The sequence below is a fragment of the Burkholderia sp. RF2-non_BP3 genome, from assembly GCF_001522185.1.
GTDB lineage: Bacteria > Pseudomonadota > Gammaproteobacteria > Burkholderiales > Burkholderiaceae > Burkholderia > Burkholderia diffusa.
The window spans coordinates 225,729-270,273 of sequence record NZ_LOSU01000017.1 but is presented as its reverse complement, the minus strand read 5'-3'; the positions used below and the strand labels follow the sequence as shown (position 1 = coordinate 270,273).

The window sequence follows — 44,545 nt, the reverse complement described above, 5'->3', positions numbered from 1 at the left end:
TCGTTGTCGACGGGCCTGAGCTCGACCGACAGCACGGTGGCCTCGCTGTCGACTTCGACGTCGACGGGTCTGTCGTCGGCGACCAGCTCGATCAGCTCGCTGTCCACGTCGACTTCGACGGGTATCAACTCGTTGTCGACGGGCCTGAGCTCGACCGACAGCACGGTGGCTTCGCTCTCGACTTCGACGTCGACGGGTCTGTCGTCGGCGACCAGCTCGATCAGCTCGCTGTCCACATCGACCTCGACCGGCATCAACTCGCTGTCGACGGGCCTCAGCTCGACCGATAGCACGGTGGCGTCGCTGTCGACCTCCACGTCGACCGGTCTCTCGTCGGCAACCAGCTCGATCAGCTCGTTGTCCACGTCGACTTCGACGGGTATCAACTCGTTGTCGACGGGCCTCAGCTCGACCAACAGTTCGGTCGCCTCGCTCTCGACCTCCACGTCGACGGGACTCTCGTCGGCCACCAGCTCGATCAGCTCGCTGTCCACGTCGACCTCGACGGGTATCAACTCGTTGTCGACAGGCCTGAGCTCGACCGATAGCACGGTGGCTTCGCTGTCGACTTCGACGTCGACGATCGGAAGCTCGCTGTCCACCGGCCTGTCCACGACGAACAGCAACGTCGCATCCCTGTCGACGGTGGTCTCGGCGACACGCACGCATTACTACAGCGTGAACGACAACGGTGTTCAGCAGGCCAACTACGCGAACGACGGCGCAACCGGCATCAACGCCATGGCAGCCGGCACCAGCGCGACGGCAAGCGGCGGTGCGGCGACCGCGATCGGCAACGCAGCCAACGCAGCAGGCACGCAGAGCGTCGCGGTGGGCAATAGCTCGACGGCGTCCGCGGCTTCGACCGTGGCGATCGGCGACAGCAACACGGTGTCGGCTGCGGCGGGCCGGGGCTCGATCGCCGGCGGTCACAACTCGACGGTCGTTTCCGGCACGGGTGCGATTGCATTGGGTGAAGGTCAGACGGCCAACGGTAGCGGAGCGGTTGCACTTGGCGATCCGAACACGGCGACCGGAAACGGTGCGATCGCGGTTGGCGCGAACAACACGGCAACGGGCAATGGCGCGTTGGCGATCGGCAATACGAACACGGCGCAAGGCACGGGTTCGGTTGCGCTGGGCCAGAACTCGGTGGCGGGGACGGCGGGAGCGACGACCGGAAGCGTGGCGATCGGCAATGGCGCGACTGCCACAGCGAATCCGGGTGACGTTGCACTGGGTTCCGGGTCGATTACCTCGGCACCGAATCAGGTTGCCAGCGGCATCGTGGCCGGGAACGTATACACCTATGCCGGCGCCAACCCGACCAGTGTGGTCAGCGTCGGTGCGCCGGGAGCCGAACGCCAGATCACCAACGTCGCTGCCGGCCGGGTGAGTGCGACGAGCACGGATGCGGTCAATGGCTCGCAACTGAACGCGACCAATCTCGCGGTCGGTAGCTTGTCGACGGGGTTGTCGACGACGAACAGCAACGTCGCCTCGCTGTCCACGTCGACCTCCAGCGCGGTTAGTTCGCTGTCGACGGGGTTGAGCACGACCAACAGCAGCGTGACCTCGCTGTCGACGTCGATGTCGAGCTCGGTTGGCTCGCTGTCGACGGGGTTGAGCACGACGAACAGCTCGGTCATTTCCCTGTCGACGGGACTTTCCGTAACCGACAGCAATCTTGCATCGCTGTCGACGAGCGTCAGCTCGGCCGTCGGTACGGCCACCTCGCTCTCGACGTTGGTCACGTCAGCGCGCACGCACTACTACAGCGTGAACGACAACGGGACCCAACAGGGCAACTACAGCAACGATGGAGCGACCGGTGTCAACGCGATGGCGGCCGGGGTCAACGCGACGGCATCGGGCGCGAATGCCACGGCGGTCGGCGCCAGTGCGAACGCTTCCGGAGACGGTGCAACGGTGATCGGCGCGAATGCGTTGGGCAGCGGCAAGAACAGCGTCGCACTCGGCTCCGGCGCGAACGCCACCGCGCCGAATTCGGTCGCGCTCGGTGCGGGTTCGATCGCAGGCGAGGCGAACACGGTCTCGGTCGGTGCGCCGAACAGCGAACGCCGCATCACCAATGTCGGACCGGGCGTCAACCCGACCGATGCCGTGAACGTGTCGCAGCTCAATGCGGTGCAGGGGTCGATCAATACGGTGGCGCGGACGGCCTACGCGGGTGTTGCGGGCGCAACCGCGTTGACGATGATTCCGGACGTCGACCTGGGCAAGACGATCGCCGTCGGCATCGGTACTGCGACCTATCAAGGCTACGGTGCTGTCGCGCTCGGATTCACCGCCCGGATTACCGAGAACCTGAAACTCAAGGGCGGGGTCGGGGCCAGTAGCGCGGGTCGCACCTACGGCGTTGGATTGGGCTACCAGTGGTAACGCGATCGGCGGGGCCGGGCATGGCTCGGTTCCCGTCGATCGTGCGAACGATCGGGAATCGCCGAAACACGACATGAAACATGAGGTACGACATGTATAAGGCAATGTTCTGCATTGCGGCGCTGGCTACCCTGGCGGGCTGCTCGTCATCATCCGGACCGACCTTCAGCGCGTGGTCGGTCGATCGGCAGGACGGGCAAAAAACCTATCGGGTAAGTTGCTACGGACTGCTTGAAGGATCGGGAACCTGCTACAGCAAGGCGCGTGAGATCTGTCGCGATCAGCCGATGCGACCGGTCCAGGATGACGCGCCGCTCGGATCCACGACGTCGGACGGCAAGCCGAACACCCGTCTTCTGACATTCCAGTGTGGCGCGCCTGCGGCGACGCCGGCCCCGGTACCAGCACCGGCCCCCGCGCCGGTCGTTCGATCGGCGCCGCAGCAGATGACGTTGTCGGGCGATGCGAATTTCGAAACCGACAAGGCCTCGCTCACACCGGTCGCGATCGGACAACTCGACAAACTGATCTCGGATGCGAAGGGCATGACCTTCGGTACGGTCGGCGTCAATGGCTACACCGACAGCGTCGGCTCGGGCGAATACAACCTCCGCCTGTCCGAGCAGCGTGCGCAAACGGTCGCGCGCTATCTGCGATCGCATGGGCTGAACGCGAAGCAGTTCGAGGCACACGGATATGGCAAGGCCAATCCTGTTGCAACGAACGGCACGGCCGCCGGTCGTGCGCAGAATCGCCGCGTCGAGATCGTGTTGCAGCAGAACTGATGTACTGCCCCGGGCTGGATTGGTTCCCGGACGAATCCTCGTGCGTTCCGGCGAATGTTTGGGGCTTGAGGACCGGATTTCTTCGGTCCGGTCCTCCTTTTTATTCCATACCGACGAGACGAGGGCGTCGGTGCTCGGGCGTTACCGGATGCCGCAACGGTGACACCCGATTCCGTCGGAGGCTGGAGTAGCGGCATCGCTGTAGAAATTGTTTCGAGAAAAAACACGAGGACGCCCCAAGAGGGCGAGACGAAACACGATGCGTATTGGAATTTCATTGGCCACCCGGCCAGGCCACACCATTTGGGACAGTGGACAGGGGCAGAACGTATTTTTCCTGGCCAAGCTGCTGCGTGCACTGCCGGCAGTTCGAGATGTGGTCCTGCTCAATTGCGGCTTCGAGCCGAGAATGCCGGCGGACGCCGTAGCGCTGATGCCGGACCTGAAGATGTTGCGTCCGGACGAAGCAACGGAACTGGTCGACGTCGTGATCGAAATGAGCGGCGGGCTCGATGTCGCATGGCTCGACCATCTCCGCGCGCGCGGCAAGAAGGTCGTCCATCTGTGTTGTGAACAACCGTATGTCGGGTTGATCGAGCCGAGCATCTTTCAGCGCGGCGGATATGGCGCGCGCGCCGATCGATGCGACGAGGTCTGGATACTCCCGAAAGACCGTGTCTTCGGACCGATGCTGGAAACGCTACATCGGTGCCCGGTTCATGAAGTGCCGTTCCTGTGGGATCCAATGTTCGTCGATCATCGCGCGAACGCACTCCATGCCGCGGGACAGCACTTCGGATACGTACCGGCGGCGGCACCGCATGCTGCGCCGCGGGGGCTGCGGGTGGCGATCTTCGAGCCCAATATTTCCGTCGTGAAGTGTTGCATGGTGCCAATGCTGATCTGTGACGCGGCGTTTCGCGCAGCGCCAGACGCGATCGCCGAGATGCGGGTCTTCAATGGTGCTCATCTCGAACAGCATCCAACCTTCTCGTTCATGCGAAACGGGCTGGATCTGCATCGCGAGAGGCGCGTCTACGTCGACCATCAGCACGATTTTTCGGACTACATGAGTCGGTCATCCGATACGGTTGTCGCGCATCAGTGGCAGAACGATCAGAACATCCCGTATCTGGATGCGCTTTATCGCGGATACCCGTTGATTCACAACTCGGCCTGGCTGCGCGAATTCGGCTACTACTACCCGGAGTTCGACGTGTCGGCAGGTGCCCGCGCGCTCATCCGCGCGGCGCGGCAGCATGACGCGGATCATGCCGACTATGTGCGCGGCGCGCGCACATTCCTGGCCGGACTGCATCCGCACTCGCCGGAAAACGGCGCGCGCTACTTCCAGCAGTTGCTGAACGTGACCGCGTGCGGCCGCGGCAGGGGGGCGTGATGTCCCGTCCGATACGAGTGAAGGTCGGCATCACGATTTTTCTGCGGACCGGCCAGCAATCGATCTGGGAGAACGGCATCTTCCAGAACGTCTATTTCCTCGCGATGCTGCTCAGGCGCTCGCCGTTCGTCGACGAGGTATATCTGGTCAACGGCGGCGATGGAAACCCGACCGAAGCAGCTTCGTTCCTCGCGCTATCGCCTGCGCCGGTGATCGATCTCGATGTCGCGCGAGAGAAACTCGACGTGGTCATCGAATTGAGCGCGCAGTTGGATCCCGACTGGGCGCGCGGATTTCGTGATCGCGGCGGTCGCGTGATCGGCATGCGCGTCGCCAACGATTACGTCATCGACATCGAACGGATGATGTTCGGCAAGCCCCATGGGCTGCTGCTGTCGGGTACGCCGTACAGCGCGGTCTGGACGCTGCCGGCTTTCGAGAAGACGTGCACCGGCTACTACGAAGCTGGCTCGCGGGCGCCCGTACATGTGATGCAGCACCTGTGGAGCCCGGTGCTGCTGGAGCAATCGATGAAGCGCTCAGGCGTTGACGGCACGCTGGACTACGTGCCCGGGCGTTCTCGCTGGCGCGTTGCCGTGCTTGAGCCGAACATCTGCATGGTCAAGACCGCGCATCTCGCGATGCTGATCGCCGATCTCGCACATCGACAAGACCCTCGATTCATCGATTACCTGCGCGTCTTCAATGCGATGACGCTGAAGGAGGATGTGGCGTTTGTCGGCTTCGCCCTTGGCCTCGACTTGACACGGCAGGGGCGCGCCAGTTTCGAGCCGAGGTTGCCGGTGTACGAGATATTGCCCGCCCAGGCCGACGCGATCGTGTCGCATCAGTGGGAAAACGCGCAGAACTATCTGTACTACGAGGCACTGTACGGCGGCTTTCCGCTGATTCACAACTCGACGCTGTTGGGGAATTGCGGGTATCGCTATGACGGTTTCGATTGTCGAGAAGGCGCGCTTGCGTTGCGTCGCGCGTACGCGGAGCACGATCTGCAACTCGAGAACTACCGCCGCAACGCGCGGACCTTCCTGGCATCGCTGGCCCCGGAACTGCCCGCGAACGTCGAGCAGTACACCGCGGCGATCGAGTCGGTTTTCAGTGGAGGGTGATGCACATGGTCGCCCGCATGTTCTCTACTCAGGTTGCCGTCGCGCTCGCCGCGTTGGGGGGCGCGATTGCAGCACTCGCGCAGCCGGTGCCTGCCGTGCCGCCAGCCGCAGTGCCCGTCACGGTCCTTGCACATGCCGCCCAGGAAATCGGCATTCGTCGTTGTTACGACGCCGTCGCACAGGTGTCGGCGCGCGTGTTCGATCACGCGCACCGGGCCGATGTGCTGCTCGACTGGCAGCGCACGAATCCCGACATCGGGCCGTTCTTTTCGATGTCGGGCATCGAATTCCCGACATCGTCGGCGCTGTTGTCGCTGGTTACGGTTCCGGGCGTCACCGGCGGCTGCTCGGTATTGGCCGAGCGGATTTCCAGCGCACCGCTGTCCTGTGCGCAGGTTGCACGCACTGAATTGATCGGGTATCACGCCACCCCACTCGTCAAATCCGTCATGGTCTATACCGATTCGTCCCACCCGCGCGAAACGGTCGTTCTCGTCGATACGCCGCCTTCCTGCCTGATCCTGCGCCGTCAGGTGCAATTCCAGTGGGGGGCCGCGCAATGAACCCGACAACGTCGGCTCGTCTCGGGCGTGCGGAGCGATCCCTGCGCATCGGTATCACGATCGGCCTGCAGGATGAGGCTGAAAGCCTTTGGGTCAATGGCATCAAGCAGAACGCGTTGTATCTGATGCGCGTATTCCAGCATTCGCCGTTGCGCCATCGGGTGCTGCTGGTCAACACGACGTCGGTCGCGATTACGTCGAGACTGCCGTGGGACATCGAGCGCTACCCGGTCGGGCGCTTCGAGGACGTCAAGGATGATCTCGACGTGCTGATCGAGCTGGGTGGTCAGATCAATGCCGACCAGACCGGATATCTGAAGGCGCGCGGCACCAGGCTCGTCAGTTATTGCTGCGGCCCGGAGTTCGTGCAGATGATGGAGGCGATGATCTTCGATCGCCGGATGTGCGATTCCGTATTTATTAACCAGCGTTACGACGAGGTGTGGGTGATTCCGCAGGTGGTCGAGACGAGCTGGCATTTCTTCAAGACGTTGCGCCGGTGTCCCGTCCGGGAAGTGCCGTTCGTCTGGGATCCGATGTGCATAGAGGCACGTGCGCGCGATCTGCCCAACGGCGGCGAATACCGGCCGGCCAGCGGGCCGCGGAGGCTGTCGGTGATGGAGGCGAACATCGACGTGCTCAAGTTCTGCCTGTATCCGATGCTGATCGTCGAAAACGCCTATCGTCTCGTGGGCAGCGAAATCGGCCATCTTCATGTGACGAACGCGCAGCATCTGGCGCTGCATCGTCCCGAATTCATCGGCGTTGCGAAGTACCTGGATATCGTGCGCGACCACAAGGCAAGCTTCGTCGGTTTGTTCGAAACGCCACGATTTCTTGCCGAGCATACCGACATCGTCGTGTCCCACCAGTGGGGGCTCGCGCTGAACTATTTCTATTTCGACGTGTGCTGGAACGGCTACCCGTTCGTGCACAACGCGCATTTATGCAGCGACCTGGGCTACTACTACCCCGGCCAGGACGTCGACGAAGGCGCGCGTCAGCTCGTACAGGCGATTCGAAATCACGACCATGGATGGGAGGAGTATCGGGCGCGCCAAAGGAAATGCATCGGGCGCTTCTTGACGACTGACGCCCGGGTGGTTGCGTGCTACGACGAACTGTTGCTTCGAGTGAGCGGAATCGATCGCTCGACGGAGGAGACATCATGAGCCGCTATCAGACTCTGCTTGAGCGATACGAAAAGCTGAAGAGCGAAATCGAGCGCGAACGTGCGATAGAAAAGGACCGTCTGGAGAATCTCGTGGCCGCGCGTGTGCGTGCGGTGCTCCAGGAGTTCGGATTCGACTTCGAAGTGGTACCGCGTAAGACACGTGGGCTCGACAGAAGCAAGCGGCCCGTGCCGAAATACTGGAATCCGGCGACGGGGCAGACATGGAGCGGACGAGGGCGGCCTCCGGTCTGGATGATCGGGGAGGATCGCGAACGATACCGGATTCCCGGTTCCGGCGACGAGCAGGGGGACGATCCCGAATGCGAGTCGAATTGACCAGACGGAAAGCCTTTGCGACGCGTATACAACCGGGAAGAACAATGACGACACATGAATCCCTTTCGGCACGGATCAACAGACTGCTCGACCGGGGCGACCTGATCGGTGCTTCGCGACTCTTCGATGAGCTCGCCGCGCGAAACTCGTCCGATCCGTCGCTTCTTGTCGCCGGGAGCCGGATCATGCGCATGCGTGGCCGCAGCGCCGACGCCGATGCGCTCATTGGATGCGCGTTGGTGCTGGATCCCGACTATGGACCGGCGTGGGTCGAACGTGCGAGGCAGGCTGCCGCGGTGGAAGACTGGGCTCACGCAAGAAGGTGGTATGCACGGGCCTATCAGAATGGGGGGGAGGGTGAACCGTGGATTATCGAGTGGATCGAACTGCTGGCTCGGCAACCGGACGAAACGAGCGCGATCGACTTGGCCGAGCGCTTCTGTGAGGCGGCACCGCATAGCGCGTCGGGATGGTTCCATCTCGGATTGCTGCATCAGCGTGCAAGACGGCACCGGGAAGCGTTGACAGCGTACGCGCGCGCAGAGCGGCTCGATCCGGCGATGCCGATGCTGCAAAACAATATTGCGGCTGCGCACATCGAACTCGGCGAGTTGTCGCGAGCTCAACCCTTACTCGACGCACTGGTCGCCCGTGAACCGTCGAATGCGCTGGCATGGAACAACCTGTCGCTCGTCCTGCTCGAGCAGCATGATCTCGTCGGCAGTGAAGTTGCGTCCGAGCGCGCCTGCGCATTGGCACCCGACTATCCGGTCGCGCTGCTCACCTATGTTCAGGTGCTGAAAGAGAGGCAACAGTGGGGTGCGGCGCTGAACGCGATTCACCGCGCACATCAGTTCGATCCGAATAATCCGTCGATCATCTGGGCAATGGCGATGTTGCAATTGCTGCAGGGCGATTACGTGCAGGGATGGGCGAACCACGAGGCCCGTTGGCTTGGATCACCGGAGCTGCGAGACGTGTCGCCGAATCCGCCCGCGCCGCGGTGGACGGGCGAGTCGCTGGACGGAAAAACATTGTTTGTCTGGGGCGAGCAGGGAAACGGCGACGCGATCCAGTTCATGCGCTTCGTGCCGCAACTCGCGGAACGTGTTCGTACAGAAGGCGGCAAGCTCGTGTACTGCTGTTTCGCGCAATTCCTGCCGCTCTTCAGGCGTGCCCTCGAGGGCATCGTCGACACGATCGTGCCGCACGACGTATCGGCACTACCCGTATTCGATTTCGAACTGCCGCTTGCCAGCCTGCCTCGGGCGCTCGGTATCACGATCGACCGATTGCCCGGTGCGCCGCATTATTTGCGGCCGGATCCGGGCAAGGTCGAGCGTTGGCGCGGCCGCTGGGCGCACGACGGTCGGTTGTGTGTCGGGCTGGTATGGAGTGGAAACCGGACGCATCGACGCAATCCTCTGCGTTCGATCGAGCCGCTCGCCTATGCGAACGCATTCAAGGACATCGACGGAATCGAATTCGTCAATCTACAGCTGGACGCATCCGATGAGCTGGGCGCGATGCGCGAAGCGGGGATGGTCGTCACCGACCCGACCGCCGAACTGCGTTCATATGACGATACGGCCGCGTTGCTTTCGACGCTGGATCTCGTGATTACGGTTTGCACGTCGGTGGCGCACCTGGCGGGCGCGCTAGGCGTGCCGACCTGGCTGCTGCTCGACGTCAATCCGCACTGGATATGGATGACGGAGCGCACGGACAGCCCATGGTATCCGAGCTTGACGCTATATCGTCAGGCAGAGTACCGGCAGTGGGCGCCGGTCATCGAACGGGTGGCGGCCGACCTCCGGCACCTCTCCGAAGGCCGACGAGGCGGATTGCGGGCGCGCGATGCACGAACGTCGATTGACGAACCGCGGATGCGGCCGGAAACAAGGGGGACGAGATCGCCGTGGTTCGGCGTACGTCGCGCGGTGCGTGGTGGTTGATCGCGCGACCTCGAATCGTGCGCCATTTGGTTTCATGAACCGGGTGAGAATGATCCGGATGCCTGATCGATCGAGCCGAAAAATAGATCGTAATTTTACTAATCGCCATGAGAATTGCCATCCTCGATGACGATCCGCTGCAAACGGAATTCGTCAACAAGACGCTGTCGGCCGAAGGTCACACCTGCTACGAATTCACGAGGAGCAGGGCGCTGATGAGGCGTCTCCAACGTGAGACGTTTGATCTGTTGGTGCTCGACTGGAACGTTCCAGACGTGTCCGGAGAGGAAGTGTTGAGATGGGTGCGCATGAAGCCGTACGGAGCAAGTCTGCCGATCCTCTTCATGACTTGCCGGAGCGAGGAAGACGGTATTGCACATATCCTCAATGCCGGCGCGGACGATTACGTCGTCAAGCCTGTGTCGGGCACGATCCTGCGCGCGCGCATCGCCTCGCTGTTGCGCAGAACATATTCGATCGACGCGGAGACTGCGATGCGAGAATTCGACCAGTTTCGTTTCGACATGCACCAGCAGCAGGCGTATGTCGGCGATACGGCCGTGTCCCTGACGCAGAAGGAGTTCGATCTCGCATTGCTGTTGTTCCAGTTCTTCGATCGGCCGCTGTCGCGCGCACACATTATCGACATCGTCTGGCATCAGGTGACCGACGTCTCGTCGAGAACGATCGACACACACATGTCTTCGTTACGAACGAAGCTCGGCCTGCGACCGGAATGCGGTTATCGGCTTACGTCACTCTATGGATATGGATATCGACTGGAGCGGACAATTCAAATGAAACCCCGGTGAGCGTCGCTTCGGGAGCGTGGCGAGGGGACGGCTCATGAAGGACGAGCGGGGGTAGCAGCTGCTCGAATTTCATGTGCGGGAAAAATCCGCAGCAACACGAGTTGCTGCGGGTTCAACTTGGAGAAAACGCCCGCGACGCTTCTCGCACTTCCGCGTCGCGTACCAAAGCGCATGACTTCGGTGGGTTGATTATCCGGCAGCGCGATCGGGATATCCAGATCGGAAGGTAAGCGTGACGATGTTTGACAGTCCGATGCTCGCGTGCAACAGGCCTGTTTGGAAGCGCAATTGTCTTTGCTAACATCGGCTCCGCCTTGTCCGGTTCCTTCCTGGTTCATCGAATAACCTAATTAATCTGGAGACCTTATCACTATGAAAAAATCGCTCATCGCGTTGGCGTCCGTCGCGGCATTTTCCAGTCTCGCGCACGCCCAAAGCTCCGTAACGCTGTACGGCATTATTGACGAAGGGCTGAGCTATACGAACAACGTCGCGGTGGTCGGCACGAATGGCGTCGTGACGCGCGGCAATGTGTTTGCCTTGCAGAGCGGTGTGCTGCAGGGCAGCCGATGGGGGCTCAAGGGTACCGAAGATCTCGGCGGCGGCATGAAGGCCGTTTTCCAGTTGGAGAACGGGTTCAATGCCAGCAACGGCGCCCTGGGGCAAGGCGGCCGCATGTTCGGTCGTCAGGCGTATGTCGGCCTGTCGTCGGCGAACGCCGGCACGGTTACGTTGGGTCGCCAGTACGATTCGGTCGTCGATTACCTCGGACCGATGACCGCCAACGGCAATTGGGCCGGCGCGTTCTTCTCGCATCCGTTCGATAACGACAATACGGACAACTCGTTCCGCATCAACAACTCGATCAAGTACACGAGTGCGAATTACGGCGGCTTCCAGTTCGGCGGCTTGTACGGGTTCAGCAATTCGACCCAGTTCTCGAACAATCGCGCCTGGAGCGTCGGTGCACGCTATTCGAACGGACCGTTCACGGTCGCCGCGGCCTATCTCGATCTGAAGAATGGGGCGACGATCAATGCGGCCGGCGCGCAGACCGACGGTATTCCGTTTGCGGGTTTGTTGAGCGGCCTCGCCAGTGCCGCGACCGGGAAGGCCGTCACCGTCGCCTTTGCGAATCAGCGGACGGGCGGAATCGGGGCGAGCTACGCAGTGGGGCCGGCAACCCTGGGCGTGATGGCGAGCGAATCGCTGATGCAGACCCCGACGGCGTATGCTCGATTCCTGAACGTGGAAGGCAATGTGCAGTATTTCGCGACGCCTGCGCTGGCGTTCGGAGCGATGTACGACTACACGCGCCTGACGCTTAGTGCAAACGGTGGCCGGGAAGGCGGGAATTTTCATACGGTCGGCCTGATGACCGACTACTTCCTGTCCAAGCGCACCGATCTGTACGCGCAGGCGGTCTATCAGAAGGGTTCCAGCGGGACGGACGGTCTCGTTGGCGTCATGGGCGCGGGCGGGTATTCCACGGGAACTTCGCAGGTCGCCGCACGTCTCGGTATCCGACACAAGTTCTGATCGGGATGGAGGCGCGATGGGTTGATCGCGTCTTGTCGTCCATGGCCCTGATGCGCATCTCGTGCATCAGGGCTTTTTCCTGTGCATGACGACAACAACGCTCGCAGGATCAAAGCGAACGACCCCGCGATTCCGGCAGCGCGAACGTGCCGGCGACGGCGATGAGGCCCGCGGCGCACATGTACCACGCCGGCATGATCGAATTTCCGGTGACATTGATCAGCCAGGTGACCATGAATTGCGCGGAGCCGCCGAATACCGAGACGCTGAGCGCATAAGCGATCGACAACCCGGTTGCACGTATGCGCTGGGGCAGCATTTCGGGTATGCCGATAATGACCGCCGCTCCGCTCATCGATGAAAGCAGCGTCAGCAAACCCGTCGAGGCCAGCAACGATCCGAGCGATGGCGCTTCGGTCATCCATAGAAACATCGGTACGGCGAGCAACGAAGCGATCAGGCGCGGCCAAAGCATCACGGGTTTGCGTCCCCATCGGTCCGTCATCCATCCGCCGAGGACGCTGAATACCAGTGTGAACAGCCCGTTGACGATCGTCGCGCTCATGGCCACCGCGGGCGACAGCTTCAGCGTGGATATCGCGAACGTGGTCATGAAATTGATCACGTAGGTTGCGATCGTGCCGCCAAGGATGGCCAGCATGCTGAGGACGATGACGTTTCGGTGCTGCTTGAGCCCCGCCAGTCCGGCTTCGTGCACAACGCGCGAGTCACGCTGCAACGATTCCGGCAGATGCCGGCGCAGAAACAGCCCGATCGGCAAGAGCAGCAACCCCGCCGCGAACGGCACTCGCCACCCCCAGGCCTGTGTCTGCTCAGGCGTCAGGCACAGGATCACCGTCAACCCGATGACACCGGCAATGAGTACCGCCATGCCCTGGCTCGCGAGTTGCCAGCTGGTATAAAGGCCCCGGCGCGCCGGCGGGGCGATCTCGATCAAATAGGCAGTGGACGGCCCGACCTCGCCGCCGAGGGCGAGACCCTGCACGAGTCGGCATGCAACCACGACGACGGGAGCGGCCATGCCGATGGACGAGTAGGCCGGTGTGAGCGCGAGACCCAGGGTGCCGATGGAAATCAGTCCGATCGTCAGCAGCATGGCCGGCTTGCGTCCCGCACGGTCTGCAAACGCACCGATGAGAATGCCGCCCAATGGACGGGCAAGAAAGCCGACGCCAAATACCGCGACCGACAGCAACAGGCTTGCCGACGGCGTCGACGCGGGGAAAAAGGCCTTGCCGATATAAATCGCGAAGAACGCATAGGTGACGAAGTCGTAGAACTCCATCGCGTTGCCGGCGACCGTGGCCACGACGACCTTATTGCTGACTCGATGGGCGAGCAGCGGGGACGATACGGAATGGGTCATGAGGACTGTTTCGAAATGGATGAGGCTTGCGCGGCATGCCGTGACCGCATGTGTACGGAGCACAGGTGCAACCGGCTATATCGAAGTGGGAGCCAGGTGGGGTGGTTGGCTGTCTTTACGCTTGTTGCCCATCGAATTGTTGTAATGCTTCCCGGGTTACGTGATCGCAGCGACGCACGACGGAGTGCCGCAGATTGGCGCGGCTCCGCATTCCAGACGCGTTCGAGCGGTGGCACCCGCAAACGATATGCCGGACAGCGGCAGCTCCGTTTTGCGTCCCAGGCCCTTTGCCCGGTTGCAACCAAATACCTCGACGCCTTCCACTTTCATGGACGCCTGCATGCAGATCGGGCACTCGTACAAGGGCGCGCGACCGGCTGCGGCATTCGCGTTGCCCGGCATCGCGGCTTCGCCGCTTGTGTCGCGGGTGGATTTAAGCATGCGCTGAAGCGTTCGCTGATGAATCTTGAACCGCCGCGCGACGGCGGCTTCCGAGTGATGCGTCAACAGTCCCCGTGCCTGTTCGAGTTTTTCTGCATCAAGTATTGCCCGTCGCCCCGGCCTTTTGCCGCGCATGCGCGCAGCCGCGAGACCCGCCCGGGTTCGTTCGCTGATCAATGATCGCTCGAACTCGGCGAGTGCGGCGATCAGGTGAAACGTGAATCGGCCTGCCGACGATTGCGTATCGATCGCTTCGGTCAGCGAGACGACACGAACACCGGCCTGGTTCAATTCGCCGATGACTGAAACGAGGTGGCTAAGCGAGCGTCCGAGACGATCCAGCTTCCAGACCGTGAGAGTATCGCCGGGTTGCAGTGTCGCCAACGCTTGTTGCAGTCCCGGGCGGTCGGTCCGGGCACCGGAAATGCCCCGGTCGGAGAAAATCCTGTCGCAGCCCGACTGCTGAAGTGCGTTCAATTGCAGGTCGAGGTGCTGTTCGTCCGTCGAGACCCGGGCGTAACCTACTTTCATTCGACATCCTGAATATTGTCTATCCGATACCGATCCGGGCTCATGATCGAGCGATGCCCCGCTAGCGCGGATGCCGCTCCCACTTGACGCCGTCTCCACCAGGATCCGGTACCGGATGCCCCGTTCCATGCGCACCAGAAACCGGACAGGGCCTTCAACCGTCATCGCAAGGCCCGTGGCGTACTCGAGATCTGTCCCCGGGAGCGATTCGTCATGGTCTCCGTGTATTTCCCGAGGGTGAGACAAGCTTACGGTGAGGCAAAATTGACGTCCAATGCATTGTTTTGCGAAATATGATGAGTTTGAGTTATGGATAACCCGTCATGACCCTCACCCAACTGAGGCATGTGATCCTGCTGGCCGAACTGAGCTCCTTCAGTCGTGCGGCCGATGCCGCGTTCTTGACCCAGCCCGCGCTGAGCCGCAGCATCCGCGCACTCGAAGAGGAGTTGGGCGGCGCTTTGTTCGATCGCATCGGTCATCGCATCGAAGCGACGCCGCTGGGACTGCTTGTCCTCGAGCAGGCCCGGGTGATTTGCGCCAACGTGGACGCGCTGACTGACTCCGCGGCTCAGATGGTCGAGGGATCGCTGGGTCGTCTATCGATCGGAATGGGGCCCGGCCCGGGCGCGATTCTGATGACGCCATTGCTGCTATACGTCACGGAACACCAGCCGAACCTGAAACTGCAGATCATGCGAACGGAGCCAGAGCAATTGCTGAAGGCATTGCGTGAACGTTCGCTCGACATCCTGATCGCGGATTCGCGGGCGATTCAGGCGGATCACGATCTCTCGGTCGAACCCATCGGTGTCATGAGAGGGGCGATCATGTGTCGTCAGGGGCATCCGATTCTGAAGGGCAACCTGCCGGCCACGTTGGCCGACCTCAAGCGCTTCCAGATCGCGAGTACGATCGTTCCCGAGGCGACGCGGCGTGCACTGATGGAACGATTCGGGCCGGACGGCCACCCGGACCGTCTGTTCAATCTGCAATGCGGGGAACTGGGCAATCTGCTCGAATTGGCGCGCCTGAGCGATACCATCGTCATTGGCGTGCGTCACGCGGCGCCGGGGCTGGCAGAAATTCCGACTCAGCCGGCATTGAACATCGACGCGCATTTTTCGTGGGTTTCGCTGAAGGGACGCACGTTGCCCATGGCGTCGAAGGTCATCCGTCCGTTTATTGATGCCCGGCTGCGCGACCCTGATTGACCGGCTGGCCGCGAGATGTTCCGGATGCCGCGCCGGCAATTGCCTGATCGGGATCGCCGGTGCGTCTGTCGTCGCTGTCGCGGTCCGGGATCGGTCTTCGGGTTCGTTCGTCGGTAGTTCCATTTTCCGGGCGTTCTCTCGGCTTCCTGATGCATATCGTTGCGCCGGCCGTGCATTGCTTGCGGCGTTTACCGCCAAGAATCGGTCATTCGGCCCTAAACGTCACTAGACGAGGGGGATAACCGAACGCGGATCGTTTATCCCGGCGAGATAGTCAGGCGCGTTGCAGGCCTTGCCGTTTCAGTCCGTGGGCATCCTGTCGGAACGCATCGATTGCTCATACGTCCGTCCCTGTTCGAGGTCGTACTCCCCGCACCATCTCGCGACGACGAGCGGTGCAACGGCGTTTCCGAGAACATTCAGCGCGGTCCGGCCCATGTCGACCAATCGATCGACGCCGGCGATCAACGCGAGGCCCTCGACGGGCAATCCGGCGCTCGACAGCGTCGCGTACAGAATGACGAAGATGAATCCGGGCACCGCCGCACCGCCTTTCGTGGTGATGGCCATTGTTATCGTTAGAACCAGTTGTTCCGACAGGCTGAGATGGATGCCGTAGAGCTGCGCGATGAATAGCGTGCTGATGCCGAGGTAGATCGACGGACCGTCGAGGTTGAACGAGTATCCGGTTGGAATCACGAACGTCGCGATGCGTGCCGGGACACCGTAGTCCTGCATCTTTTTCATCAGCTGCGGCAACACGGTCGCCGAACTGCAGGTTGAAAACGCGACGAGCAGTTCGCTGCGGATGATGCGCAGGATGGTCGTCAGTCGAAACCCGAACAGTCGTGCCGTGATGCCGAGTACGAAGACGGCAAACATCGCCATCGCAAAGTAGGCGACCGCGACGAGCCTGATCAGCGGAAGCAGCGAACCGAATCCGAATGTGGCCGTCGTCACGGCGATCAGCGCAAAAACGCCGACCGGCGCATATCGCATGACCATTCCGGTGACCCGGAACATGACTTCGGCGATGCCGCGGAACATGTCGACGACCGGTTTCCTCGCATGCTCGGGTACGGATTGCAGCCCGGTTCCGAACAGGACGGCGAAGAAGATGATCGGGAGAAGGTCGCCTTTCGCCATCGAACCGACGATGTTGTCGGGGACGATGCCGAGAAGCAGGTTCAGGAATCCGCGGCTTTCATGCAGCGTTTGCGCCACCCCGTGGATCGTGTCGACACCCGTCCGCGACAACTGCGACATGTCGATGCCGCCGCCGGGCTGCAGGATGTTGCCGAATACGAGGCCCAGAACGATGGCGATGGTCGTGGTGACCTCGAAGTAGATGATGGTCTTGATGCCGATTCGGCCCAGCGTCCTGCCATTTCCGGTTCCCGCGATGCCGACCACCATGTTCGTGAACACGATCGGCACGACGACTAGGCGAATCAGCTTGATGAATATTTCGCCGGCGGGCTGAAGATAGCGCGTAATGATTTCCTGTCGGTACTCGGGGAAACGATTGAGCAATAGCCCGGCAGCGATACCGAGCGCGAGGCCGATGAAAATCTGGATCACCAGTCCGCTGCCCGGTGCATCGGGACGCGAATCGAGCGAACCGTCGATGATGGCACTCATGACGTCTCCGGATTGGGTGTCTTGAGATGGGTTGCGTGCGTCGCGTCGCGCGGAATGTGGGGCCGCCCGCGAGGAGCGTGACCGGCACGCCAGTCTTCAGCGGCCGACATGCTGGGTCACGAGGCACGGCTTTCGCATGTGCCGCCGGCACGGGGAAGGCTTCTGGCGGGAAGGGGTTCGAGGTGCCTGGCATACCGGACGACGCGTCGTGCGAGGTTGTCGGTTGCGTCGATCATGGGGCGTGACAGCGGTAAGCCGGACAGCGTCAGCGGAATCTCGGTGCAACCGGCGATAACGACGTCGGCACCTGCATCGACGAGCGATTCGGCAAGCAAGCGCATCTGCTCCCGGGATCGGTCGGTGGCACGTCCCAGCTTGATGTGATGGATCAACTGCATCAGGCATTCCTGTCGATGGTCCGTCAACAGGATCGGTTCGCAATCCAGACGACGCATTGCACGTTGGTAGAGGCAGGTTTCCAGGCAACCGCTGGTCGCCAGGATGCCAACGCGCCGCGACGGCTCGGTCAGGCGGGAGGCCGCGTCGCAGGCTTCCTCGATGATGCTGACGAATGGAATCGAGACGGCTGCACGGATGTAGGCTTCGAATGCGTGTGCCGTATTCGAAGCCATGATGAGAAGCGTCGCGCCTGCGTGCTCGAGATGCCGTGCCATGTCGGCCAGTACCGGACCGGGGTTGGCGTCGGCGGAGAGCATGCGTTCGCTCATCGCGGCGATCGAGCGCTGACGGTCGGGTATTTTCGGATTCGAGTCGAGCAGAACACGTAGATACTCACGCTCGTGTACGACCGGCGTCGCGGAAACGAGCTTGTTGACGAAATCGATATCAGCCAAAGGTCCCATGCCGCCGAGTACCCCGATGATCAATTCCGGCAATCCCGATGAATTTTGCATTGGCGTGTCCGTCAAAGTCGAAGCGACGAAGGAAGGCTAGCCGCCGCGACAAGCGAGCGCCAATGCCGCTTTTGGCGGTAACTATGCGAATCGGGAATAGTTTTTCTGGCAGGGATCGACGTGAAAACGGATGAGGGAACGACCGATGGAATTGAAGTGGCTGGAGGACTTTGTCGCCGTGGCGCGCCTGCAAAATTTTTCCAGCGCGGCCAGGACACGATATGCGACCCAACCGGCATTGAGCCGGCGCGTGAAGGCGCTGGAGAACTGGTATGGCGTTGCGCTGATTGATCGTAGTCGTTACCCGGTCGTGCTGACGGCGGCGGGCGAGCAGTTCCTGGATGTGGCGGAGCGCGTCATCGACGAGTTGTACGGCAGTCGCTCGCAAGCGCGCGGTTTGATTTCGGCGGCTGACCGGACGGTTCGATTCGTGATGCCACATTCGCTGGCGGGGGCATTTTTCCCTGGCTGGTGGGTCGATCAGGGACACGAAGAGGTGACGACGATGATCGCGACCGCAAACTTCGACGAGTGTGTCGAACTATTGCGCAGCGGCGCGAGTCAGCTTCTGATTTGCTGGCGAAGCACCGGCGTTGCCGACGATCTCGAGCGATACGGTATCCAAAGCATTCGAATCGGACACGATCGACTGGTGCCGGTGGCCGGCTGCGATAGTGGCGGGAGGGCGCTCTACTCGCTGGATGCGGTGCCGGGAGGGCGCATTCCGATCCTGGGCTACAGCAGAATGTCGTTTCTGGGGCGTGTCACGCGCAATCTTTACGACCGGCTGGATATCGAGCGTCGAGCGACGCTTCATTTCGAGGCGGAACTGGTCGAGCCGTTGAAGGCCGTCGCGCTGCTCGGCGAGGGGATTGCCTGGCTTCCCGAACTGACCATTGCCCGGGAGCTGCGATCGGGTTTGCTGAAAATCGTCGGCGACGATTCCTCTGTGGAACCGTTGAGCATCGAGCTTTGCCGAATTGCTTCGCAGAAGGGCAATCCAGACAGCGCGGTGGAGCGGATCTGGAACAATGCTGCATCCAGGGTCGACGAACTCGACTGATACGGAAGGATCAGATTGGGTATCCTACGTAACGGCCAGCGGTAAGGTTACGAAGACTGGGGATCCGGTCTGCGCGAGACAAGCCAGTGTGAGCGCCATTGATGTCACGCGTTCGCCGTTCGGTAAAAGCGGCTGGCGCGCCGGCACATCATTCGACCGGATAAGCGAGATCGTGCCAGCGCTTCGCGGATTTTCCACCGGAGCCGAGATGGCCGCCCGGAAACTGCATCACGGCGATAGCGTGGAGTGCCTTCTCGTCGAGATTCGGATCGCCGCAGCTCCGTCTGACCTTGAGGTCGCGGACACGCCCCTTTTCGTCGAGCCAAACGCGCACAAGTACTCGTCTTTGTGTCGGTTGCTGTTCCACTCCGCGGGACAACAGGCGATCCATCAGCGACACGATCTTCTCCGCAACACTCACGAAACACATCCCGGTCCAGGCTTCACGCGACGGCTTGCGCTCCCGGCGCCGATATCCCGACTTTTCCAGTGCCAACCCCGCATCCTGATCGCGGCCACCGCGTCGCTGCCCGCGTCGCTAGTGTCGCGCGAGCCCGGTCAGCATCGTCTCCCAGATTCCCCGATACACTGGATTGCTTGCTCCTTCGCCATGTCCCGGGTTCTTTCCTTCCGGATGGCGAACGGGTTTGCTCAGCGGGAATTGATGCGATGCCGGTATGCCCATCGCTCGATAAGATGCCGCAATCGCCGACGCGAACTTCTCGTCGACGTGGTAGGTCCCATACCAGCGTTCTGGCGGCGTTGCGCTCGGAGTGGAATACCATGACGCAATATCGTCATCGGAGCGCATGTCCCAACCGCCCGAGAAATCGATCACGCCGCCGATCGCGATACGTTTCGCGATGTAGGCCGCCATTCCACCTCCTTGCGACTGCCCGGACAGGACGATCGCACGCCAGTTCAACCGTGTGCCCGCGAGATACTGCTCCCAATGATCGCCGGCATCGTGCGCTGCAAGATAGCGAATCAGGGCAGTCAAGCGATGAACGATGGCGTCTTGCGGCGCATCGTTGATCCGTGCGGTCGTGTCGTCGCCGAATGCGCGCTTCTGGCGTACCTGCTCGGCGCAGGCCGGGTCATTCGCCAGAACGCGCTTGGTACAGACCTGAGCGATCGCCGGTGTATCGATGTACGACAGAACGATGACCCGATAACCGTGGGCGAGCGCTGTCCCGATGAATGCCTGTTCGGTCTTCGCGGTTTTAGGGGTTTCCCCGCCGGTTCCGGGAATAAAGACCAGAAGCGGGCCCGGTGCGTCTCCCCGCACCGAATAAACGATGTACGGCTCGATGCCGGCGGAAATCGTGCCATCGGTATCGGACGGTCGCACGACCTGTCGATCGATTGCCGCCAAAGCGGGAGGCGGGACGGCGACGGCTAGCGCAACCGCCATGACCGCCCCGGTTCGTCTTTGCCACGGACACCGAATCTCTTTCAATCGCACTGTCTCACCTCATGAAGATCTCGCCCTGGCGGTGCAAGGCGTCACTGAACCGATGGAACCGAACGGGGATGGCTCGGTGATGTTGACCAGGATAAAACGCAAACGTGCCATTTAAGTTTGCTATTGAAATATGGCCCATCGATTTCCAGCGTTCTCTATCACATGGCGCATCGGTCCGGCGTCGGGGCACGCAAGGCTGTCGGCGAATCCGTGCTGTTGCCCGCTTGGCCGCCGATAGGCGACACCGGAAAAAAAGAACCACCGGACCCGGGGAAGATTCGGTGGTTGACTGGCACATCCGACTCGGACAAGCAACGATTGGGGTCATTGCAAGAACAAGCATACGTCTTGAATCAGGGGCCGACTGTCATGAATTGTCATGCTCGACTTCCATGACCGATCGCCATGATCAGGGCCTTGCTGTTTGGAAACGGTGAGCGTCGCCTTTGCCGTTCGCGTACACGTTGATGCAGGCGGAGGAGGGTAGCGCGGCTGCGACAATCAGCTTCTTCATTGTCATTACCCACAGTTCTCATTTTGTTGTTCTTGTTCGCCGATGTGATTTGGCGCACTGGCGCGAAGCACCATAGACCCTTCTCATTGCGCGAGCCATACTGATTGCGGTACCACGCAGCGGTGGGTCGTCCTGCAGGGCAGGTTGATCAACGTTCTTCGCCGGAGCAATACTGGAATCCCGTGCGCAGCGAACGGAGCTCATCAAATGGCGAAGTATCCAGAGAAATCGATTGCTGCGGAGCAACTGAAGATCGTTTACAGCACCGTGACGTTGAGCGTGTCCGGTGGCACGCTCCTGGCTGCTACGCTCGCGATTTCGCTGAACCGACTGGGACACCTCGATCCATTTGCCGGCCCCGCGTGGGTTGCGTACATTGCGGCCTGTTCCATCGTCCATGCCATTCTGGCCTGGCGCTATCTGCGCTCGGCGACGAAAGTGCGTCTTGGATCACGCTGGGCGGCGGCCTTCATTGCGTGCAGCGCGGCGGCTGGCATCGGCTGGGGCTGGTCGTCGATCAGGCTCGCGAATGGGGGCGGTTTCGAGGTCGAGAGCCTTGCAGTCACGGCCGCGCTTGGCGTTGTCGCTGGCGCGGTGCCGGTCTTCGGCACTTACTTCCCCGCGTTCCTTGCATTCCTGTTGCCGGCCACCGTTCCGTATGTTCTTGTCGCTGCGTTCTCGGCCAACCGGGTCCAGCAGGCGACCGCTCCCATGATGTTCCTGTTCATCTGTGTCATCGCCTACCTCGGATTGCTCGCCAACCGGAGCGCGACACAAAACATCCGCTTGCGCTTCCAGGCTGAACAGCTCGCGACCGATTTGCGTGCACGCAACGAAACCGCGAAGCAGCTTGCGGATGACCTGTTGCGCCAGAAGCAGATCGCTGAAGAAGCGAATCTGGCCAAATCGCGCTTTCTCGCGGCGGCGAGTCACGACCTGCGCCAACCGTCTCACGCGCTGAGTCTGCTGGTCGGTGCACTGCGCGGCGCGGCGACTTCTTCCGAAAGGGAGCGAATCCTTCTTCGGATCGAGCAGTCGACAGATACGCTGAACATGCTTTTTGGCGCTCTGCTCGACGTCTCCCGGCTCGACGCCGGAGTAATCGAGGTACACCGGCGGCCGTTCCAGCTCGATGCATTGCTGGCGCACGTATGCAACGACCACGTACTCGACGCGTCGGAAAAAAATCTTCGGCTGTCACGCGTACCGTGCCGAGCGATCGTCGATACCGATCCGGTGCTGCTCGAGCGTGTCGTGCGCAATCTCGTGTCGAACGCAATACGTTACACGGATGCGGGCCGGGTAGTAGTTGGCTGTCGCCGCCGGGGACCACGCATCGCGATTCAAGTATGGGACACGGGGCGGGGTATTCCACACGATCAGCTTGATCTGATATTTCAGGAGTATTACCAGATTGACAATCCCGAGCGTGATCGCGGTAAAGGCCTGGGATTGGGCCTCGCGATTGTACGTCGCATGGTTGACCTGATGGAGTGTGGTCTGACCGTCCGCTCGGAGCCCGGTCGAGGGTCGTGCTTCGAAGTGTGCCTGGACCGGTCCGACGAGATACCCCGCCAATTGAGCACGTCCCCGGAGATCACTCGCGATTTCATTCAAACCGGAGGGTTCGTCGTTATCGTGGATGACGAGCCGGCGATTCGCGAGGGAATGTCAAGACTGCTCGGCATGTGGGGTTACGAGACGATTGCGGCGGATTCCGACGAAGATGCGGTCGAGCAGCTATCCGCGTGTTCCAGGCTCCCGGATCTGATCGTCTGCGACTTCCGCCTCCGCGGCACCAACGGCCTGAAAGTCATCGAGCGACTACGCACCGAATACAACGCGGAAATTCCGGCAATGCTCATCAGCGGCGACACGGGCGCCGAACGGCTCGCCGAGGCGCATGCCAGCGGTTGCCTGCTACTGCACAAACCGATCCCGAATGGCAAGCTGCGTGCCGCGATTGGCAATCTCATCGCGGCCGGCGCGCGTGCGCGGGCAGGAGGCGATGAACGCTAGCCGGAACGCTTGCCCGGGTGCGGCGGATTTCTATTCTGCATCGTGCGACCGCCCTGCAGATCGGTCGCGCATGCATGTGCGCGCTTGCCTGCACGCGCCGGCAGATGACACCCAACGCAGCGCGGCGGCCATATCGGCCGTCAGGCCGAGGCGAAACATGCCTCTCGCGCGATCTTCCTGCAGCAAGCGTTGCGCGAGCCACAGATACGACATATTCAATTCCCATACTGCGTCGCTGGTATTGGCAATGCACATGGCTTGCTCCAATTGCATCGAAGATGCAGCCAAATCAATGTCGTTCAGGTTGATGAGCCTGTAATCGTCATCGCGTCATCCTTGACGATGACTACCCGAATTGACTTCCAAGCAGTCGACTCGCATTAGGAACTAACGGGATTCAGTCTTGGCAATTTTCGAGAAAATGTAAACGCGACGTTGGGCTAACGAGGCGCGAAATTAAAATAAGACTGAAGCATTACGACCTTTGACTATCCTATTGATATAGGAATCCTGAATAGGACGAAGGTCTTAAGACCTTTCCTTTCATCGGTTATTCATCTGTTCGATTGCCATGAAGATACTCATCGTCGACGACCATCCGGTCCTCCGGGACGGTGTAGCGGCCCTGCTTTGCCAGAGCGAGAAAGGCCTGACTGTCGAACAGGTCGGTAATGCAGACGAAGCCATGCGGATACTTGGTCAGGATACCGATGTAGATGCCGTTGTGCTCGACCTGAAGATGCCCGGGATGAATGGCCTCGAAGCCATTTCCACGATTGCAGGCATCCGTCCGGAGGTACAGATCATCGTTCTGTCGATGTCCGAAGATCCTGGCGATGTACGCGCTGCATTTGCGCGTGGCGCACTCGGCTATGTCCCGAAATCGGCCGGCCCGCATACAGTGCTTTCTGCGATCAAGATGGTGCTGATCGGCGAGCGCTACGTGCCGCCGCTCGTGCTTGACCAGCAAGTCTCACCGAATGCTGACGATTCCCACCGTTCGGCACGGTCTTCCCCTGGCGGACCACTCACGCGGCGACAGATCGACGTACTCCGGTATCTCGCCGACGGTGTCCCCAACAAAGTCATCGCAGACAAGCTGGATCTATCCGAGAAGACCGTCAAGGCGCACGTCACGGCCATATTCAGAGCCCTGAATGTGCTGAATCGCACACAGGCCGCCGCCGCCGCGAGAAAGGCCGGTCTCCTGTGAGGTCCGGGCCGATGCGGGTTCGGCCCATCCCTGGCGTGCAGACTCATGATAAATACCGCGCCGAAGAAAGAGCCCTCTCGCTGAGCCGCCTGGATTTCCTGGCGATTGTCGACTGCAATCCCGGAATTCGAAACCGGGTTCCGGAAATACCCTCGTCATTGTCGGCGCCCGCAGCCATCCGCTACCAGTGCATCCATTCAGTCGCCTTGCAGCGCAGGCGCACGTCCAGGGGATCGGCCATCCGCGTGTTGGCGGCGTCGGATATCAACTTCCGTCGCTTCGGCTTCATGTGAGCCACCCGGTTCCGGTTTTTGGTCCTCCACACCAAGAGAGTCCTCAAACGTCTATTGGCTCGGTATCATGCCGGCACTTCGCGGGAGCGCCGCGAGGCAGAGGTTGTAGCAATCAGAGCTGGATCAGAGGGGGGGACGATATGGGGATGACGGTCGGCGAGGCGTCTCGCGTCGGTGGGATGAAGGAGGCGCGACTGATCGCCGGCAAGGGCGGCCAGGCGAATGTCGTGAATCATGTGAATGTACTCGAGACAGTCACCGAGCATGAGGATGACTGGGATATTCGCCATCATCTGTTTCTGACGACATTGAGTTTTACGGGAAGCGACACGAATCGGCAGGTCGCACTGATCAGACAATTGAGCCGCGGCGGTTGCGCGGCACTCGTGTTTCAGGCCGGACTGATCGATCCGTTGCAGCCGGCCGTATTGCAGATGGCGGACGAACTCTCGCTGCCGCTGTTTGAACTCCCGCTCAGCGTCGATTACGCGGAAATCCTGACGCCGCTCATCTGCGCCGTTCAACGCGAGGACGGCTACGTCGCGCGCGAAGCCGGCGTGATTCAGCAGCAGCTGCTGACGGAAATGTTGAACGGCGGCGGATTGAATACGCTCGTGTCGCTGCTCGCGCGCGTTCTGCGACGGTCAGTCGTCGTGCTGGATGATCGTGGCGTGCTTTACGCGGCATCGGACGAATGGAGTGCCGCCGATATCGCCGCCAATCTGCCTGCGTCTATCGTTCCGACCCGGACTGTCGTGAGGAGTGCCGCCTGGATGGTCGCCCTCGGCCGCCGGCCCGATACGCCGGTCGACGGCTACCTGATCGTGAACGTGCCCGACGGGATGGAGCCCAGCCCGCTGGAAGTCGCGACGATGGAGCAGGCGGCGGCGCTTCTGACGCTGGAACTGACGAAGCAGCGCGTGGCCGACGAGGCCTACGCCGAACCGTTCAGGGATTGGCTGGTGCACCTTGCCGCAGGCGACGTCGACCGGGCGAATGAGCTGGCGATGGCGAAGTCGCTCGATCTGTCGCCGCTGAGCGTGGCAGTTCTGTTCGAGCCCGCGCGAGCATCATGCGATGCGTCGACGCCGCTCGAGGCACGAGGCCGGCCGATCTGGCGGGCGATCTATGCAATCGAATCGAAACCGCTCGTATTCGAGTGGGACGGGCGTTTGCTCTGGTTGCCGGCGATTCCGCGCGGTGCGTCGTCCGGCGGCCCGCGGCAGGCGATCGACATGCGGCTTCGCCGGATATGGGAGCGCCTCGCGGATACCGACCGCGAGGCCTGGCGGATCGCATGCGGTGCCCCGGTCGACTCCGCATTGGACCTGTATCGAAGCGTGCTGGACGCCCAGGCGGTATTGGCGCTCGATGCCGCCGCGCTGGCCGACGGCCCGGTCGTGTACGACGATGTCGCGCTCGACGTGCTGTTTTGCCAGATCGCATCGCAACCGGCCGCGCGACGCTGGGTCGACAGCATGGTCGGTGTGCTCGCCGGTCACGACCGGGCGCAGGAAAGCGAGCTCGTGCGTACGCTGGAAGCCTTCTTCGACGCGGGCCAGTCGCATAAATTGGCGGCCCATCGCCTGGGCATTCACCCCAAGACGCTCAAGTATCGGCTGGACAAGATCGAGCAGATCGTCGGTTGCGTGCCCATCCGGGACGGCGCCCAGTTCGCGCTGCACTTCGCATTGAAGCTGTCACGCAGCGCCAGCTGACGCGGTTTTGCCCCGCACGGCTGGCGCGTTATCCCGCCGGGATAACCGACGCGCTTCCCGTTGCGCATCTTGTCTAGTGACCATCCGAATTTGGCGCCTGATTCTCGGTACCACGCTGCTGGACGCGGCTTGCATCCGGCGTGGCGATCTAATCCGAGAACCAAAGGGGCACTCAAGACATGGAACGACGGACAATCGGGCCGGACAGTCGACCGGGCGCAGCGGCAGGGGGCATGCATGCGGCGGCTTGACGAAGGCGCGGTGAGAAACATCGCATTGGGGGCAGCAGTCCTGGGCACGGGCGGCGGCGGCGATACGGCGATCGGGCTTTACATCGCGCTGGATGAAATTCGCCGCAGCGGCCCGATCGAACTGCTGGACGTGAACGAGGTGCCGGCCGGCGCGTTGATCCTGCCGACATCGATGATGGGCGCGCCCGCGGTCTCGATCGAAAAATTGCCATCTGGGCGGGAACTGGACATCGTGTTCGACGATATGCAGGCCGCGCTCGGCAAGCGGGCATTCGCGACGATGCCCGTCGAGATCGGCGGCGGCAATTCGCTGGTGCCGCTCATCCTGGCCGCGCGACGCCGGCTGCCGGTCGTCGACGCGGATGCGATGGGACGCGCGTTTCCGGAATATCAGATGGTGTCGTTTCATCTGCATGGCCTGGCAGCCCGCATCGCCACGTTTGCCGATGAACGCGGCAATCGCGCGACCGTGCATCCGAGCGACGGTGAATGGGGGGAACGCCTCTGCCGTCCGCTGGTGGACGCAATGGGTGCGAACGCAACGGCTTGCGATTTCCCGCTGACCGGCGAGGAAGTACGTCGGTGCGCGATACCGGGCTCGATCACGCTGGCCGAGGATATCGGCCGGCTGATTTCGCGGGCCGGCGATCGTCAGACCGGCAACGTCGTGGCCGATCTGGCCGATGCGCTGAACGGCTACCTGCTGATCGAAGGGAAGATCGCCGACCTGAAGCGTCGCACGACGGGAGGATTCACGCGCGGCTCGATGGTGATCGCGGGCATCGAGCGGCACACCGGGCGCAGCGTGACCGTGAATTTTCAGAACGAGTTTCTGGTCGCGCAGGATGCGCAAGGGGTCCTGGCGACCACGCCTGACCTGATCACGCTCGTCGATCATGAAACCGGGCATGCCATTCCGACCGAAACGCTGACGTACGGCATGCGTGTCGCGCTGCTCGCGTGCCCGTGTCATGACCAGTGGCGCACTGAGCAGGGTATCCGGACGACCGGCCCCCGATACTTCGGCTACGAGGTGGACTACGAGCCGGTCGAATCGATTGCAAGGAGGCGCGCATGACCGTCTATCGAATCGGAATCGACGTCGGCGGCACGAATACGGACGCCGCGATCCTGAATGAAAACCTGACGTGCATCGCGACGGCGAAGGTGCCGACGACTGTCGACGTGTTCGGCGGCGTGCGCACCGCCATCGAGCAGTTGCTGTCGGATACCGGCATTGCGCGTGACGAGATCGGACTGGCGATGCTCGGCACCACGCATTGCACCAATGCGATCGTCGAACGCAAACGGCTGCGGCGCGTCGGTCTGCTCCGGCTGGCGGGGCCGTCATCCGCGTCCGTGCCGCCACTGGCCAACTGGCCGCGCGATCTCGCGGCGGCCGTCGGTTTGCAATGGCACATCGTGGGCGGCGGTTACGAATACGACGGCCGTCTCCTCAGCAAGCTCGTCGAGAGCGAGATCCGGAATACCGTTCGCCAATGGCGCGGCAACGTCGACGCAATTGCCGTGTGCGGCGTGTTTTCCAACATCAATCCCGAACAGGAATGCCTGGTCGAGCAGTGGGTGCGGGATGAACTCGGCGCGATACCCGTCACGCTTTCGCACCGGATCGGATCGGTGGGTTTTCTGCCTCGCGAAAACGCGTCGATCCTGAATGCGGCGCTGGGCGACGTGATCGAGGACGTCATTACCGGGTTCGGCAACGCGCTCAAGGCGACGCGGCTCGACCACGCGCGCGCGATGATCGGACAGAACGACGGCACGCTGATGGCGGCCGATGTCGCCCGTGCGTTTCCGGTGCTCACGATCGGGTGCGGGCCGACCAATTCGCTGAAGGGCGCGGCGTTTCTGTCGGGGCGCAAGGATGCGATCGTCATCGACGTCGGCGGCACCACCGCGGACATCGGGATGTTGATGAAGGGATTCCCGCGCCAGTCAGCGCTCGCCGTCGACATCGGCGGCGTGCGGACGAACTTCAGGATGCCGGACATCATTTCGCTGGGAATCGGCGGCGGCACGGTGATCGGGCGCGGTCCGGACGGCGCGCCGGTGATCGGCCCGCAAAGCGTTGGCTATCGCCTGACCAGCGAAGCGATGGTGTTCGGCGGATCGACGTTGACGCTGACCGACGTCGCGTCCGTTCTCGGCACCGGACTTTGCATCGGCGATCGCGTGCCGGCCGTGTCGGCCGGCTTCTGCCGGGCTGCATTCAATACGGTGCTGCGGCAACTGGCGGGCGGCGTCGAGCGAATCAGGACCAGTGGTATGCCGTTGCCGGTCATATTGGTCGGCGGCGGAAGCGCATTGTTCCCCGATCGCATTGACGGCGCCGACGAAGTCATCCGCCCGGCCAACTTCGGTGCGGCCAACGCGATCGGCGTGGCGATCGGCGACGTCAGCGGCGAGGTCGATCGCATCGTGACGATGCGCGACGACATCCGCGACGAGACGCTGGCGTCCTTGCGGGATGAGGCGATCCGGGGCGCCGTTCACGCGGGCGCCGATCCGGCCACGGTGGAGATCCTCGAGCAGGAGGACGTGCCGCTTTCTTATCTTCCCGGCAACGCAACGCGAATCCGGTTCAAGGTGGCCGGTCGCCTGATGTCGCCGGCGAATCCTTCACATCGTCAATAGGTGCACGCAGCCATGCTTACTCAATCCACTCTGAAGGCGATTCTCGCGGCGGTTTCGTGCGCGATCACGGCGGCGGTCTGTTGCACGGCGACGCATGCCGACGAGGCCAAGGTGCTTCATGTGTACAACTTCTCGGAAAACATCGCGCCGGGCACCGTCGAGAAGTTCGAGAAGGAAACGGGCATCAAGGTGACGTACGACGTTTACGATACCGACGACACGCTGATGACCAAACTGCTCGCGGGGCGATCGGACTACGACATCGTCGTGCCCAGCAACAACTACTTCGCGAAGGAAAAGGACGCCGGCCTGTTCGCGCGGCTCGATCCGGCGAAGTTGCCGAACCTGAAGAACCTCGATCCGCAGATCGTCAATCTGATCAAGATCAACGATCCGAAGGGGGAATATGGCGTGCCGTACGTATGGGGCATCACGGGGTTGGCCTACAACCTGACCGAGGTCAGGAAGCGTGCCGGCACGGATGCCCCGCTGAACAGCTGGGACATGATCTTCGACCCGAAGTGGGCCGGCAAGCTGAAGTCGTGCGGGATCTCGCTGCAGGACAACGGCGGCGAGACCTTCCAGGATGCGTTGTTCGGGGCGAAGCTCAATCCCGATACGCAGGACCCGAAGGACTTCAAGACCGCGCTCGACAAGCTCAAGGCGATTCGCCCGTATGTCACTCAGTTCAGCTCGTCCAGCTATATCGCGGATCTCGCGGGAGGGGACGTGTGCGCCGCGGTGGCGTACTCCGGCGACGCACAAACGGCGAAGCTCCAGGCGAAGGCGGCAGGACGAAAATTCGATCTGACCTTCGTCATTCCGAAGGAGGGTGCGCCGCTTTGGGTCGACATGTTCGCCGTTCCCGCGGGCTCGCCGCACAAGGAGAATGCGATGAAGTTCATCGACTTCATGTTGCGCGCGGATGTATCGGCCATGCAAACCAATGAGATCAAGTATCCGACGTCGGTCAGCGCTGCGCGTCCGCTGATCGATCCGAAGATCATGAACGATCCGGCCATCTTTCCGCTCCCCGAGGACATGAAGCGGGTGACGCTCGAGAAGCCACTGCCGATCTCCCTGATGCGCCAGATCAATCGGGACTATCTCGAACTGAAAGCCGGACGATAGGCAGGCGCGGCGCCGGCATGACGGCGTCGCACGCGATGAATATATCCATATTGATATGCATAACGAAATAATTGGCACGGTGAGGAGGCACGGGATGAACAAGCGGATTGGAGCGTTGCTGATGGCCTGTGTGCCGGCGGTTTCCCATGCGGACACGGTCGTCGACGAGCTGAAGGCGCAGTTGCAGGTGCTACAACGAAAGGTCGACAGTCTGGAGCGGGCCGCGAAGGATGCGCCGGCGAAGTCGGGGAGCGCGAATCCGGGTGTTTCGGAGGAGGAATTCGCCGATCTCAAGCAGCAAGTGGCCAGACAGAATCTGCAGGTCGAGACGCTGAGTACGGCGGCGAGCGAGGGGCCGACCGCCGGCCTGTCGATCACCGGCTATCTGGACCCGATGTATCTGTACAACCGGAACGCGCGCAGCGGCGGCGTCTCGTTTCTCGATCACAACAGCGGGTATACGTACTATGGCGGCAACATGGGCGACGTATACCTCGACATCAAGAAGACGTTCGGCGTCGGGCCTACCGCCCCTTCCGCCGAAATCCAGATTCAGCCCAACCGCGGTGCCGGCAATACGACGCTCGACGGTGCCAAGGGAAACAATATTTTCAATTCGGCCTTCGTGACGATCCCGCACGACGACACGAACCAGTTCCTGTTCGGCCTCATGCCCAGCGTCGCAGGCTACGAGTCGCAGCAATCCAACCTGCTGCCGACGCTGACGCACAACCTCCTGTACGACTTCAGCATTCCCGGCTACTTCGTCGGCGCCGGATACAACGGTTCCAAGGGCGACTACAGCTGGAAGGTGATCGTCGGCAATGCGCAGAACCTGACGCACGCGGCGACCGCATCCGATTCGAGCGGACGCCTGCATACGAGTCTCACGCCGATGATCAACTGGCGCATCGATCGCAGCAAGGGCGCCTGGGACGTGGGCTGGGCGGGTGCGATCGGTCGCCAGGCGATCTATTCGGGCAATGCCGGCGGCGATTGCGCGTCGGGGGGCTTCGGCTACAACTGTACGGCTGCATCGCCGTTTTCGACCTACATGTTCATGGACATCGACGCGACCTACGCGGTTGCGGACACGACGTTCAACGCGGAAGTGGACTTCGGCAAGCAGAAGCATGCGGCATGGAACGGACGGGATGCAACATGGTGGGGGCTTTCGATGCTGTACACGCGCAAATGGCACCTGCCGACGATCGGCCTGATGGGCGTCGCGTTGCGCTGGGATTATCTGAACGACAGCAGTAACGGCGGCGGAGGCGGGAATACCTATGTCGGCGGCAGTGCCCAGGCGGGCGCCGCCTCGGCCGGAACCGACGGTCTGAACGGCTTCGGGATCGATCCGCTCTGTCTGGCCGCGTCGAGCGGCAACGGACTCGAGTGTCGCGGGGCGAATCGGCAGGACGTCGCGTTCGACCTGATGTTCTACCCGGCCGTGAACTACACGATAAAGGTCGAGTACCGCCACGACTGGGCCAACAAGAACGTGTTCCAGCGCGCCGACGGCTCATGGCGAAAAAGCAATGACGTGATCGGTACGACGCTGGTCTATACGTTCTGATATCGGGCATGGCGCGCGACGCGCATGCCGACGGAATCCGATTTCATTTTCAGACAAGCGAGCACCCCATGAATCTCACCGATGCCGCACCGCTGTTTCAGCGGCAGGCCAACCCAGGCGACACCGCTCGCAGCGACACAGGTTTCGTTCGCATCGAGAAACTGGTCAAGAAGTTCGGCGATGCGATTGCCGTGCAGGAGGCCGACCTCTGCGTCGGCAAGGGCGAACTGTTTGCGCTGCTGGGCAGTTCCGGATGCGGAAAGTCGACGTTGTTGCGCATGCTGGCCGGCTTCGAGGCACCGACTTCGGGCCGCATTTTCGTCGACGGCATGGACATCACGGAATGTCCGCCGTATCGGCGGTCGGTCAACATGATGTTTCAGTCGTATGCGCTGTTTCCGCATCTGAGCGTCGCGCAGAACGTCGCGTTCGGTCTGAAATGGGAAAAGATGACGCGGCGTGCCCGCAGGGAGCGCGTCATGCAGATGCTCGAGCTGGTGCAGATGACCTCGTTTGCGAACCGGCGGCCCGATCAGCTATCCGGCGGGCAGCAGCAGCGCGTCGCACTTGCGCGATCGCTGGCGAAACAGCCGAAGCTCCTGCTGCTCGACGAACCGATGTCGGCACTGGATCGGCAGATTCGCCAGCAGACCCAGCTGGAACTCGTGAAGATCATCGAGAAGGTCGGCGTGACCTGCATCATGGTGACGCACGACCAGGAGGAGGCCATGGCGATGGCTGACCGTCTCGCGATCATGAGCGCCGGAAACATCGTGCAGACGGGAACGCCTCGCGACGTCTACGAGTATCCGAACTGCAGGTTCACGGCGAGTTTCATCGGCACGACCAACATTCTCGAGGGAACCGTGCACGAGAGCAGCCCGGATCATACGGTGATCCGCTGCGGGCAACTCGAGTCGGAGATATACGTCGGCCACGGCATCACGGGGTCGCCCGGCATGGCGGTCGCCGTTTCGGTCCGCCCGACCAGGGTCAGGGTTTCGCGCCGACGGATTGCCGGTGAACGCAACTGCGCTGTCGGCACGGTCGTCGACACGGTGTACATGGGCGATTATTCGAGTTTCCATGTCGCGCTTCCGGGGGGCAGGACGTTGCTCTCGCATGTGCCGGTCGCGAGCGGGACGGGCGAACGCCTGCCCGCCGCGGGAGAAGAGGTCTCCCTATGCTGGGACGCAGACGACGTGATGGTGCTGACCGCATGAACATTTCCCGCATTCAGTTGACGCAGCGCCGCCGGTTGCCGGCCGTGCTGCAACGCGTGCCGGCATGGCTCGGCTCGATTGTGCCGAGCCGGCGCAGCTTCGCGATCGCCGTTCCGTCGGCCTGGCTCGCGCTGGTGCTCGCCATCCCGTTTCTGCTGGTCCTCAAGATCAGTTTTTCAGACGTCGCGCTCCGAAGCCCGCCCTATACGGACACGATCGTCGTGTCGGATTCGCTGATTCGAATCGTATTGAGCCTGCAGCATTACGCCAACGTGCTGACCGACAGTCTCTATGTGTCGACCTACTTCAGTTCGCTGAAGATCGCGGCGATCTCGACCGTCCTGTGTCTCGTGCTCGGCTTTCCGTTCGCGTATTGCATTTCGCGGGCGTCGCCGGCGCGCAGGAACGTGCTGCTGCTCGGCGTGATGTTGCCGTTCTGGACGTCATTCCTGCTGCGGGTCTATGCGTGGAGCGGCATTCTCAAGGACGACGGCATACTCAACCGCGCGCTGATGGCAGCCGGCCTGATCGCGTCGCCGCTGCGTCTCTATCACACCGATATCGGCGTCTATATCGGGATGGTGTACTCGTACCTGCCGTTCATGGTCATGCCGTTGTGCGCGCACCTGATGAAGATGGATATGCGCCTGCTCGAGGCGGCCTACGATCTCGGCGCCGGGCCGGTGGAGGCGTTCTTTCGCGTCACCATCCCGCTCGCGCGAAACGGGATTGTCGCCGGCAGCCTGCTGGTGTTCATTCCGTCGGTCGGCGAATATGTGATCCCCCAACTGCTCGGCGGATCCGATACGTTGATGATCGGGCGGTTGATGTGGGACGAGTTCTTCAACAATATGGACTGGCCAGCGGCGGCGGCCATCACCGTCGCGATGATGGTGCTGCTGCTCGTACCGATCGCCGCATTTCAGCATTACCAGAACCGCGAGCGTGGAGGCACGGCGTGAAGAACATGACTGGCAAGGCGAGCGTGCTCGTGCTCGTTCTCGGATTTGCATTCCTGTACTTTCCGATCGCGAGCGTGATCGTTTACTCGTTCAACGATTCGAAGCTCGCAAGCGTGTGGTCCCATGCGTCGTTGAGATGGTATGCCGAGCTGACGCGCGACGACGAACTGCTGCACGCGGCCGGGCTTTCGCTGAAAATCGCGTTTTGCACCGCGTGCCTGTCGGTCCTGATCGGCACATGGGCGGGCTTCATTCTCGCGCGCTTCAATCGCTTTCGCGGGCGGTCCGCGTTTTCGCTGCTGATCAATGCACCGCTCGTCATTCCCGAAGTGGTGCTCGGCATCGCGTTGCTGCTGTTGTTCGTCGCGCTCGAGCAAAGTCTCGGCTGGCCGTCCGGGCGCGGATGGATGACGATGACGATCGGACATACGGTGCTGTGCGTGTCCTACGTCGCGGTCATCGTTCAGTCGCGCGTCAAGGAGCTGAATATCGCCATCGAGGAGGCCGCGCTTGATCTCGGCGCCGGCCCGGTCGCCGCGTTCTTTCACGTGACGCTCCCGGCGATCTTTCAGGCGATAGTGTCCGGATGGCTGCTGTCGTTCACGATTTCGCTCGACGACCTCATTCTGTCTGCATTTCTCTCCGGGCCAGGTTCGACCACGCTGCCGCTGGTGGTGTTCTCCCGGGTGCGGCTGGGGATGAATCCGGAGATGAACGCGCTGGCGACTGTGATGATCGGGGGCGTGTCGCTGATCGTGCTGGCGGCGAGCGGTCTAAAACGCCGGCAGGTTCGCTTTGCGCGGTAAGGAGAGTTCGGCCGACCGGGCTCCAGCGGCGCAATCTTCGAAAGCGGGGGCGGACCGTGACATCCGCCGTCCGGGAAATTCCTACTAGTTGTCTAGGGAGGTTCCCGCCATCATGTTTCTTATTGTGGAACATAGTTCCAAAATATGGAACCGACGATGGGCTCTCTCGAAAACACCAGTGCGATTTTCCAGCTTCTGACTCGTCTGCGGCGTGCCGTGACGGTCAGCGACGTCGTCCAATACCTCGACATGCCGAAGAGTTCGGCGTCGCGTGTCCTGAAGCAGATGGCGGAGCAGAGGCTCCTTGAACGCGATCCCGGGACGCTTGCCTACGGGCCAGCATTGATGCTGCTCGAGCTTGCGCATATGGTCCGGGCGTCGACACCCTTGCTCAGCATGATGGACAAGGCGTTGAGCGGATTGTGCGAACAGACGGGACATACCGGGTACATCTCTGTTCTCGACGAGCAGGAAGTCGTCGTGCTCCGTGTTCATCCCGGCATTCATCCGTTGCGCGTCGTCACCTTTCCGGGGCAACGCGGGCCCGCATGGGCCGGCTCGACCGGCCGGGCACTTCTGGCGCGAGAGCCAGACGAATCCGTCGCGCATCGATTCGCCGGCGGGTTGCCGGCAACTTCGTCCGCTGCGCCGGATACGGTCGCCGAACTTTTGCGGCGGATCGCGGAAACCCGTCGCACGGGCTTCTCGGTCGCGCTGGACGAATCGCTGCCGGGGATCGGTGCGGTCGGATGCGCGGTTGGTGATCCTTCCAGCGGTGAGTCGCTGGCATTCAGCCTGACGTTTCCACTCACGATGAGCACGCCAGCGGAGATCGAACGCCTCGCCGCGATGACGCGAGAGCAGGCGTCCCAACTGGGCCGCACGGTCGGGGATCCGTACTGGTCGACGGGAGCGGCTACGGGCGCCTGATGCTGCGTCGAACGCGGCACCGTCGCTCGTACGCAGACTTCTGATCGGTATTCAGCCGGGAGCGGCAGGCTGTCGAAGCCTCCACGACGGTGGCTCGATCATTGAAATAAGTATGACTAATCAAAATTGACGGTATTACAGAAAAGGAATGCTGATATGTCCTCGATCGGGAAATCAATGCCGGATGACGAGTCGTCTCCGCAAGTTCATCCGGGTACGTTTACTTTTTCAAATGCAGTTCTATTGGTAGTGCTAAGTATAGTCGGTGCGATCATCGGTATCGAGGTCGTCACGTCGCTTGGCGTCACGCCGATCACATCGATTGTCGGTGCGCTTGTTGCGATGGTGCTGGGGCGCGTGCCGCTTCGCCTGTTCGCCGGGTACCGGTCGATTCACGTGCAGAACCTGGCTCAGAGTGCGATTTCTGCCGCGACGTTCGGCGCCGCCAACAGTTTGTTGCTGCCCATCGCCATTCCATACGTATTCGGTCGCTCCGATCTGGTGATGCCGATGTTCGCAGGCGCCGCGCTGGCGATGGTGCTCGACGGCTATCTCCTGTATCGGATGTTCGATACGAGACTGTTTCCCGCGTCTGGTACATGGCCGCCGGGCATCGCCGCAGCAGAGGCGATCAAGGCCGGCGATCAGGGCGGACGCCAGGCTCGTCTTCTCGGCGCCGGTGTGGCGGTGGGTGCGGTCGGATCGTGGTTCAACATTCCGATGTCCGCGTTCGGGACGGCGTTCATCGGCAATATCTGGTCACTTCTGATGTTCGGCGTCGGTCTACTGATGCGCGGTTATTCACAGCCGGTCCTCGGAATCGACATCGGCAAGGCGTATATCCCGCACGGGATCATGATCGGTGCAGGTGTGGTGGCGCTGACGCAGGCCGTGATGATCATCGTCCGGCGTCGCGGCGTGGACGCCGAGCATTCCGATTCCGCCCGGAACGTCCGGGTGCTCGGCCAGTCGCTGCGATTCGGTGCGATCGCGTATGTGTCGATCGCCGCCATGCTCGCGATGTTGGGCGGGTTGTTTACGGAGATGTCGCCCGGCATGTTGATGGCGTTCGTGCTGTACGCGGCGCTCGCGGCATTCGTGCATGAACTGATCGTCGGTATCGCCGCGATGCATTCCGGATGGTTTCCGGCATTCGCGGTGGCGCTGATTACGTTGCTGGTCGGCATGCTGATTGGCTTTCCGCCGATCGCGCTGGCGTTGCTGTGCGGCTTTTCCGCGGCAACGGGCCCGGCATTCGCCGACATGGGCTACGACCTGAAAGCCGGTTATCTGCTGCGTGGTCGCGGCCAGAACGCGAGCTTTGAAATGGCGGGGCGGCAGCAGCAGTTCTTTGCGGCGACGCTGGCGTTCGTCATCTCGATTCTGGTCGTCTATTTCGCGCATCGCAGCTATTTCCACGCTGGACTGATTCCGCCCGTCGCGAAGGTCTACGTGGCGACGATCAAGGCCGGTGTCGCGGCGGACGTCGCGAAGTCATTGGCGATCTGGGCGATTCCCGGTGCGATTGCCCAGTGGCTGGGCGGCCCGAAGCGTCAGATCGGCGTGTTGCTCGCAACCGGCCTCCTGATTGCAAGTCCGCTGGCGGGCTGGTGCGTAGTGACCGGCATCGCGTTGCGTCTGGTGATCGAGCGCATGGGCGGCGAGGCAGCGCGCGGCGGCATGGAGACGTTCGCAGCGGGCGTCATTGCCGGCGATGCACTGTTCAGTTTCGTCAGCCCGTTGGTGACGTTGGGCAAGACAGGTAAATAATCAGGGTAAGTCATATGAGTTTGCATCAAACCATCCAGGTATTCGAAGCGCTCGACAGCGCCTATGCGTCGGGTCAAACGATCCAGGCGCTTTTTCGATTGTTTCCCGAAGTCGAGGTCGAGGTAACGCCTCTCGTTGGAGCGAAGGGCGATACCGATTTCGTCAGGATGGCGATCCCGGGCCGCGTGGGAAAGCGGGCAGGAGGCCATGCGCCGACGCTCGGTATCGTCGGACGGTTGGGCGGTCTCGGCGCGAGACCGGCATGCATCGGCCTGGTATCCGATGCCGACGGTGCGATCGCGGCGGTGGCCACGGCGCTCAAACTGGCAACCATGCGAGAGCGGGGCGACGTATTGGCCGGTGACGTGATCATCACGACGCATGTTTGTCCGGACGCGCCGACCCAGCCGCGCGAGCCTGTCGACTTCATGGATTCGCCGGTCGAATTCGAAAAGATCGAAGCGCAGGAAGTGCTGCCCGAGATGGATGCCGTCCTCTCCGTCGATACGACGAAAGGAAACAGGATTCTCAATCACAAGGGATTCGCGATTTCACCGACGGTAAAGCAGGGCTACATCCTGCGCGTTTCGGAGGATCTGCTGCGAATCATGGAGATGACGACCGGTCGACTGCCCGTCACGTTCCCGGTGACGACCCAGGACATCACGCCGTACGGGAACGGCGTGCATCATCTGAACAGCATCATGCAACCGTCGATTTCGACGTCTGCGCCGGTGGTCGGCGTCGCGATCTCGACCGAGGCGACGGTGCCCGGTTGTGGCACGGGCGCGAGTCATGAAATCGACATCGCGGCAGCCGTCGCATTCATGACCGAGGTTGCGAAGGCATTCACGAGCGGGAAATGTCGGCTTCACGACATGGAAGAGTATGACCGTCTCGTCGAACTGTACGGCTCGCTCGCGCACCTGCAGCAGCGACACGTGCTCGGCTGATGCGGAAATGAGTCATCGAGTGCTTGCCACGCTGACGATCGGCCAGGCGCCTAGGCCGGATATCGCACCGGTCGTCGAGGCCGCGATGCCGCGCGGCGTGAAGTGTGTTCATGCCGGGGTGCTGGATGGACTGACACGCGCCGAAATGGACAGACGCTTCGCGCCGCGCAAGAAGCAACCAAAGCTCGTGACGCGGATTGCAGACGGTACGACCGTCGTCCTCGACAAAGAGGCTGTCGGCATTGCAATGCAGGAAATGCTCGAGCGCCTCGAAGCGCGAGGAAGCGACGCAGTTCTGCTGCTGTGCACCGGCGAATTCGATGGCCTTTCGTGCAGGCGTGCTCGGCTTTTCGAGCCCGACAAGATGATTCCGGCGGTAGTCGGCGTGTTGGCTCAATCGTGGAAAGTCGGGGTCATCGTACCGCTTCGCGAGCAGATCGAAACGGCGATGTCGAAGTGGCAGGATCTGGCGACGCCGGCATTGTACGAAGCGGCATCGCCCTATGTTGGCGACAGCCGGGAATTGACGGCGGCCGCGCGTGCGCTACGCGCGCGCGGTGCGCAGATGCTGGTGCTCGACTGCATGGGATACGAGCAACGTCATCGGGAATGCGCTTCTCGCGAGGCGGGATGCCCGGTGATCCTGTCGAATACGCTGGCGGCCAGACTGGTCGCCGAATGGATGTGAACGTTGTTCGCGCCTTGGCCGCGGTAACGGTATTCCAATAAAGGAAGAAAATTGAAACGTCTTCTGTTGATGAGCAGTTCCCGCAAGGGTGATCTCGGATATCTTGCGCATGCGCGCGAGCAGATCGACCTTGTTCTCAAGGGGCGCGCAAAGCGGGTTCTGTTCGTCCCTTATGCAGGCGGCATCACGTCGACCTACGACGAATACGAACAAATGACGCGCCCCGTTTTCGAACAGGGCGGCTTCGAATTCGAGTCGATTCATCGCGCCAATCCGCTTCGGGCGATCGCCGAAGCGGAGGCGATCGCCATCGGCGGCGGCAATACGTTCGCGCTGCTCAAGCGTCTGTATGACGAACGCATCGTCGATGCCATCCGGGAACGTGTGAATGACGGCATGCCGTATATCGGCTGGAGCGCCGGATGCAACGTCGCATGTCCGACGATCCGCACGACCAACGACATGCCGATCGTTCAGCCGCCGACCTTGCGTGCGCTCGGATTGGTCCATTTTCAGATCAATCCGCATTTCATCAGCGGAAAGCCGGCGGGGTTCAACGGCGAAAGCCGGGAGGAGCGAATCGCGGAATTTCTCGCGATCAATCCCCGGGAGCACGTCGTCGCATTGCCGGAAGGCACTGCGTTGCTCGTCGACGGCGCCGCCGCAATGATATTGGGCGAACAGGCCGCACTGCATTTCGTTGATTCGCACAGGGCGATTCACCTGACGGCGAACGAGATATTCAACCTGGGTGAAATCAAGGGGCCGGTGATCGACGGAAGCTGGCCCATCTCCAGGCAGTGATCGGCGCGTCGATCGTCAGCGGGCACCGGAATCGATGGTGGCTTGCCGTTGATCGACGGAACGGTGCCGCGCCAGGCTTCGCGCCGATTCCGGACAGGGTCGGCGTTCAATGAGCGGCGCTTCGGGATTTCATCAAGTACCGATTCATTTCAACGTGGGCAATCAAGGAGGAGAAAATGGGAAAATATAAATTAGGAATGCTTGCTTGTGCGATGTCGATGTATGGCGGTGTGGTTCAGGCGCAGAGCAGCGTGACGCTGTACGGAGTCATCGATGCGGGGATCACCTACGTCAGCAACACTGGCGGGTCCGGCGTCACGAAATTCGACGACGGCGTCTCGTATGGAAACCGCTGGGGCCTGAAGGGAACCGAGGATCTCGGGGGAGGGCTGACGGCGGTCTTTGCGCTCGAAAGCGGATTCAGTGTGGCGAACGGGCAACTCGGATTCGGCGGCGCGGCGTTCGGGCGGCAGGCATACGTCGGACTTCGGAACGAGTGGGGTACGTTGTCGCTCGGCAACCAGCTGGACATGACGAAGGAGTTTGTCACGTACTACAACGTATCCGGATGGGGGAGCGGATACGCGATTCACCAGGGCGATTTCGACCGGTTCAACGGGGATCGGTTGCCGAATTCCGTGAAATTCAAGTCGGCCAACTTCGGCGGACTCGAGTTCGGCGGCATGTATTCCTTCGGCGGGGTGGCCGGGGCGTTTCATCAAAACAGCGCCTACAGCGCAGGTGCGCATTATGCCAACGGTCGATTTTCGATGGGTGCTGCATATACGCAGCTCAACAATCCGCACGGGATATACGCGTTCGATCCATACCTGATGATCGGCACCAGGACGTTCCTCGGGAAACCGACGGTCAGCGTCGATTCGGCGACCGGAGCCGTGACCGACCTGTATGCGAGCACGCCTTTCGCGGTCGACAAACAGGCGACGTTCGGTATTGGTGCGAGTTATGAAATCGGCAAGGTAACCCTGCTCGGCAATTTCACGTATTCGACCATCAAGGGAAATGGGCAGACGTCGAGAATGAAAGTCGGCGAGGGCGGCGCAGCCTGGCAGGTGACGCCGTCGTTCAGCGTGATCGGAGGGTATCAGTACACGACGTTCGAAGGCCATCACTGGAACGAAGGGGCGCTTGGCCTCCATTACCTGCTGTCGAAGCGGACCGATGTCTATCTGTCAGGCGACTACGTGAAGGCGTCGAGCGGTGTGAACGCGGTGGTGGGTTACAGCTTCGTGCCGTCGTCGACCACGACTCAGGCAGACGTACGAATCGGCATGCGCCACTCGTTCTAGTCGCCTTTTTGAGCAACGTGGACAGGCCGCGACATTCCGGCTGACATTCGTCGCCGAGCCCGCAGGCAGAGGGATTGACCGGGAGATCCCCCCGGTGCGGGCTCGCTTGGGGAGCGCGACATGATCGCGAGGCGGCTTCCGTCGTACCGGCGCAGACAACAAAAAAACCCGCGAAGCCATGCGCTGTCGCGGGTTTTTTACAGATGCACGAAACACGGAAAAACCGTATTTGGTGCCGACGGCGAGACTCGAACTCGCACAGCTTTCGCCACTACCCCCTCAAGATAGCGTGTCTACCAATTTCACCACGTCGGCACTGCAAGGGGGCGAATTGTAGCGTTACATTGCGCGTTTGTGAAGGGGGTATGACACGGCGAGCGGATACGCGAAAGCGATCCCGGTAGAATTCGGGCGATCGGTCCGACGACCATCGCCATGGCTACCCGTTTTCCACCGTGACCACCACCCTCGAACAACTGCAGGCCGGCCAGCTGTCGGGCGCCCGGCAACTCAAGCTCGCATGCGGGCTGACCGAATTTCCGCGCGAGATCTTCGATCTGGCGGACACGCTCGAAGTGCTCGACCTGTCCGGCAATGCGCTGTCGGCGCTGCCGGACGACCTGTCGCGGCTGCATCGCCTGCGCATCCTGTTCGCGTCCGGCAATCGCTTCACCGAATTTCCCGACGTGCTCGGCACGTGCGCGCAGCTCGACATGATCGGCTTCAAGGCGAACCGGATCCGCACGGTGCCGCGCGGGTCGCTGCCGCGCGCGCTGCGCTGGCTGATCCTGACCGACAACGAAATCGATGAGCTGCCCGCCGGGATCGGCGATTGTTCGCGCTTGCAGAAGCTGATGCTGGCGGGCAACCGGCTGCGCGCGTTGCCGCCCGAAATGGCCGCGTGCCGTGCGCTCGAACTGGTGCGGCTGTCGGCGAACCGGCTCGACGCGCTGCCGGACTGGCTGTTGCGCCTGCCGCGCCTCGCGTGGCTCGCGTCCGCGGGCAATCCGTTCGGCGCCGCGCCGGAAACAGCGGCGTCGGCCGAGCCGGGCGTCGCGGACATCGACTGGACGTCGCTCGCGTTCGAACAGAAGCTCGGCGAAGGCGCATCGGGTGTCATTTATCGCGCGCAGTGGCGGGCGGACGGTCAGATGCCGCGCGCGGTCGCGGTCAAGCTGTTCAAGGGGGCCGTGACGAGCGACGGCCTGCCCGATTGCGAAATGGCCGCGTGCCTGCACGCCGGGCGTCATCCGAACATGATTCCGGTGATCGGCAAGGTGCACGGCCATCCGGAGGGCGCGCACGGCCTCGTGATGGAACTGGTCGATCCGGCGCTGACGAACCTCGCCGGGCCGCCGAGCTTCGCGTCCTGCACGCGCGATGTATATGGGGCCGATGCGCGATTCGCGCCGGCCGAGGCATCGCGGATCGCGTTCGGCATCGCGTCGGTTGCAGCGCATCTGCACGCGCGCGGCATCATGCACGGCGACCTGTACGCGCACAACATCCTGCACGACGGCAACGGCGGCGCGCTGCTCGGCGATTTCGGCGCGGCGTCGGTCTACGACGTGAACGACCGCATGCGCGCGGCGCGGCTCGAACGGCTGGAAGTCAGGGCGTTCGGCTATCTGCTCGGCGAGTTGCTGGCGCGATGCGAGCCGCGTGCGTGGGAAGGTTGGCATGCACTCGATGCGCTGGCGGCCGCCTGCTTGAACGAGGAGATCGACGCGCGGCCGTCGTTCCGCGAGATTGCGGCCGTGCTGGCCGCATCGAAGGGCTGACGGTTCCGCCCGCGCCGTGGCGCCGGCCGTCGCCGCAGGAATGCCTACGCCTGCCGGGCAGTCAGCAGCTTGATCCCGAGGCCGACGAACAGCAGCCCGCTGGCGCGCTTGGCCGCGCGTACCCACGGGCCGACGCCGATGCCGCGATGCAGCCTGCGCACGCCGAACGAATAGACGCTGTGCACGACGACGACGGTGCATGCGATCGTCACGTACATCACGACGAACTGCATCGCGAGCGGGCGATCGTGTGCAATGAACTGCGGCATGAACGCCGACAGGAAGATCATCGTCTTCGGGTTGCTGCCCGACACGAACAGCGCTTCGCGGAACAGCTTCCTGCGGTCGGGCTCGACGATCGCGGCCTGGCCGTGGGGCGAGCGCGCGTTGCGGTCGCCGCGCAGTTGCCGGATGCCCAGAAAGATCAGGTACGCGGCGCCGACGACCTTCATCGCGACGAACAGCGGCGGCATCGCGGCCAGCACCGCGCCGACGCCGAACGCGACGAGCATGACCACCGCGCCTTGCGCGACGAGGTTGCCCGCGATCGTCACGGCGGTGCCGCGCGAGCCGTAGCGCACCGTGTTGCGGATGACGAGCAGCACGTTGGGGCCCGGCGACAGCGTCGTCGCGAGATAGGCAGCGGCAAACAGCATCCAGGTCTGAATGGACATGCATTGCTCCGAGAGGCGGTTCCGGCGGTCGGGATGAAGCGATGATGCCACGCCAAAATGACGCGGGCCGCCGCCGGAACCGGCGCGGCGCGTCAGCGTGCGTCGCGCACGCAGTATGCGGCGATCGACGACGGCGAATCGATCGCGGACGGCCGCGTCATCCACGCGATCCACGCCGCCCATAACCCGCAGGCGATCAGCACGGCGACGTTCAGCGGCGTCCGGTAGCGGACGATCAGGTTGGCCAGCGGCACGCGTTCCTTGCTCATGTGCATCTCCTTCGGTCGTTGCGGATGCGGCGTTACTGGCCGGTGTAGGAGGGCGCTTTCGCGTCGCAGGTCACGGACACCGTCGCGCCGTCGGCGAAATGCAGCCGGAACGGCACCTTCGCGCCGGGCGCGACGGGCTGGCGCGGTTCCTCCAGCATCACGTGATAGCCCTTCGGCCTGAACGTCACCGTGCCGTGCGCGGGCACGTCGACCGCTTCGACGTGAACCATCTTCGCGGTGCTGCCGGCCGTCT

Annotated in this window: 40 protein-coding genes, 1 tRNA gene and 1 pseudogene (1 of these 42 running past the window's edge); 30 read left to right on the top strand and 12 right to left on the bottom strand. The window is 62.0% G+C overall.

Annotation, left to right across the window (positions count from 1 at the left end; translation table 11 throughout):
- Positions 1-602 (bottom strand): hypothetical protein (locus WS45_RS36650; protein ID WP_441294164.1); only part of this gene is annotated, 602 nt, incomplete at its 3' end.
- On the opposite strand from WS45_RS36650, the gene WS45_RS08015 reads away from it, so the two are divergent.
- The 10 genes from WS45_RS08015 (at position 553) to WS45_RS07970 (ending at position 12,096) form a co-directional block, all read left to right on the top strand.
- Positions 553-2,403: a YadA family autotransporter adhesin gene (locus WS45_RS08015; RefSeq protein WP_441294163.1), complete on the top strand. Its 1,851-nt coding sequence runs from the start codon at positions 553-555 to the stop codon at positions 2,401-2,403. The two genes, WS45_RS36650 and WS45_RS08015, sit on opposite strands and share 50 nt — an antisense overlap.
- Positions 2,404-2,483: 80 nt before the next feature.
- Complete coding sequence (locus tag WS45_RS08010; protein ID WP_257140316.1) at positions 2,484-3,188, top strand: OmpA family protein; 705 nt, start codon at positions 2,484-2,486, stop codon at positions 3,186-3,188.
- 259 nt (positions 3,189-3,447) lie between these two features.
- Complete coding sequence (locus WS45_RS08005; RefSeq protein WP_059699250.1) at positions 3,448-4,587, top strand: DUF2827 family protein; 1,140 nt, start codon at positions 3,448-3,450, stop codon at positions 4,585-4,587.
- Positions 4,587-5,717, top strand: a complete 1,131-nt coding sequence (locus WS45_RS08000) for a DUF2827 domain-containing protein (protein ID WP_059699288.1) — start codon at positions 4,587-4,589, stop codon at positions 5,715-5,717. The genes WS45_RS08005 and WS45_RS08000 overlap by 1 nt, the downstream gene beginning before the upstream one ends.
- Positions 5,718-5,722: 5 nt before the next feature.
- Positions 5,723-6,280, top strand: coding sequence for a hypothetical protein (locus WS45_RS07995; RefSeq protein ID WP_063896530.1), 558 nt, complete (start codon positions 5,723-5,725; stop codon positions 6,278-6,280).
- Positions 6,277-7,452, top strand: a complete 1,176-nt coding sequence (locus tag WS45_RS07990; RefSeq protein WP_059699246.1) for a DUF2827 domain-containing protein — start codon at positions 6,277-6,279, stop codon at positions 7,450-7,452. The genes WS45_RS07995 and WS45_RS07990 overlap by 4 nt, the downstream gene beginning before the upstream one ends.
- Complete coding sequence (locus WS45_RS07985) at positions 7,449-7,790, top strand: H-NS histone family protein (protein ID WP_059527151.1); 342 nt, start codon at positions 7,449-7,451, stop codon at positions 7,788-7,790. The genes WS45_RS07990 and WS45_RS07985 overlap by 4 nt, the downstream gene beginning before the upstream one ends.
- Positions 7,791-7,834: 44 nt before the next feature.
- Positions 7,835-9,745, top strand: a complete 1,911-nt coding sequence (locus WS45_RS07980; protein ID WP_082721872.1) for a tetratricopeptide repeat protein — start codon at positions 7,835-7,837, stop codon at positions 9,743-9,745.
- Between the two features lie 107 nt (positions 9,746-9,852).
- Entirely contained in the window at positions 9,853-10,557 is a 705-nt protein-coding gene (locus WS45_RS07975) for a response regulator transcription factor (protein ID WP_059699244.1), read from the top strand.
- Positions 10,558-10,929: 372 nt separating this feature from the next.
- Positions 10,930-12,096, top strand: coding sequence for a porin (locus WS45_RS07970; RefSeq protein WP_059527144.1), 1,167 nt, complete (start codon positions 10,930-10,932; stop codon positions 12,094-12,096).
- A gap of 109 nt (positions 12,097-12,205) precedes the next feature.
- Here the strand turns inward: WS45_RS07970 and WS45_RS07965 are convergent, their stop codons facing one another.
- Both WS45_RS07965 and WS45_RS07960 read right to left on the bottom strand, forming a co-directional pair.
- On the bottom strand, positions 12,206-13,483 hold the full coding sequence (locus WS45_RS07965; protein ID WP_059699242.1) for an MFS transporter: 1,278 nt from the start codon (positions 13,481-13,483) through the stop codon (positions 12,206-12,208).
- A 156-nt stretch (positions 13,484-13,639) separates the two neighbouring features.
- The gene (locus tag WS45_RS07960) at positions 13,640-14,455 is read right to left on the bottom strand and encodes a recombinase family protein (protein WP_063896526.1); all 816 of its coding nucleotides are present in this window, start codon (positions 14,453-14,455) and stop codon (positions 13,640-13,642) included.
- A gap of 323 nt (positions 14,456-14,778) precedes the next feature.
- On the opposite strand from WS45_RS07960, the gene WS45_RS07955 reads away from it, so the two are divergent.
- Entirely contained in the window at positions 14,779-15,669 is an 891-nt protein-coding gene (locus WS45_RS07955; RefSeq protein ID WP_059527139.1) for a LysR family transcriptional regulator, read from the top strand.
- Between the two features lie 300 nt (positions 15,670-15,969).
- Here WS45_RS07955 and WS45_RS07950 read toward each other — a convergent pair whose 3' ends face one another.
- Together WS45_RS07950 and WS45_RS07945 are read right to left on the bottom strand one after the other, a co-directional pair.
- On the bottom strand, positions 15,970-17,310 hold the full coding sequence (locus WS45_RS07950; protein ID WP_059699240.1) for a cation:dicarboxylate symporter family transporter: 1,341 nt from the start codon (positions 17,308-17,310) through the stop codon (positions 15,970-15,972).
- 116 nt (positions 17,311-17,426) lie between these two features.
- Positions 17,427-18,224 (bottom strand): aspartate/glutamate racemase family protein, encoded by a 798-nt coding sequence (locus tag WS45_RS07945; RefSeq protein WP_063896524.1) that lies wholly within the window; start codon positions 18,222-18,224, stop codon positions 17,427-17,429.
- A gap of 145 nt (positions 18,225-18,369) precedes the next feature.
- Here WS45_RS07945 and WS45_RS07940 point away from each other — a divergent pair, with 145 nt between their 5' ends.
- Complete coding sequence (locus WS45_RS07940; protein WP_059699235.1) at positions 18,370-19,287, top strand: LysR family transcriptional regulator; 918 nt, start codon at positions 18,370-18,372, stop codon at positions 19,285-19,287.
- 148 nt (positions 19,288-19,435) lie between these two features.
- Here the strand turns inward: WS45_RS07940 and WS45_RS07935 are convergent, their stop codons facing one another.
- Entirely contained in the window at positions 19,436-19,783 is a 348-nt protein-coding gene (locus WS45_RS07935) for an energy transducer TonB family protein (RefSeq protein ID WP_156437072.1), read from the bottom strand.
- A 42-nt stretch (positions 19,784-19,825) separates the two neighbouring features.
- Complete coding sequence (locus tag WS45_RS07930) at positions 19,826-20,701, bottom strand: BPSS1187 family protein (protein WP_059699231.1); 876 nt, start codon at positions 20,699-20,701, stop codon at positions 19,826-19,828.
- A gap of 772 nt (positions 20,702-21,473) precedes the next feature.
- Between WS45_RS07930 and WS45_RS07925 the strand changes: the two genes are divergently transcribed.
- A complete protein-coding gene (locus WS45_RS07925; protein ID WP_059699229.1) occupies positions 21,474-23,285 on the top strand; it encodes an ATP-binding response regulator in 1,812 nt (603 codons plus the stop codon).
- 117 nt (positions 23,286-23,402) lie between these two features.
- Here WS45_RS07925 and WS45_RS36525 read toward each other — a convergent pair.
- A pseudogene (locus tag WS45_RS36525) lies at positions 23,403-23,540 on the bottom strand (flagellar transcriptional regulator FlhD); the annotation flags it as partial.
- 316 nt (positions 23,541-23,856) lie between these two features.
- Here WS45_RS36525 and WS45_RS07915 point away from each other — a divergent pair.
- The 16 genes from WS45_RS07915 (at position 23,857) to WS45_RS07845 (ending at position 41,568) form a co-directional block, all read left to right on the top strand.
- Positions 23,857-24,498, top strand: coding sequence for a response regulator (locus WS45_RS07915; RefSeq protein ID WP_059699224.1), 642 nt, complete (start codon positions 23,857-23,859; stop codon positions 24,496-24,498).
- A gap of 35 nt (positions 24,499-24,533) precedes the next feature.
- The gene (locus WS45_RS34810; protein ID WP_156437070.1) at positions 24,534-24,791 is read left to right on the top strand and encodes a hypothetical protein; all 258 of its coding nucleotides are present in this window, start codon (positions 24,534-24,536) and stop codon (positions 24,789-24,791) included.
- Positions 24,792-24,937: 146 nt separating this feature from the next.
- Complete coding sequence (locus tag WS45_RS07910; RefSeq protein ID WP_059699222.1) at positions 24,938-26,509, top strand: PucR family transcriptional regulator; 1,572 nt, start codon at positions 24,938-24,940, stop codon at positions 26,507-26,509.
- A 129-nt stretch (positions 26,510-26,638) separates the two neighbouring features.
- Positions 26,639-27,838 carry a DUF917 domain-containing protein gene (locus WS45_RS07905; protein ID WP_218921611.1) on the top strand — a complete coding sequence of 400 codons (1,200 nt, stop codon included), beginning with the start codon at positions 26,639-26,641 and terminating at the stop codon, positions 27,836-27,838.
- Entirely contained in the window at positions 27,835-29,415 is a 1,581-nt protein-coding gene (locus WS45_RS07900; RefSeq protein ID WP_059699221.1) for a hydantoinase/oxoprolinase N-terminal domain-containing protein, read from the top strand. The genes WS45_RS07905 and WS45_RS07900 overlap by 4 nt, the downstream gene beginning before the upstream one ends.
- Before the next feature lie 12 nt (positions 29,416-29,427).
- Entirely contained in the window at positions 29,428-30,546 is a 1,119-nt protein-coding gene (locus tag WS45_RS07895) for an extracellular solute-binding protein (protein ID WP_059527104.1), read from the top strand.
- A gap of 94 nt (positions 30,547-30,640) precedes the next feature.
- Complete coding sequence (locus WS45_RS07890) at positions 30,641-32,122, top strand: DUF3138 family protein (protein ID WP_059699219.1); 1,482 nt, start codon at positions 30,641-30,643, stop codon at positions 32,120-32,122.
- Positions 32,123-32,190: 68 nt separating this feature from the next.
- A complete protein-coding gene (locus tag WS45_RS07885) occupies positions 32,191-33,345 on the top strand; it encodes an ABC transporter ATP-binding protein (protein ID WP_059699217.1) in 1,155 nt (384 codons plus the stop codon).
- Positions 33,342-34,307, top strand: a complete 966-nt coding sequence (locus tag WS45_RS07880) for an ABC transporter permease subunit (protein ID WP_082721869.1) — start codon at positions 33,342-33,344, stop codon at positions 34,305-34,307. The genes WS45_RS07885 and WS45_RS07880 overlap by 4 nt, the downstream gene beginning before the upstream one ends.
- 5 nt (positions 34,308-34,312) lie before the next feature.
- On the top strand, positions 34,313-35,113 hold the full coding sequence (locus WS45_RS07875) for an ABC transporter permease subunit (protein ID WP_059699286.1): 801 nt from the start codon (positions 34,313-34,315) through the stop codon (positions 35,111-35,113).
- Positions 35,114-35,269: 156 nt separating this feature from the next.
- Positions 35,270-36,043, top strand: a complete 774-nt coding sequence (locus WS45_RS07870; RefSeq protein ID WP_059527091.1) for an IclR family transcriptional regulator — start codon at positions 35,270-35,272, stop codon at positions 36,041-36,043.
- Between the two features lie 156 nt (positions 36,044-36,199).
- Entirely contained in the window at positions 36,200-37,813 is a 1,614-nt protein-coding gene (locus WS45_RS07865) for an OPT/YSL family transporter (RefSeq protein ID WP_257140315.1), read from the top strand.
- Positions 37,814-37,827: 14 nt separating this feature from the next.
- Positions 37,828-38,766 (top strand): DUF1177 domain-containing protein, encoded by a 939-nt coding sequence (locus WS45_RS07860; protein WP_059527088.1) that lies wholly within the window; start codon positions 37,828-37,830, stop codon positions 38,764-38,766.
- 19 nt (positions 38,767-38,785) lie between these two features.
- Positions 38,786-39,454 (top strand): AroM family protein, encoded by a 669-nt coding sequence (locus WS45_RS07855; RefSeq protein ID WP_257140313.1) that lies wholly within the window; start codon positions 38,786-38,788, stop codon positions 39,452-39,454.
- Between the two features lie 51 nt (positions 39,455-39,505).
- Positions 39,506-40,258: a dipeptidase PepE gene (gene pepE, locus WS45_RS07850; RefSeq protein ID WP_063896521.1), complete on the top strand. Its 753-nt coding sequence runs from the start codon at positions 39,506-39,508 to the stop codon at positions 40,256-40,258.
- Positions 40,259-40,434: 176 nt separating this feature from the next.
- On the top strand, positions 40,435-41,568 hold the full coding sequence (locus tag WS45_RS07845; RefSeq protein ID WP_082721868.1) for a porin: 1,134 nt from the start codon (positions 40,435-40,437) through the stop codon (positions 41,566-41,568).
- A gap of 230 nt (positions 41,569-41,798) precedes the next feature.
- Here WS45_RS07845 and WS45_RS07840 read toward each other — a convergent pair.
- Positions 41,799-41,883 (bottom strand) — tRNA-Leu (locus WS45_RS07840).
- A gap of 140 nt (positions 41,884-42,023) precedes the next feature.
- Between WS45_RS07840 and WS45_RS07835 the strand changes: the two genes are divergently transcribed.
- Entirely contained in the window at positions 42,024-43,349 is a 1,326-nt protein-coding gene (locus WS45_RS07835) for a leucine-rich repeat-containing protein kinase family protein (protein WP_059699205.1), read from the top strand.
- A 44-nt stretch (positions 43,350-43,393) separates the two neighbouring features.
- Here the strand turns inward: WS45_RS07835 and WS45_RS07830 are convergent, their stop codons facing one another.
- The 3 genes from WS45_RS07830 to WS45_RS07820 all read right to left on the bottom strand — a co-directional run.
- Positions 43,394-44,023, bottom strand: a complete 630-nt coding sequence (locus WS45_RS07830; RefSeq protein WP_059699203.1) for a LysE family translocator — start codon at positions 44,021-44,023, stop codon at positions 43,394-43,396.
- A gap of 92 nt (positions 44,024-44,115) precedes the next feature.
- Positions 44,116-44,292 carry a hypothetical protein gene (locus tag WS45_RS35610; protein WP_167359260.1) on the bottom strand — a complete coding sequence of 59 codons (177 nt, stop codon included), beginning with the start codon at positions 44,290-44,292 and terminating at the stop codon, positions 44,116-44,118.
- Between the two features lie 32 nt (positions 44,293-44,324).
- A protein-coding gene (locus tag WS45_RS07820) for a copper chaperone PCu(A)C (RefSeq protein ID WP_059699199.1) crosses the window boundary here: on the bottom strand, positions 44,325-44,545 show its 3' portion. Its footprint extends 226 nt past the window's final position; only the last 221 of its 447 coding nucleotides appear in the window; its start codon lies beyond the right edge, outside the window; it ends in the stop codon at positions 44,325-44,327.

Coding starts and splice junctions, on each gene's coding strand:
- WS45_RS07880 (WP_082721869.1), top strand. CDS start 33,342: ATGAACATTTCCCGCATTCAGTTGACGCAGCGCCGCCGGTTGCCGGCC.
- WS45_RS07915 (WP_059699224.1), top strand. CDS start 23,857: ATGAAGATACTCATCGTCGACGACCATCCGGTCCTCCGGGACGGTGTA.
- WS45_RS07990 (WP_059699246.1), top strand. CDS start 6,277: ATGAACCCGACAACGTCGGCTCGTCTCGGGCGTGCGGAGCGATCCCTG.
- WS45_RS07995 (WP_063896530.1), top strand. CDS start 5,723: ATGGTCGCCCGCATGTTCTCTACTCAGGTTGCCGTCGCGCTCGCCGCG.
- WS45_RS08000 (WP_059699288.1), top strand. CDS start 4,587: ATGTCCCGTCCGATACGAGTGAAGGTCGGCATCACGATTTTTCTGCGG.
- WS45_RS07865 (WP_257140315.1), top strand. CDS start 36,200: ATGTCCTCGATCGGGAAATCAATGCCGGATGACGAGTCGTCTCCGCAA.
- WS45_RS07890 (WP_059699219.1), top strand. CDS start 30,641: ATGAACAAGCGGATTGGAGCGTTGCTGATGGCCTGTGTGCCGGCGGTT.
- WS45_RS07860 (WP_059527088.1), top strand. CDS start 37,828: ATGAGTTTGCATCAAACCATCCAGGTATTCGAAGCGCTCGACAGCGCC.
- WS45_RS07895 (WP_059527104.1), top strand. CDS start 29,428: ATGCTTACTCAATCCACTCTGAAGGCGATTCTCGCGGCGGTTTCGTGC.
- WS45_RS07885 (WP_059699217.1), top strand. CDS start 32,191: ATGAATCTCACCGATGCCGCACCGCTGTTTCAGCGGCAGGCCAACCCA.
- WS45_RS08005 (WP_059699250.1), top strand. CDS start 3,448: ATGCGTATTGGAATTTCATTGGCCACCCGGCCAGGCCACACCATTTGG.
- WS45_RS07980 (WP_082721872.1), top strand. CDS start 7,835: ATGACGACACATGAATCCCTTTCGGCACGGATCAACAGACTGCTCGAC.
- WS45_RS07970 (WP_059527144.1), top strand. CDS start 10,930: ATGAAAAAATCGCTCATCGCGTTGGCGTCCGTCGCGGCATTTTCCAGT.
- WS45_RS08010 (WP_257140316.1), top strand. CDS start 2,484: ATGAGGTACGACATGTATAAGGCAATGTTCTGCATTGCGGCGCTGGCT.
- WS45_RS07960 (WP_063896526.1), bottom strand. CDS start 14,455: ATGAAAGTAGGTTACGCCCGGGTCTCGACGGACGAACAGCACCTCGAC.
- WS45_RS07900 (WP_059699221.1), top strand. CDS start 27,835: ATGACCGTCTATCGAATCGGAATCGACGTCGGCGGCACGAATACGGAC.
- WS45_RS07985 (WP_059527151.1), top strand. CDS start 7,449: ATGAGCCGCTATCAGACTCTGCTTGAGCGATACGAAAAGCTGAAGAGC.
- WS45_RS35610 (WP_167359260.1), bottom strand. CDS start 44,292: ATGAGCAAGGAACGCGTGCCGCTGGCCAACCTGATCGTCCGCTACCGG.
- WS45_RS07910 (WP_059699222.1), top strand. CDS start 24,938: ATGACGGTCGGCGAGGCGTCTCGCGTCGGTGGGATGAAGGAGGCGCGA.
- WS45_RS07830 (WP_059699203.1), bottom strand. CDS start 44,023: ATGTCCATTCAGACCTGGATGCTGTTTGCCGCTGCCTATCTCGCGACG.
- WS45_RS07845 (WP_082721868.1), top strand. CDS start 40,435: ATGGGAAAATATAAATTAGGAATGCTTGCTTGTGCGATGTCGATGTAT.
- WS45_RS07965 (WP_059699242.1), bottom strand. CDS start 13,483: ATGACCCATTCCGTATCGTCCCCGCTGCTCGCCCATCGAGTCAGCAAT.
- WS45_RS07870 (WP_059527091.1), top strand. CDS start 35,270: ATGGGCTCTCTCGAAAACACCAGTGCGATTTTCCAGCTTCTGACTCGT.
- WS45_RS07975 (WP_059699244.1), top strand. CDS start 9,853: ATGAGAATTGCCATCCTCGATGACGATCCGCTGCAAACGGAATTCGTC.
- WS45_RS07955 (WP_059527139.1), top strand. CDS start 14,779: ATGACCCTCACCCAACTGAGGCATGTGATCCTGCTGGCCGAACTGAGC.
- WS45_RS07930 (WP_059699231.1), bottom strand. CDS start 20,701: ATGGCGGTTGCGCTAGCCGTCGCCGTCCCGCCTCCCGCTTTGGCGGCA.
- WS45_RS07940 (WP_059699235.1), top strand. CDS start 18,370: ATGGAATTGAAGTGGCTGGAGGACTTTGTCGCCGTGGCGCGCCTGCAA.
- WS45_RS07875 (WP_059699286.1), top strand. CDS start 34,313: ATGACTGGCAAGGCGAGCGTGCTCGTGCTCGTTCTCGGATTTGCATTC.
- WS45_RS07925 (WP_059699229.1), top strand. CDS start 21,474: ATGGCGAAGTATCCAGAGAAATCGATTGCTGCGGAGCAACTGAAGATC.
- WS45_RS07945 (WP_063896524.1), bottom strand. CDS start 18,224: ATGCAAAATTCATCGGGATTGCCGGAATTGATCATCGGGGTACTCGGC.
- WS45_RS07950 (WP_059699240.1), bottom strand. CDS start 17,310: ATGAGTGCCATCATCGACGGTTCGCTCGATTCGCGTCCCGATGCACCG.